Here is a 57,671-nt window from a genome sequence, read left to right as displayed (position 1 = left end):
GGCACCGAGCCTTCTTTTCGTCTCTGTTCAATGAATTCGATAAGCACAATTCCGTTTCGGACGACGATACCGGCCAAGCTCACACCACCCATAAGTGACATGAAGCCGAGTCCTGTTTGAGTGATAAATAAACCAATCATTGCGCCGGCAAACGCTAAATACACAGCACTTAATATGATAAACGGAATGGAAAGCGAATAGAATTGAATTGCCATCACAATTAAGATGAGGAACACAACAACGATAAAAATTTGACCGATTTGGATGAACACATCGGTTCTCTCCGCTGTCTCCCCTCCAATCGTGATAGATGTCTCTTCATCTTCTAACGCTAACAGATCATCTTCGACTTCAGCGATAATATCATCAGCGCCCCGTTCACCAGGGAAAGCCCGTACCGTTACGATACGATTGCCATCTGAGTGCGGAATGCGCGGCGTAATTTCTGCTTCTTCAATCGTGACGATATCTGAAAGAACAACAGACTCTTCTATACCTTCTAAGGTAACTTCATCAAGCAAATCCACTTCATTGCCATCATAAGCGACACGCCAATCGAGTAATTCCCCGTCAACGTCAAACTCGCCTAGAGGAACACCTTCTCCAATTGCAGCAAGGGTGTCACTTATTTCACTACTTGAGAAGTTGTTATCCTCCATTACATCTCGGTCGAGCTGCATTTGATACGATTCAACAGCTGTTCCAATATCATCATCTACATTCAGCACACCTTCGGTGTTTGCGAGAACTTCTTGCGCTTCTCCACTCTTATCAAGTAGTGCATCAATGGTTTCTCCTTGAATTTCAATAGCAATTGGCGCGCCTACTGGAGGACCTGATTCAATGATCGACACTTCATACGACTCAAGACCGCCAAAAGCTTCTGGTAGCTCTTCGCTCCATTGATTCATCGCATCTCGCGCATCAATCATGTCTTTATCAATATAGATGAGGAAGTTTGCGAGATTCTCACTTTCCTCACTTCCACCATCTGATGAAAATAGATCAGGGATGGCTGTACCGGTAAATGTAGATACCGAGCGCACAAACGGCTCCTCATTAACCCAGTCAGCAATTTCCTCTGAATAGGCTTCTGTTTCTTGCAGCGGTGTCCCATCCGGGAGCGTAGCTTCAATGAACACTTCTTCGCGGTCAGAATCAGGGAAGAATTCCAACGGGATAAATGGAATGAGCGCAAATGCCGCGGTTCCTAACCCTAACCCGATAAAGGAGACGACAAACGGGCGTCTGACGATGCGCCGCATAAACTTCTCACTGTATACTTTCCCTGAACGCTCGAACAATGACCCTAAAAGTCCAGGAGGCTTTTCGTTAACGGACGACTTTCTGCGTTTCTCTTTCCAAGTTCGGTAAATTGGAATGAGAAACAAGCTAACGACTGTAGAAGCGATGATCGCACTAATGAGCACGACAGGGAGCGGTCGAATGAACTCTCCTGCGCCGCCTGGCAACAACAAGATCGGGAAAAATGTAAATACGACGACAATCGTCGAAGTAACTACCGACCAGAACACTTCTTTCGTTCCTTTGTACGCAGCTTCTTTCGGGTTCTTACCGTTTCGAAGCTGGCGTTCGATGTTGTCGTTCACTACAATCCCGTCATCGACAAGTATGGCCAGCACGATGATATAAGCAATTAATGAAATTTGGTTCAACCCAACGTCAAAAAATGGGATGGCGATCGACCAATGCTGAGCGATACGGGGATGGCAATCGCAACACTAATTGCTGAACCAATCCGTAAGCCTAATGAACAAACGATCAGAACGGCAACAACCGCAATTGCAAAAGACAAGGCCAAATCTGCAAATAAGTCCGATACGAGATCATCTTGTGTGTATAGCAATTCTGCTTCTGCGGACCCTGGCAATGATTCATTAAGTTCTGCAACAATGTCATCTAACTGTGATTGCGCCGTTGGCACACTGCTCCCAGGGCCGAACGTAAACGTCAGTGCTAATGACTGATCGCCGTCATAAGTCACTGCTTGTTCACGCGCTTGGAAAGTGACGTCCATCGTCGCCACATCTTCTAGTAGGATCGTATCCCCATCGTCATTCACGCCGACGGGCAATTGGTTAAACTCATCTATAGATGAATAGTTGCTCACGTCTACTGGGTAAATATAGTTATCGTCTTCCCACTCGCCAACAGGCGCGAGGTCTTCTTCCCCGTTCAATACGCCAATGATTTGCTCGTAAGTAAGATCATTGTCTTCCATTAAAGCAGCATCAAGGCTAACGAGCACCTCTCGTTCTAGACCACCTTGCACATCGAGTTCTAATAAGTCGGGGGCATTCCCCACTTCTTCTGCATAGTCATCGAGTACTTCTTGGATGGCAGGAAGTGCGTCATCATCGTTATATTTCACATGGTATGTAGCAAGCCCTTGATCACCGGGTGTGGTCGTAAATTCAGGCGTATTGCTATCGTCTGGAAATGAGGAGGCAAGGCCATTTACTTCTTGGTTAATTTCATTCCAAACGACGGCTGAATCGTCAATGGATTCATCCAGTTCAATCGTAATGAGTGATAACCCTGGAGCAGATATCGATTCATATGATTCTATTTCTTCATATTGAGTTAAAGCATCCTCAATAGGGTTGGTCACTTGTTGTTCAATTTCTTCTGCTGAAGACCCCGGATATACTGTCGTCACTTGCGCAATTGGAGGCGAGAACTCCGGAATTTCACGTTGCGGCATTTGTGAAAAACTAATTGCCCCAATGATCGTCAACATAATAAAAAACAATACGGTAATCTTCGGTCTAGTTATGAGCCATTTCATCTTGTTCCTCTTTTCTATGCAATCTTCTTGATGAAATATACCTTAACTAGGCCGTATTAAAACATTTTATCGTTCATTGTCATTTTCCATAAATACTGAATCATTCCTCTTCTAACACCCGATACACAAAGCCTTCCTCTCGGTCTAAATGTTGCTCCGCTTCTGTTTTTGATACATTCAACAGCTCCATGACGATGGCAATTTTCGGCCTTTGTCCGGAAAGATGAAACAATTGCTCTGCCCGCTCTTCGCTACAGTCGGTTGCGTATTGTATCATCCGTTTGGAACGGCTCACGAGTTTCTTATTTAACGGTTTAACATCGACCATTAGATTTCGATACACTTTTCCGAGCTGAATCATCGTCGTCGTCGTAATCATATTCAACACAAGCTTCTGGGCGGTTCCTGCTTTCATGCGTGTCGAGCCCATGACGATTTCTGGACCTACTTCAATGCTGAGCTCGTGTTTGGCAAAAGCATGAAGCGGTGCGTGGTGATTGCACGTAAATGATACCGTAACCGCACCTAGCTCTTCTGCCGCTTTAAGTGCTCCTATGACATAAGGGCTTTGCCACTTGCTGTAATAGCGATCACCACATCTGTTTCTTTAACACCTCGTTCGAGAAGATCGTCTCTGCCGAGTTCTTCATTATCTTCCGTTCCTTCAACAGCTTCAAATATCGCTTGATCTTCACCAGCAATAATGGCTTGGACAAGCTCTGGTTCCGTGCCATACGTTGGGGGAATCTCTGACGCATCCAATACACCAATTCTCCCGCTCGTTCCAGCACCGACGTAAAACAAGCGCCCGCCTTTTTGCAAAGCGCGCACAGCATCTTGTACAATCCCCTCAATCACATCAATGTGTTTGGATATGATCGTTGCCACTTGTTGATCTTCTGCATTAATCGCACGAAGTATATCTCCAGTCGTTTGTCGATCGATGTGAGCGGACCGCTGATTCCTTGACTCTGTCACGCTTTCAAAAGATTCTCCCATGCATATGCCTCCAACTATTAAATTCTGAAACTTTTAATCATTTTAATATTTTAATAAAGTGATGTCAATTTAAAATTATATTTTAAATCGTAGTAACAAAAAAAGGTCGGTATGTGCCGACCTTTTTTAAGAAAATAAAATTAAATTTAGCGCTGATATGAAAACTAAAAACATCGCCAATTTGCGAATCACTTCGTTATTCACCTTTGCAAATAACCTTAAGCCAATAAATGTCCCAATCATGACCGCCAACGTACCCGCAATAAATAAGCCAATGAACGAAGGTTCAAAGTCCCCGTTTACCGCATGCAATACGATCGAAAACAGACAAACGATGAGGGTGACAAACTGAACGTTTACTAAGTATTTGTATTTATCTGTCGCAAATACCATGAGAAAATAGAAGACGAAAAACGGACCGCCAACACCGAAGAGCCCACCAATAAATCCGCCCAATAATCCAAGCATAAGCGCAATCCACAACGTCGGCTCTTTCTTTTCTGGCTTCATGACAGATTGAAACAAAAGATAGCCGACCATGAGAATGAGGAAAATTCCCAGCCACGTCTTCAAAATATTTAAATCACCGTATCTCGACAGAATGAAGAACGCAGCAATCCGGCCTAAAAGTGCAAAAATTAAAATCGATCGTACTTTTTTCCACTCAATATGCTTCGCGTTTTTAATAACAACCGTCGCCGCAGCAACGACTAATAAAGATATGACGAGCAACGTGCTTTCCTTAATTGTTAAAAATAAGGGTAAAACGCCCATTGCGACAAGCCCTAATCCAAAACCACTAACCCCTTGAACAATCGCCCCTAATAGGATAATGGCGAAAACCACAACAAATTCCCACATAACATCCACTCAAATCTACTCTGAATAAATTCATCTTATCATAGATTTCCAGTGTGCGTTTCTAGCGGAAAGTGCGAAGGGAAGGACAATCATGTCCAGGTCTTCACGGGTGTGATTCATGGCACGTTAATTAAAAAACCTCCCAATAACATTTTGGAAGGTTTTTATGAAATATAGATACACAACTTTATAAACGGTAGCCTAGTGCAGATTGGGCTATGAATATTCATAAAACCCTTTACCTGATTTCCGGCCGAGCCGGCCAGCTTTAACGTATTGGGCTAAGATCGGGCACGGTCGGTACTTTTCTCCGAGTGTCGCATACAAATAATTCATGTTGCGAAGACGGCTATCCAGACCGACAAGATCAGCAAGCTCCAATGGCCCATCGGATGATTTAAGCCGAGTTTAATTGCTTTATCGATATCCTCGGCAGAGGCGACGCCTTCCATATACATGTTCATCGCTTCATTTCCGATGAGGCAGTTCATTCGGCTAGTGACAAAACCAGGAAATTCACGTACTTCAACCGTCTCTTTGCCGAGTTGTCGTCCAAGCTTTTGTACCCGTTCGACGGTCTCATCCGATGTATCTAGGCCACGTACAATTTCGATTAGTTTCATACGATGGACTGGATTAAAGAAATGCATCGCTACGACACGATCTGAACGAGTTGTGGCCGCACCAATTTCTGTCGGGCTGAGCGTGGACGTGTTCGTGGCGAGGATGGTTTGCTCATCGGTCAACTCGTCAAGCTGCTTGAATACGTTAACTTTTAGCTCCATCTCTTCCAACACCGCTTCAATAACGATATCAGCCCCTTTTACTGCTCGCTCTAAGTTCGGTTCATAGACGATATTCTGCTCGACGTATGCTTTTTGTTCGTCTGTTATAAATTCACGAGTAGCACTCTTTTCAGCAAGCTCAATATTTGCTGTTTTTGCACGAGTTAGGGCAACTTCATGCACATCATAAATACGCACAGAAAACCCGTGAATCGCTGCAGTATAGCCAATGCTTCTTCCATCGTGCCCGCACCGATGACAGCAATCTGGTTCATTACGCTTCCTCCCTCTCGAGCAAGAGCGCCATGCCTTGACCACCACCTACACAAAGCGTTGCTACCCCGTACTGTTGTTTCTTTCTCATCATTTCAAAGAGCAATGAGATGGTAATCCTTGCACCTGTTGCCCCGAGCGGGTGACCGAGGGCGATTGCCCCGCCGTTTGGATTCACGCGATCCATAGGCAAGTTCAGCTCACGAATGACCGCAAGTGCTTGCGATGCAAAAGCTTCATTTAATTCCCATACACCAATGTCCTCTACGCTCATTTGCGTGCTCGCTAATAGTTTCTGCACAGCAGGAACAGGACCTATGCCCATCACTTCAGGGGAGACGCCAGCGGTTGACCAACGTCTAATTGTCGCAAGTGGCTGCAGACCGAGTTGTGCGGCTTTACTTCGTTTCATGAGCATGACAACCGCTGCCCCGTCATTACGTCCGCAAGCATTGCCAGCGGTGACAGACCCACCTTTTTTAAACGCAGGCGAGAGGGCCGACAGCTTCTCCAACGTTGTGTCTCGAGGATGCTCATCCACAGCAAACATGAATGTTTTCTTACGTTCTTTCACTTCCACCGGCACAATTTCATCCGTAAAATTTCCTGCGTCAATTGCCGCTCGTGCACGTCGTTGACTTTCTAGCGCAAACGCATCTTGATCTTCACGAGAAATTGCATATCGTTCAGCGACGTTTTCTGCTGTCATTCCCATTCCTAAGTTCTCCCGTAGATTTCTTGAGGCTGCTGCCCGGCTTCTAGGTTGGAATCGACGAGTTTCGGGTTCCCTTCACCGTAACGCGAATTCCGCAGGTAGATCGGCGCTTGGCTTAAGTTTTCAGTCCCACCGGCAATGACGACTTGTGCTGTTTCAGATTGGATCTGTTGAACACCTGACGTAATCGCTTGAATGCCTGACGCACAGAGACGATTGATCGTAAATGCAGAGGTTTCTTCAGGTAACCCTGCGCGCAGTGATGCAACACGAGCCACGTTTGAAGATTCTGTTGTGGAGCGAACTTCTCCTAATATGACTTCATCTACACTCGACTGTTCAATACCTGAACGTTTGATGACGCTTTCAATAACTTTTGACGCTAATACACCGCTGTTCATATGTTTAAGACTTCCGCCCACTCGGCCAACGGCTGATCTGACTGCGCTTACAATCACCACATCGTTTTCACTTTTCATGTAACAACACTCCTCTCTCGAGTAATTAAATGCAAACATTGTGCCAATGAAACGCGAGGAACACGCTCGTTTGGAACAATGAACCGATTCACTCTTGCATTATTGATTCGTTTTTGAATTGAATGTTGTATTTCTGCAACTTGCGAACGACTGTCGCTTGGCTCGTGCCGAGCGCTCTGCCAATCGATACGTATTCTGGGTTTCCATCGAAGCTGCTACGAGTAATTCTCGCTCTGCACCGTCTCTCGCTTCTTCTAACGTTGCAGGCAAATGTCGTTTTTTCATCCCTGCAATTAAATCATCTGGCAAATCGTCAATCGTAACGAACGAATCGTGGGTCGTTACGACAAGCCGCTCGACGACGTTGGAAAGTTCACGCACATTTCCCCTCCAGTCATGCTTATAAAAGAAATCCAAAACTTCACTTGAAAGTTGTTTTGCGACGTCATATTTTTCATTAAATCGATCAAGAAAGAGTTGAGCTAGAGCAAAGATTTCGTCTTTTCTTTCGCGGATTGGTGGAATTCGAATGGGAATGACATGGATTCGGTAGTATAGATCCTCTCGAAACCGCCCTTCTCTGACGAGCGCTTGCAAATCTTGATTCGTCGCACAAATGACGCGGACATCAATCGCTTTTGTTTGCTCACTGCCGACCCTTCTTAGTTGTTTGTCTTGCAAAACTTGTAAAAGTTTCACTTGAAGGTCGAGTGGCATTTCTCCTATTTCATCAAGGAACAACGTCCCCCCGTCCGCAAGTTCAAACATACCTGCTTTGCCATTTTTATTCGCCCCTGAGAACGCCCCCGCTTCGTACCCAAACAGTTCCGATTCTAATAGCGTTTCCGGTATGGCGCCACAATTCACTTTAATAAACGATCCTGTATCATTCCTCGGGCTCTCTTGATGAACGAAACTTGCAAATACATCTTTGCCAACCCCTGTTTCACCGAGAATAAGTATGGATGCATCCACACTCGCCAAGCGTGCACCGGTTTCATAAATGCTTTGCATCGCTTCATTCTTACAAACCATACCTTTCTTTTCTCCTTGCCTGACACGTTCCAATTCAGCCCGGTAAAGCGTATTCAATTCTCTTACTTCCCGCATTTCATCACTAATTCTCCGCAAATCACTCATATCTCGAATGATCGTAATAACCTTCTCCACTTCACCGTTTTGGTTCATGACCGGACTACCCGTCATCATAATTTCTCGATTCCCTCTGCCACGTTCATGAACCGTTACTGGACGTTTCTCCTCAACGACACGAAATGTAACCGGCCTCGAAAGGATGCCTCTTTCTTTGAGTTCTGTTACATTTTTCCCGATAAAATAATGTTTCGGAATCTTCGTGATCCGTTCAACAGCACTGTTTACCGACAATGTTAAACCGTTTGTATCGGTAATATAAATGCCATCATATGCGCTTTCTAATACACTGTCCATTTCACGTTGCAAAGCGTGAACATCAGAATGCGTAATCGGGAAAAAGAAATACAGTTGGCCGTTGTGACCGTCGGCTTCCGTTTCGTTTACCTTAACCATTTCCCAGCCTTCAAAAATCGATCGTTCTTCCTTTCGACTGAGCACTTCCTCCAAACGGTCACGATGTGCCATTAGCTCCTCGGCAGCATCATTCCACGAATTAATACGTTTATCTTTTACTCTCACGACTGGAATGACTAGTTTATCAATCGATGCGTCCATCCGAACACCGCTTTCTACTTTGTAGAGTTGTTTCTATTATACATCTCTTAAGCGACGATTGACTGCATGAACTTTTTCGTTTGCCTTTTTCAGGTCATCAAGAAGCGCTTCTTGATCTTGAATTCGTTGCTTTTGCTTCTCTACTTCATTTGTCGCCATCTTTTCATACGCCGCATAACGATCTGGCATATTCCTTCTCTTTACCAACTGCACAAACAACACGACGAGCATGACAATAATCGCAAGTATGATAAACATCATGAGTAATGCCGCAATAGAATAAATGACGGTTCCCCAAATAATTCCTTCTTCCATAATTTCCAACGCTCGTCATCCTTTCTTTTTTTCGTTCGATAGCGTCTTTGTTGCGCGAGCAATGTAAGCTGCTGTTATCTCTTCATAAAATGGTTCGAGCGCGTAATAATTCATCGCTTTGCCACTTTCGGATATTTCCCGTTCACTTGTTACAATTTTCGCTTCCTCAAGACGATTGAGGTGCATGTAGACGAGGGGACGCTCATTCCTAATTCCCTTGCCAATTGGCTTACGTACTTGCGGTCTTCATAGAGCATGGCGACCATTCGTAATCGGTGACGGTTCGCTAATGCCTCAAAGAAAGCGAGCAGTTCATCCCCGGTTCTCTCTTCGCTCATTCTCGCACCTCATGCAGAAGATGATCCAAATCTCCGATCGCTTGCTGTAGTTTCTTTCTCTCTTCGCCAATTTCTGTCTTCAATACAATTTCTCGTTCGCCTAGTTCTTCGATCGTTTGAGCAACTGCACTTTGTTCGTTGCCTTCATTGTTTGTTTGTCTTCTCATTCGTCTAAGCACGATGATGAGGTAAACGAACAAACCAATAATCGGCAATACGAAAAGAACCTGTACGACAATACCGAAAATATTAAAAGATTCCATCGCATGATCCCTCCTGATTATTTATTTTCACATGTAAATAATTTATTACACATGAAAGTTATTGTCAAATTGCCCGTTTCCCGACACGGTTTGGACGTTTCACAACTTCCCGTACGGTTGGCGTCATTTTAACGTCGTTTCAGCACATCACCGTCTGTTTCATGACATGAAACGAACGTCTCCAATCTGAACTACCGTCAATTTGCAAAATCCAGTGTATGGTTAACGTACCAACAAAACAAGGAGTGCATGACCATGATAAACGATTTCTTAGTCTATTTACTTGAAGTGAATCCACTCGTTCAACACCTCGGTATACTTGTTCTTGCTATGATTCCATTTTTAGAGACATTTTTTGGAAGCTTCGTCGGTGCCTTTATTGGCGTACCAATCGTTACCGCCGCCATTAGCAGTATGATTGGCAACTGGTTGTCCGTTATGGCGATCATCCTTCCGTTTAATGCATTGTTCCGTATGCTCAGAGAACGACGTGAAGCGAAAGGAAAAGAAGGCTTTTTCGGAAAACGCGCGAAAAAAGCGCAAGGATACTACGACAAGTACGGTGTGCCTGGATTGGCACTCATCGCACCGCTCATCGCTTCTGGTCACATCGCCGCATTCATTTCACTTGCTGCAGGCGCAAGCCGTGGAAAAGTTATTCTTTGGCACACGGTAAGCATCGTTGTATGGGGCGTGCTAGGTGTTGTTGCGGGTTACTTCGGCTACCTTGCCATTCTTCAATAGGGATAAAAAACGCTCATCATACGTTCACGTATGATGAGCGTTTTCGTTTAAATCCGTAAATTACAGAAGCAATTCACTCGTTGATCAGGGAAATCTCTCTCCTTCATTGTCTGTATTTTTTGTATACTAAAGAGACGAACATATCGTAAGGAGAATACTATGATTACATTTACAAATTTGACAAAAGTTGAAAACGGTCGCTCGATCATTCCTTCCATAAACCTTGAGCTTCCAGAAGGATCGGCGACGGTCATTCATTGTAGTCAAAAGCAAGGGAACCATCTCATTACACTCGTCACAAAACAGGACCAACCTTCGAATGGCTCTATATCCGTAGGTGATTTCCCTATCGGTGTGTTCACACAAAACGATACACTTTATGAACGACTTTCCGTTCGCGACAACCTCATGATATTCGCGCAAATGTACAACTCTTCTATAGATATAAAAGCAGTTGTCGGAGATTGGGGACTTTCTGATTATGTGAATGAACCTTACCGAAAATTGCCACATTCTATAAAACGGAGGGTGCTCATTGCCCGGGCAATAATTCATGAGCCAAAGACGATTATTCTTGAAGATCCTGAATCAGGTGTTGATGACGAAACGAAGCTGATCTTGAGAGCAAACCTCGAAAGCTGGCAGCAAAAAGGGATCACGACGCTCGTGACGAGTACATTTTTAGAGGATGCATTGTCAATGGGGGCAGCTGTGTATCGCCTCACACACCGCGCGCTTACGTTTCTTGAAACCAACGGTGAACATACATCAACAGAACTCCCTGAACGAAGTCATGTTGCGCCGCCTTCATTCAAAAAAATCCCTGCTCGATCTGAGGAGAAGCTCATTTTGTTTGATCCTGAGGAAATTGATTACATCGAGAGTATTGACGGCACATCAATGTTGCACGTCCAAACAGAAACATTTCGCTCGACGTTAACACTGCAAGAATTGGAGTTGCAACTACTCCCCTTTGGCTTTTTTCGAACACATCGGTCGTACCTCGTAAATTTACAACGGGTGCGGGAAGTGATGAAGTGGACGAGAAACAGTTACAGCTTGATTCTTTCTGTGGAAAATACGAGCGTGCCGTTATCACGAGCAAATGTCTCGCCTTTGTATGAGAAGTTGGGCATCCAAATTTGAACCATTCACCTGTCTATTTGCATCACTGGCAAGATCAACGTCACCACTCGTCGCTCAAATGATGCGATCGGCTCTGACATTCCATACACTTGAAACATGGAAGGGGGATCCGCTCTTCGTTCAATGTGGGCGTGTACACTCCCACATTGAACGGAGAGAATTCGAACATGTACTTATCCATTAAAAGAATACGATATTTATTTTTAAAAGATGTGAAGGATCACCTTAAACATCCACTCATCGTCATGTTGTTAATCATGCCTGTTTTTGTTGCGGTGCTGTATACGTTAATGTCTGACCCGAGTCAACCGAGTGAGAGCTTTGAACTCGTATCGATGCCGATATTAATGGCGGTATTGTTTCTTTGCGGTATGATGCCGGCCACGTCGATTGCCGAAGAAAAAGAAAAAGGGACATTTCAAATGCTTCTCGCATCTCCAACGAATGTAAAGGAGGTGCTCATGGCAAAAAGCATCTTGTTTTTTGGTCTCACCGTAATCATTTGTGCCATCTGCTTATTTATTCAAGGGCTCAGCGTTCAGCCCCTTCCTTTTGCTCTGTTCTTCCTGCTGTCTTGTACTTTTTATCTGCTACTTTCAACGTCAATCGGACTGTGGTCAACATCTCAAGTTCAATCAACGAGCATTCATTTGCCGGTTGCACTAGGCCTTTTCTTTTTGGCTACATTCGAACCACTCATCGATCAAAGGTGGGTGTCATCCATCAATGCACTCTTCCCGATCAAATACGCTTACGAAGGACTAGGCTTAAGCATCGCTGGAGGGAATGTATCCGATTATTATCTGCCCTCATCGTATTAAGTGGATGGACCGTCTTCTTTGGTATTGTTCTTTATCTAGTCCACCGTCACAACGAACAGAAAGGATAAAGAGAAATGATGAATATCCATATTCAAGACCTTGTCAAAATATACGACGACCGGCGCGCCCTAAACGACGTGACACTCACAATTCTAGAAAATCAGACCTTTGCGATTTTAGGAAGGAATGGTGCAGGGAAAACGACGCTCATGGAATGCCTCATCGGACTCACATCTTACGACTCCGGGTCTCTGTCCATTAATGGCAAGCAGGTTTCTTCAATACGAAATTCTGTCGGCGTCCAATTGCAAAACCACGCGATGTTCGAACGCACCACGGTTCAAGAATTATACTCATTGTTTGCTAGCTTTTATTCAAAACCGATATCTCCTGATCACTTACTAGATCTTTTACACTTGGATGCTTTGAAGCATAAGCGCATCCACAAGCTTTCCACAGGTCAAAAGCAACGAACAGCGATTGGGTTAGCCCTCATTGGCGACCAAAAAGTGATTTTGCTTGATGAACCGACTGCGGCTTAGACGTCCAAGTGAGAGAATTGATTTGGGAAGTACTCGCCGATATGAAAGCTAAAGGAAAAACGATCGTGTTTACGACCCACTATATGGAAGAAGCCGAACAATTTAGTGATCAAATTGCTGTCTTGCACGAAGGAGCTATTCTCGACATCGATACATCGGAGCAACTCATTCGAAAATACGCAAATAAAAACAAACAAACACTTAATGAAGCGTTCAAGAGTCTCACAGGTTCTACAATGCGGACAGGAGTAGATTGATATGCAAAAACAAACGCTAGTTGAACTGTCCAAAGTTCAATGGTTAGAAATAAAAAGAGTTCCAAGAACATTCTTTTTAATCATGATATTCCCTTTATTATTTTTGCTTATGTTTTGGGGGATTGATATGCTCACTCCAGCCCAGGCCGATGGCCTCTCGTTCATGGAGTATCTATTCCCTGGACTGATCGTGTTCGCCTTGTTATCATCTGGTCTTCTTGGAACAGCCATCCCTCTCATTGAGCAACGAAAGAGTGGTGTTCTTCGACTGTTAGAAATCTCACCCCTAAAAAAAAGCACGTATGTCCTGTCACAAATTTCTGTCCGTTTCCTCATTGGCGTGTTTCAAATGGTATTATTTTTGCTACTTGGACTGTTACTTGGAATCATATCAATCAGCCAGTTTCTACCTGGAATAGCCATCTCGATGCTCACGCTCGCCATGATGGTTACACTCGGATTCATTTTTGGTTCAATTTTACAATCTGCAGAAACGGCTGGTGCATTGCTCGGTGGATTATCTGCACCCGTGCTTATGCTTAGTGGCGTACTTATGCCGTTAAGTATTTATTCCAGTCAAGTAATGGACACGATCGCTTTATTTTTCCCATTCACCTATTTGGGTGATGTAAAACGTGACCTTTTAATCGTAAATTATTCTGCAGAGTACCCGTTATGGCTAAGCCTAACCGTGATTATGATCACCATCGTCATTTTATTTACGATCGCCATTCGTGTATTTTCTTGGTCTAAGACTTCTGCTTAACAATAGCGCCTTCCGACACACAAAGCCCGCCCAGTGCCGATGCACAGGCGGGCAATTGTAATGGATTGGAGCTGCTTAAACGCTCCATCATCTACTTTAATCTGAACGATAAAACGAAAGATGCGAGTCCGATAACAAACGACAAGATCGTGAATGGAAGCAACATTACAGGCAATTGACTGTTAGCGTAGTTCGCAAAATTCGTATTTAAAATGTCTAAAACGTCGGCATGGGGGGAATCGCCAAAATCGCAATAGAAATGACTCTTGTTTCATATAGAAGGGCTGAAATGAAGATGAATACGAGACCAATGCAAAGGTGTACGTGAGATCGATTCATTTTTCCTTCTCCAAATTATAATTTACTCCACTCTAATCGAGCCCGTCCCCTCGTCAAGGTTCGCCAATCATTTGTTTTGTTCAGCATATGCTCTCATCGCTTGTTGCATCCATTCAGCTAATCCGTCACCAAACTGATCGATGTTGTTCTTGAACCGCTCATCTGCAACGTACATCTCTCCTAAGCCCGCGAATGCATCCAGTGAGTACGTACCCAGCTCATTTAAATACACATACCACGTTGCGATTGCTTTCTGAGCTTCTTGTGAAGTTGGTTCAGTATCACGCATTGTAGCAAGATCTCGATAAATGTCGTTCATACGCTCAGCCATCTTCGTCTCCTGCTTGTGCACGTGACCTTTTGCTTCGTCCACAGCTTTATCCCCCATTTGTCTCTCGCTTCCTTCTCATATTGCTCGCCTTCTGAAAAATCAAACCCTGCAAAATGTTTTTTATCTGTCATATCAATCTCTCCTTCTTTAGCGTCTAATGTTCGATCGATCGTTTCAATCATTTGCACAATCGCTCGCTTTTTTTCTTCCAAACTTTTGCGATGAAGCATTAATGCATCTCGATGGTCAAATCCAGGATTAGTTATAATTTCCTTTATTGACTTTAATGAGAGCCCAAGTTCTTTGAAAAACAGAATTTGTTGCAAATCTTTTAGGTTTTCTTCCGAATACAATCGATACCCCGCCTCTGTCGTTGTATCGGGAACGAGTAACCCAATCTCATCATAATGGTGCAACGTCCGCACACTAATCCCTACAATCTGGCTTACTTGTTTAACTTTAAGCAATCCGTCACCTCCCACAATAAATACGTTAAACTGTCACGTAGCGTTAGAGTCAACATGAAATGAAATGAAATAAAATAAACAAAAATGAACAAAACAGAATTAATGCTGTGTACTACCATTAACTAAACCGAAAGGGTGATCACATGTATTTGGAAGAACGAAGAGACACGATCGTGCAAATGTTAAAAGCAAAAGGCCGCGTATCAACAAAATAACTATCAGAAAAATTCGGAATTTCGATCGATTCAGTACGTCGTGATTTGTCGATGATGGAGGAACTAAACCTTCTCAAGCGGACCCACGGCGGGGCTATTCCAATGCCAATGAGCAGGCAAAGCCCAAGGTCAAATCAAGAAAGATATGGCAAAGCTAACACCCAACAACAACAAATCGCAAAGGAAGCGGTAGCACGCATTGAACCTGAGCAAACCGTTTTTATCGGTGGTGCATCCATTCATTACGCTCTTCTTCAGTATTTGCCTGTAGACTTTGCGTATACAGTCGTGACAAACTCTGTTGAGATTGCCTATCACTTGCGTGATTATACGCACGTGACCACCTATTTAATTGGAGGAGAAGTTAAATCCTCAGGGAATATGACCGACAGTTTAGCGCTTGAGAACAGTCGGCGATTCTCTGTCGACCTTTGCTTTGCTTCTGCTGGAGGTATATCAGCAAAAGGGTTAAGCACCGCCACTCCAGAAGTCGCTGTTTTTCATGAACACATCTATGCGGCATCCGCAAAAGTGATTGCTCTTGTGGAGCATCATAAATTCGACACGACGATGTTTTCTTCCATTTGTCCGCTCGCACGTATTCATGAGGTAATCACAGACAGCGATACCCTTGACGACCACTTGGCCCCAATGAAAAACGCTGGAGTATCAATTACCATTGCAGACACAGAAGCCGGCTAAATGAATGCGCTTCTCGGGCGACGGGGCCAAGCTTTGCACTACGCCATACCCTCTTTAGAATTATATAAACGATCTGGATAGAATGAACGTAACATTTTCCTAATTGCACAGTTTGTTGTTGCGTTCCACTGCAGGTGGATGGTTGTACTCCAGAGCACAAGTTCAACATCGGCGGTCAAAAATCTCCGCCGTGTTTTCTATGTAGTCCAGACGATAAGGCGACATCGGTTCGGTGCTGCCTCCTGGCTACGGTGTGTGGAAAGAAGTCCAAATGCCCCATATATTCATTTAAGTGACATTTGAGAAAGAAAAATCATGTTTTTAAACGTGAATGCGCACATAAACAGTGTCAACTGTCACAAATATTGCGATTTGTGACAGTTGCGTGCCGAAAGTGCCCAGTTTGATGGCTGGATTGTCACATACTTGACTAGCCATCACATGCTTGTGCCAGGTGGTGAGCCTCGGTCACGACCTTTTACCCTTCGGTAAACGTTTTTCGTGTTGCCCGCAACCCTTGAAGTGACGAACAACGAAGTTGTCAAAGTGATATGCACTTCAACAGTCAATAGGTAGGCGTTTGCCCGCAAAGACCGATCTCGGTCATACGATTCAGTGAATTTCTTTCGTTCCACTTATAGAGAAGTATTTCTGAACAAACACTACCTCAACATTGGTAGAGAGCAGGTACAAGTTCTCCTCCCTAGAACTCCAACACCATCAGCGGAATTCAGGAATGAGTAGACCTCATCAACCCCTTATATTCCGGTCCAAGAACCCGAACGATAGCGAAAAATGTCTCCACCTCTACCCCGTTGCGTAATTAAAAAAGCGGATGTCTACTATGAGACATCCGCTCCTTTGATGGGGCTCTTTCTTTACGGGTTGGTTGCCCATAACCCTGCTGTTTTCACAAATACTCTTGGGTGCAATTTCAACTGCGCAGTAATTAGCTCCGCTAAGTCCTCTGGCTGCATCGCTTTTTCTGGATTCCCATCGGTAAGATTGTTTTCTATGGCTAAGTCAGTAGCAACTGTACTCGGTGTGAGCGCGGATACACGAACGTTATGCTTTCGCACTTCGAGCATGAGTGATTCGGTGAGTCCCATGACTGCATACTTAGAGGCGCTATACGCACTCGTCGCTGGTGCACCTTTCGTACCTGCTGTTGAGGAAATATTGATGATGTCTCCTGCTTGTTTCTCGATCATATCTGGAAGCACAATGCGCGTCGCATTGTATACACCTTTCAAGTTCACGTCAATGATCTCTTGCCATTCTTCTGGAGTAAGTCTAAAAAGCCACCAAACTTTCCAATTCCAGCATTATTAATAAGAATATCAATCGTCCCGAGATCATTTTTAATGTGCGAAAAGGCTTCTTCCATTGCGTTTAGGTCACTCACATCGGCTGAGGCGGCAGAAACGTTAACGTCGTATTGCTTTAGTTCTTCAGCCGTTTTTTCTAAGTTTTCAAGAGAGCGCCCAATTAACCCTACATGGATGCCTTCTTTTGCAAAAGCAATCGCAGTTGCACGGCCAATGCCTCGTCCTGCCCCTGTAATCACTGCTGTTTTATTCGTTAATGTTTGCATTGTTTCAACCCCTTTGTATTTCTTGCGAACCACAGTGTACCCTAGTTTTGGCGGTTTTGTCTAAAATCATGCTTACCGTGGGTTCGTTGCCCATAGCTCGGATTGTTTCACGAACATGCGAGGATGTAACATGAGCTGAGTAACAATCACATCGGCTACATCTTCGGCTTGCATAAATGCGTCCTCTGTATTTTCCTCAGGCTCACTGCCGCCAAATCCAGTAATGACTTTACTCGGATTGATCGTTTGTACACGAATGTTGTGTGGACGCATCTCTTGCATTAACGCTTCTGACAACCCTCTTAATGCGAATTTAGATGCACTGTATACACTTGATCCTTTCGTTCCCCGTAGACCAGACGTTGACGCAATGTTGACAATGTCCCCACGGTTCTTCTCAATCATGCCTGGCAGTACCGCTTGTGTTACCCGGAATACACCTTTCACATTAACATTTAAAATGTCTTCCCAATCTGACTCGGTCAGTTCAAGAAACGGGGATGATTTTCCTGCGCCTGCATTGTTAATGAGAATATCGACGTCGCCAATGCTTGCTTTAATGCGAGCAACAGCGGCTTCAACGGACGTTGCTTCGCCAACATCCATGACTTCTGTTACAACGTTCACTTCATAAGTTTCGAGCAAAGAAGCGGTTTTAAGCAGCTTGTCCTCTGTTCGTCCAACTAGAACAACGTGAACCCCTTCTTCAGCAAGCCGTTTTGCAACGGCTTGCCCAATCCCTGAACCTGCTCCTGTGATGAGTGCTTTTCTTCCTTGTAAGCTTTGCATGAAACTCTCCTCCTTAAAATGAAAAGGCTTGCGGAGTTCGCAAGCCTTTTATGATTGTACGTGCTTCATGATTCGGTACATGCCGAGAAATAGATTGATTTGCGCCAAACTGAAGAAGATAATCCACAATAGGCTTCCGAAATACATGATGACTGCTGAGACAATCGTCAACATCACGGCTGTTATAAATGGCAGTAGTACCGTTTTATCTTTAAAAATCTCTTTCATTTTGTTCTCCTTATTGCCATAGCTTGTACACAGCTTGTGTACCGCTGTTTTCTTCCCCTTTCAAAGCGAGCTCGTCATAGAGACGCTTCGCAAGTCGAAGTCCCGGTAAGTCATGGTCCATGGACTCTAGCTCTTCAAGTGCTACGTCCATATCTTTAATGAAATGCTTCACATAAAAGCCAGGCTCAAAATCTCCATTCAGCATTCGTGGGGCTAGGTTGTTTAGCGTCCAACTGCCACCAGCCCCCGAAGAGATGGTGGAAAGTACCTTTTGTTCATCCAGACCTGCTTGCTTTGCATAACCAAGCGCTTCAGCCGCACCAATCATACTTGCAGCAACCGCAATTTGGTTGCACATTTTCGCATGTTGGCCGCTCCCTGCCGGTCCGTGTCGTTGAATGTTGCTGCCCATCACTTCAAAGAGAGGAAGAGAAGCGTCATACACGTCTTCATCGCCACCGACCATAATTGTAAGTGCGCCATTTCTCGCACCCACGTCACCACCAGATACAGGTGCATCCAGAGCAGCACACCCTCGCTCCTTTGCCGCTTTTTCAATTTTAACAGCTAATGATGGTTTGGAGGTAGTCATATCAATGAACGTTGTGTGTGCATTAGCTGAATTCAACAACCTTCTGTGCCAAAATAAATATCTTCGACATCTTTAGGGTACCCAATCATCGTAATGACAACATCAACATCTTGGGCCAGTGCTTGGACAGAATCTTTCCAAGTTGCACCACCATTAACGAGCTCGTCTGCTTTTGACGGCGTCCGAGTGTAAACACTTACGTCAAAACCCGCATCCATCAAGTGTTTTGTCATGCTTTTACCCATCACACCGATTCCGATAAATCCAACCTTCTTCATGCTACCCCTCCGATTATTCAGTAGATTACGACGATTGCGTTGTTGAGCGCGCCCGAACCCGGGCGCGCTTCCTTACGTGACAATGATCGGTTCATCTTGTGTAACGATAATCGTATGTTCTTTTTGAGCGACGTATCCTCGTTCTTTTGTAAGCAACGTCCATCCATCGTCTTTTTCATAGATCTCTTCAGCCTTAGTCGATACAAACGGTTCATAAGCGATAACAGAACCATTCGTGAAAACTTCTTTATCCCACGGTATATAGTAGTTAAAAATATGATCAGGTTCATCGCGCAAGGAAGAACCTACACCGTGACCCGTGAGGTTTTTGATCACTGTATACCCAAGTTTTTTTGCTGTACGGTGAACAGCGCGACCTACACCGTTCATTTTCGCTCCAGCTTTAAACTTCTGAAGACCCGCATCAAATACAACATCCGTCGCCTTCAGCAGCTGTTCCAACTCTTCACTCTTCGTCTCCCCAGCAATCAATGACTTTCCAGTATCCACCCAATAGTCGTTATACGCTCCGGACACGTCGATATTTACGAGCTCTCCGTCTTGGATGACTCGATCACCAGGAATGCCATGAGCCACTTCTTCATTTACACAGATGCACGTGTAGCCTGGGAAGTTGTACGTACTGATCGGTGCAGAAATGGCACCGTACTTTTTGAACATTCGCTCGGCTATTTCATCTAACTGTTTTGTCGTGATGCCTGGTTTAGTGTGGGCAATCATTTCATCTCTAATTTCTGAGATGACTTTCCCTGCTTCTTTTAGTCCGTGTATATCTTTCTTAGATGTCGCAATCATCGACCGGTCTCCTTTATTCATCGCTGTGGACTATTGTATCCTATCCGTTCATTTGCAAACAACTGATGCGATTACAAACGATACACATGTCACCAACGATGAATCTTTTGTATTCGATTTAGATTCTCTCGTACACTTCGTCAGGTCCGGTCCTCTTCTCGCATCTTGATTTAGTGCATCGATGCGATGCATGTCTTGTTCTGTTAATTGAAAGTCGTAAATGTTCGTATTTTCATAAATTCGTGTTGGCGTCACTGATTTCGGAATGATGACCGAGTCTTGTTGCAAATGCCAGCGTAATGCCACTTGTGCGGCGGATTTATTGTGATTCTTTGCAATCTCTTGAAGAACGGGATCTTCAAGGACAATTCCCCGTCCGATTGGACTCCACGCTTCAAACACAATATCTTGCTCATCCATGTAATCTTTTAGTGCGTATTGCGTCAAGTATGGGTGGCATTCCACTTGGTTAATCATCGGTTTGACGTTTGCTTTCGTAGCTAACCGTTCCAAGTGATCAACTTGATAGTTGCATACGCCAATGGCTCTTACTGTACCTTCATCATACAATCGCTCTAGTGCTTTCCACGTATCGAACAGATGCTGTCTACTCGGCCAATGCACGAGTAAAAGATCTAAACGATCCAGCTGCATCTCGTTCATCGAACGTTCAAACGACTGGAGCGTGTTGTCATACCCTTGATGATCATTGTGTATTTTCGTTGTCATAAATACGTCGTTAATCGACGGTGATGTTCCTCTAAGTTGCTCAGCAATTAGCCGTTCATTCTCATAGAGTTGAGCCGTATCAAAAGATCGGTAACCAGCATCAATAGCCGTTGTAATCGCGGTCTCTGCCTCTGAAGGTTCATTAATGAGATAAACCCCAAAACCGTGCTGCGGCATCATGACGCCGTTATGAAAACGAACAACATCTTTCATTGATTCATTCGACATTAATCAACCCTCCTCTAATCATCGATATACTCTTCATTATATCTTTCTTCGCCTTTAGATTCCAAGCATGTTCTTCTCAATTTTTGGAAATACTAACATTAAATCATTTAGGAGGCATGGTCATGTTTAAACCGATCTTGTTCACCGCTACTCTATTACTGACCACAATTGTCGCAACACACAACACTGAGGACACTGGCGTTTCCATACATAAGGCACAATCAGAAGAAACCGCACGATTAATCGAAATGATTGACAGTTCTTTTGAACAACCTGTACCTGATTCCCCAACCAAAGCCGCGAAGGTTTTTCTTTCAACTCTCTCACCTGAAGACCAGCATCGTGTTCAGCTTGATTTCAAGGAAGAGACAGTGATGAATTGGGATAATGCGCCTCTTCATGAAGAAACGAGAAATGGCGCTTCTTTTCATGAGCTAAATGCAGAAAATATTCGTGCCGCATTACAGCTCATTCGCTCCACACAAAGTGAAGAGGGGTACAAACAGCTTACAGACGTAATGAAAGCCGATGCGTTTTTGCACACCGACAATACCGATGATACTCTCGGTGCTGGGCTTTATTCGATTTCCATACATGGAACCCCTTCTGATGATGATGTTTGGATGCTGCAATTTAGCGGTCATCACCTTGCAAAGAACATCGTTATTCACGAGAACGTCGCTCATGTTACCCCTCAATTTCTCGGGGTAGAACCCGGTCAGTTTACGTGGTGGGACGGGGTGACTTATGAACCCCTTCACGATGAAAAAAACAGCCTACAGACGTTATTTGATTCTTTAAGTGAGGAGCAAATCGATGCGGCAAAACTCGGAGAGCTACATGAAGATATTGTTCTAGGTCCAGAGAAAGACAACAGCTTCCCAGAAAAAATGGGAATCGCATACAGCGCGCTTTCCGCTCAGCAGCAGGAACTCTTTAAAGACGTAGTGACTACTTGGACAGCCGCTTCTCCTGAAAGTGAAACCGTAAATGCTTACCTCGAAGAAGTTGCGCTTAATGAAACAACTATTGCTTGGTCTGGTCACTCTGACATGAATGAACCTAGTGCTTACGCAAGAATTGATGGTCCAAGAGTATGGCTAGAGTGGTCTGCAAAAGAAGGAGCTTCTAACGCTAGCGATCCTCATTTTCACACGGTTTGGCGGGATAAACAGTTTGATTATGCTGGAGAGTTTGTGGACTAATCGTCCATCCACCTTCAGCTTTGTCTAAACGATACAATGCCGGCATCGGCATGTTCAGCCAATGTCGGTAATTGTATGCCCGATCGAAAGAATAGAGCAACAGGGTGAGAATGTTTCCGTGTGTTGAAATGAGTGTCGAGCCGGTTTGTGCGTGTGCAAAAAAACCATCAACAATACGACTTGTGCCTACTTCATTGGATTCACCGTCAGGAAATGAGAATGATGGTTCTGCCACATCTGCTTGACTACTTCAGTAAAATTTTCAATATAGCCTTTTCTGATAAGACGTTCTCGAAACCGCTCATCGCAAGTAATCGGCAACCCTTTCTTTTCCGCAACAGTTTCAACCGTTTGAACCGCTCTTCGGTAAGGGCTAGACACAATCGCTGTAATTGAAATCCCTTCAAAATAATCAGCGAGGAGCTGGCGCTCTTTCATTCCTCTTTCCGATAGTTCACGCGTTCGTTCATCGGCTTGATAATTAGCATGCGCATGACGAACAAGGTAGATTGTCTGATCCATTTCTATGCCTCCATAGCGATATTCATGATAGAATATACTGTATATTTCGCTTTCATTGATTGCAAGGAGGAACTTCTTTTGATTTTGATACACCCGATCTATTCAACAACCAAGTCTTCATTAAAAAGCATTAACTTTTACATCATTGAGACGGATCGGGATCTTTTACTGCTCGATGCGGGCTATCCTACAGAAACATGTTGGGATGATTTACAAAGTGAATTGCATCGCTTAGGCTACGAAGTTACGGATTTGAGCGCAATTCTACTTACTCACCACCACCCTGATCATGTCGGACTCGTAAATACCATTAGAGGCAAAGTGGAAATCCCTTTATATGTTCATGAAAAGTCTACACCACGATTGCGACGTGAGCCGAACTTTATGGACATGCGCATCGCTTTCTATGAACAACTCTATCGTGAATCTGGTTGTGGTGACGTTGGCAAGGAGCAAATTCAACATCTGCTCGCGTCATTAGATGCGAATGCCAGTCAAGCCATTGACGGGGAATTGACGTATGTGGATGTGGAGCAATCACTTTTTGGATTTGAGGTGTTAGAAGTGCCAGGTCATTCACCCGATCAGATTGCCTTTCAATATCGCGATTTGCTCATCAGTGGTGATTTGCTCATTGGCCATATATCCAGTAATGCGATTGTTGAACCAAACGAGGATGGAGAACGGATCCAAGCACTTAGTCAACACGTGCAGTCATTGCAAAAAATTGCAAACACGAATGTGAATACGGTTCATCCCGGTCATGGTTCAGTAATCACTGACCCTAAAGCGCTCATTCACGAACGGCTTGAAGGGGTCAAAAGAAAAACTGACGCCATTCGCGATTTGCTTTACACATCACAACAAACAGCTAGTGACGTGGCAAAGCAAATGTACGAGAAGCGTTACAAGAGCCAATTCCCCCTCGTCATGTCAGAAATCATTGGTCATTTGGATTATATGGAGCAATTGCACATGGTTGATAAGGAGTATAAGCACGGTGTGTACATGTACTCTGCCCGTTAATCAATTCAAAGCTTGTCAACGTATCGGCTTTAGCTAGGCTGAAAGTTTTTACTTTCGAAATGCAAATGCCTGCCGCCTGTTATTCAGGGGGCAGGGCATTTATTATTTAAGATTCGAGCACTTTTAATGACTCCCGGTTAAATGCGGGTAAATCATCTGGTGTTCGACTCGTGACAAGATTTCCTTGGCAAACGACAACTTCTTCATCTTTAAAGTTTGCGCCTGCGTTTTTTAAGTCCGGTACGATCGGTTTCACACCAGTTACAGTTCTTCCTTTTAATACGTCTGCATTAATGAGCAGTTGTGGACCGTGGCAAATGGCCATAATCGGTTTTCCTGCATCTGCGAATGCTTTCGTAAAATCAACAAAACGGTCATCGCCACGCAAGATGTCTGGTGAAAATCCTCCAGGTAAGAGCAACGCATCAAATTGCTCTGGCGAAACGTCGTCAATGCCTTTGTCGATTGTCACTTTCGTTCCATCTTTCTTGCCAGTCACTTCATTGCCTGCTTTTTTCTCTATCGTTACAATTTCATGTCCTGCTTGTTCAAGGTTTTTGGCTGGATCTGTAAACTCACTGTCTTCAAAAAGATCTGTGATGAGTACTGCTACTTTCTTTGCCATTGTATAATCAACCTTTCTATGCATGATCGGTTAAAGGCTACTGCCTTATTAGTCATGTCCTTCCCTGAACATACAACTCTTAAACAATTGATTTATCAAAAGTAAATTGATAACGTTTCATTATACATGGATAGCAAATCTATCATGAAAGTTAGCAATATTCACTGAAAATGAATTGACTTGGGCGTCTACTTCCATTATTGTAATACTATCAAGACGCCATTTTCTCAATATTCTCATTAAAAACACACTCCATGACGAGAAAGGAGGAAACAATGACTTGCTTCAATTTATAGGAAAGCGCTTTCTTTGGCTACTCGTGACATTATGGGTCATCATTACAATTACTTTTGTTCTGATGCAACTAGCACCCGGCAGCCCACTAGATGTTGATGATGTCGGCATGTCGGAACAAGCTCGTGAGAATATGATGGCACATTATAACTTAGACCAACCCGTGATTATGCAATACTTTACGTACTTAACGAACGCCGTCACGTTTGATTTCGGACCGTCGATGGTCACGCGTTCAAGAGAAGTCAACGATATGCTCATTAGCGGTTTTCCTGCATCGTTGCAGCTCGGGTTTGTGACGTTAATGTTTGCGGTGATTTCAGGCATCATTCTTGGTGTTCTCGCTGCGCTTCGACACAACCGAATGATAGATTATGCAACCATGTTTATTGCAATTATTGGAATATCAATTCCGAACTTTATTCAAGCTATGTTATTCATCCAGTACATAAGCACACAATTTGACTTCTTTCCAACCGCTCAGTGGGGTACGTGGCGGCATATGATTTTACCCGCACTTGCACTTTCTTCTGGACCGATGGCCATTATTGCCCGGATGACTCGTTCCAATATGCTCGAAGTGTTAACCGAAGATTACATTCGTACGGCAAAGGCGAAGGGCTTATCTGCTTGGCAAATCGTCGTAAAGCATGCGTTAAGGAATGCTTTACTTCCCGTCATCACCATTCTTGGTGTACTTGTAGCGAGTATTTTCACAGGAAGTTTTGTCGTTGAAAGAATTTTTGCAATTCCGGGCGTAGGTCAATATTTTGTCGACAGCATTACGAACCGAGATTATCCGATGATTATGGCGACAACGATTATTTACAGTACGATTTTTATCGTCATGATGTTTATCGTTGATGTTGTTTACGGCATTATCGACCCAAGAATACAACTTCATAAGAAGGAGGAATAACATGGAATCAAAGCGTAAGGAAACAAGCCCTTCTCGCGTTCCTGATGACTTGTTTGTTCCTCTTCCGAAAGAACAACAGGTCGATACTAGGCAGCAAAAAGGCGATAGTTATTGGCGAGATGTAATGGGACGGTTATTTTCAAACAAACTGGCGACACTCGGTTTAATTCTCATTATCCTTCTCTCCATTATGGCAATTATTGGTCCGTGGCTAACGGAACATACTTATCGCTCTCAATCCATTTTGGAATCGAATACTTCACCTAATGGCACGTATTGGTTCGGTACTGACGAGCTAGGGCGAGATGTGTTTACGCGGGTTTGGTACGGTGCACGTGTGTCCTTATTTATTGGACTCGCCGCTGCCGTCATCGAATTTATTATCGGTGTTACGTACGGAGGAATTTCAGGCTACCGCGGTGGACGTGTAGACAATGTCATGATGCGTATTGTTGATGTGCTTTACGGGCTACCGTACTTGCTCGTTGTTGTACTTCTCATGGTTGTGATGGGTCCTGGATTGTTTACAATTATTGTCGCCCTTTCTATTACTGGCTGGATCGGGATGGCTCGACTCGTCAGAGGGCAAGTGTTGCAACTCAAATCATCTGAATACGTCCTTGCATCAAGGGTACTCGGCGGTAGCAACTCAAGGATTATTCGCAAGCACCTCTTGCCGAATACGTCCGGCCCGATTATCGTTTCGATGACCCTCACGATTCCATCAGCGATTTTTGCTGAAGCGTTTCTTAGCTTTTTAGGTTTAGGCGTTCAAGCACCTGTAGCAAGTTGGGGGACGATGGCCAATGATGCATTAGGGGTCATTCAAACCGGTTATTGGTGGCGATTGTTTTTCCCGGCCTTCTTTATATCATTAACGATGTTTGCGTTTAACGTATTCGGTGACGGATTACGTGATGCACTCGACCCTAAGATGAGGAAGTGAAACTATGGCTGATCGAACGAATCCGGAATTGCTTCTAGAAGTAGACAACCTACACGTTTCCTTCTCCACAAAGCGCGGGGAGGTCCAAGCGGTTAGAGGCGTTAGTTTTTCCCTATCAAAGGGCGAAACACTTGCTATCGTTGGCGAATCAGGCTGTGGTAAAAGCGTCACCGCGCAGAGCATCATGCGCTTGATCGCACAACCTCCAGGCAAATATAAAGAGGGAAGCATTCGATACAAAGGCAAAGAATTGACAACATTGTCGGAGAAAGAAATGCAAAAACTTCGTGGACTCGAAATGGGCATGATTTTTCAAGATCCGATGACTTCCTTAAACCCGGTCATTACCGTCGGTGAGCAAATCCGTGAAGGGCTTATGAGACACCAAAAGATCTCTAAAGCAGATGCAACGAAAGAAGCCATTGAAATGCTTCAACTCGTCGGCATTGCTGACCCAGAAAAACGAATGAAACAGCACCCTCATCAATTTAGCGGTGGGATGAGGCAGCGCCTCATGATTGCGATGGCGCTTGTTTGTAAGCCAGATATCCTCATTGCTGATGAACCGACAACCGCGTTGGATGTCACCATCCAAGCACAGATCATTGATCTTTTCAAAGAAATACAACGTAAAACTGGCGTTGCGATCATTATTATTACTCATGATCTAGGGGTTGTTGCGCAAATTGCCGATCGCATTTGCGTCATGTACGCTGGCAAGATTGCTGAGACCGGGACGAGTGCTACTGTTTTCCAGCAACACCAACATCCATACACTGAAGGCATCTTAAAATCGGTCCCCCGTCTTGACGGTGACCGAGACCAGCCGCTAATTCCAGTGCCGGGCACCCCACCAAACCTCATGAATCCACCAGAAGGTTGTCCGTTTTATTTTCGTTGTGAGTATGCCATGAAAGTGTGTAAAGAGCACGCTCCACCAGAGTCAGACCTCGGGCATGATCATTATGTCCACTGTTGGTTGCAAGATGCGCGCGCTCACTCTATACAAGCAAGTCGTCAACACACATAACTAAGGGGGAATTTGTATGAAAAGGAAATGGTTTGTTTTACTATTCGCAATGCTTCTCAGCATGGTACTTCTTCTCGCTGCATGTTCAGGTGAGGAAACCGATTCTGACGGAGACGATACGTCAACAGACGATGGCGAATCAGAGGCTGATGATGCCGCTGATGATGTTGGCGACAATGTGCTCGTCATGAACAATGGTCAAGAGCCAACGTCTCTTGATCCACCGATTGGTAACGATGAGTATTCTTATACGATCCTCAACAACACAGGTGAAGGCCTCACCCGCCTGGCACAAGACGAAGCTGTTCCTGAACCTGCGATGGCAGAAGATTGGGATGTATCAGATGATGGATTAACGTATACATTCTATATTCGCGACGGGGTCGAGTGGTCAAACGGTGAACCTGTAACTGCCCACGACTTTGAATATTCGTTTAAGCGTTTAGCTGACCCTGACACAGCGTCTGGGGCTGCCCAACATTCTTACTGGATTGCCGGTGCTGAAGCATTTAACGCTGGAGAAGGTGACGAAGAAGACGTTCAAGTAACAGCGATTGACGAACAAACGTTGGAAGTTGTAATGGAAAACCCTACTGACTTCTTCCCTTCAATCACTGCGATGCCACAACTTTTCCCTGTACATCAAGAGACGGTTGAAGATGATGCAAACTGGCAGGAAGCATCGATACGATCGTAACAAACGGTCCGTTCAACATGGTAGAGTGGGACCACGACGTTCGAATTGTACTTGAAAAAAATGAAAACTATTGGGATGCAGACAGTGTAAACCTTGACGGTGTGCAGTTTGAAATGGTCGATGATTCTTCCACTGCTTACCAACTCTACGAGGATGGCACATTAGATATTGTCGACATTCCAGCAGACATGATGGAGACGCTTGTTGATAGTGAGGATTCATTCGTAGCCCCTCGTGCTGGAATCGAGTTCCAACGATTTGATGTGAATGAAGAACCGTTCCATAACAAAAAAATTCGCCAAGCGTTTAACTATGCGATTGATAGTCAAGTGATTGTTGATCAGATTATCCAAGGGAATGAAAACGTTGCTCACGGGTTTGTGGCGTACGGCTTCTTAACGCCCGATGGCGATGACTACCGTGATCATGTTGAAGATTTCTATGCGTATGACCCAGAACGTGCGGTACAACTTTTGGAAGAAGGTATGGCGGAAGAAGGCTATGACGAGTTGCCAACGGTTACGCTTTCTTACAACACTTCTGACCAACACAGTATCGTATCTCAAGCGATGCAAGAGATGTTGTTAACGAACTTAGACATTGATATTGAGCTAGAGAATAGTGAGTGGTCTGTATTCCTAGAAGCTCAACAAAATGTGGACTTACAATACTCTCGCTCTTCGTTCCTCGGTGGTTATAATGATCCGATTAACTTCTTAGACGTATTCACAACGAACAATCCGATGAACCGGACCGATTTCTCAAACGAAGAATACGACGCACTTATCAATGAAAGCTACACAGAAGAAGACCCAGATGCTCGTTTTGAATTGCTTTATGAAGCGGAAGCGATTCTTATGGAAGAAGCTCCAATTGTACCTCTGTACTTCTATAACCATACGTTCTTGTATAAACCTGAAGTAAACGATGTTGTCCGTCATGCTGTAGGGTTCGTAGAACTAAAATGGGCGAGCTTAGACTAATCCTTCATAGGGTGTCCGCATGCGGGCACCCATGCTTTATCCTTCCGTCGGTTTTGTAGATACAAAGAGACTAGGTTAGCAGGTGAAAACATGACAGCGGAAAAACTACTGGAAGTCAAAAATTTAAAAAAGCATTTTCACGTCGGTAAAAATCAAGTTCTAAAAGCCGTGGATGACATTTCCTTTGACATTTATAAAGGAGAGACATTTGTCTTGTCGGTGAATCTGGTTGTGGTAAGTCAACGACCGGAAGAACAATCATTAACTTGTACAACAGCAGTGAAGGTCATGTGCAATTTAACGGTCAAGAAGTGGCTCATATCCGTGGCCGGAAACGAAAAGATTTCAATCAAAAGGTGCAAATGATCTTTCAAGATCCATACGCTTCCCTAAACCCTAGGATGAATGTTGCGATGTGTATCGGTGAAGGCATGGACATCCATAAGTTGTACCCGGGCAAAAAACGTGAGAAGAGAATTCACGAATTACTAGAAACAGTAGGACTGCAAAAAGAACATGCGAGCCGTTATCCACACGAATTTAGTGGTGGGCAACGACAACGGATCGGAATCGCACGTTCTCTTGCTGTAAATCCTGAATTCATCATCGCTGATGAGCCGATCTCAGCGTTGGATGTTTCAGTCCAAGCCCAAGTCGTTAACCTTATGAAAAACTTGCAAAAAGAGCATAACCTGACATATTTGTTTATTGCGCATGATTTAGCAATGGTTAAACATATTAGTGACCGAATTGGTGTGATGTATCTTGGTAATCTCGTGGAAATGACGACGAGTGAAGATTTATATCGAGAGCCATTGCACCCGTATACGAACATCTTGCTATCAGCCATTCCAGTACCTGACCCTTCTATTGAACAAACACGAGATCGAATTATCGTAAAAGGCGAGGTACCGAGTCCTGTCAATCCACCAAGCGGTTGCGTATTCCGTACCCGCTGCCCAGAAGCTATGGACATCTGTTCACAAATGAAACCGGTGTGGCAAGAAGCAAAACCTGGACATTTTGTCGCTTGTCATCTGTATGAGGAGACATCACATGCTCGCTAACTACTGGCACGAAGAAACAACGATCCATGATATTCATGAAGCTTTTCTCGCGGGCACGCTTACAGCTCAGAAGTTAACGATGTACTATATGGAGAGAATTGCACTGTTTGACCAAGATGGACCGTGCATTAACGCTGTGCTTGATATTGCACCAGACGCCCTCACCATTGCAAAAACGTTGGATCAAAAGTTCAAACAATCCGGTCTTACGGGTCCATTGCATGGCATTCCTATACTCGTTAAAGACAACATCCAAACCGGCGATGCGTTGTCTACAAGTGCAGGGACAACTGCACTCAAAGATTGGAAAGCCGCCAATGATGCGTTTCTCGTTAAAAAGCTTCGCAATGCCGGTGCTATCATCCTCGGCAAAGCGAACATGACTGAGCTCGCACACCGCATCGGTAAAGAAGGTATGCCAAACAGCTTTAGTAGCCGGGCAGGGCTTGTTCTTGCCCCTTACGGACCAGATACTTTTGATGTTGGCGGAAGTTCTTCTGGTTCTGCCGCTGCAATCGCCAGCAATTTCGCCGCTGTGAGCATTGGTACAGAAACGTCTGGTTCACTACTCAATCCAGCAGCTAGAAATGCTCTAGTAACCATTAAACCTACGTATGGTCTCATCAGTCGCTCTGGCATCATCCCGCTGTCTTATTCACAAGATGTAGCGGGCCCACTAACACGGACCGTTGCCGATGCAGCGATCGTTCTCGACACGATCGCCGGTGTGGACGTAGATGATCCGACGACGCACGGCGTTCCAGGTTCACCGACAAAATATAGTGAGCACTTGGACGAAGACGGATTGAAAGATAAGCGAATCGGCATCTACCGAGGAGCCATCCCTGAAGATATGACCCCTCATGTGAACGATGTCCTTTATGAATCCATCGTTCAAACGGTTGAATCACTTGGGGCAGAAATCGTTGAAAACATTGATATTCCCGATATTCATAAGCAGATTCCGTCACTACTTCGTTATGAAATTAAACATTCACTCACTACATTTTTTCAAACAGCAACACCACCAACAAACTTTCAAAACTTCGATGAACTGCTCGCTTATTATTTTGAACATGCTTCTGAGCAACCGTATGGGTTTGACAGCTTACTATCCGGTACCGATCGAAAAGAAGAGCTCGCAAACCGGGAATGGCTCTTACAAAAAATCAAGAACGAAGGGTTACATGATGAAGAGAGCATCGAAAACACGATCGCACACTACAACCTGGATGCGATTTTGTTCCCTAGTGCCACTGGATTTGCAGTTGGCGCTCGTGCTGGTCTCCCGTCCGTAGCGATTCCGGCTGGCTTCATGCCAAATGGTCAACCTTTTGGAGTAACCTTTACAGGACGAGCATTTCATGAGCGCACCTTGATTGAAATTGGATCTAGCCTGGAACAGGCGACCCGACTACGTAAGCCACCTGTATTTTCATAACGCATATATCTCTAGACCTTTCTATTGGTCTAGAGTTTTTCGTTCATTAATTTAAAGAAAATTATAAGAACTTATGGCATAATAGAGATATATGCTTTTATACCTACATGTGAGGAGCAATGTGATGAAAAGAACCGTAACAGCCGCCATGGCAATGAGTGCTCTAGCTCTCGTGCCACAAATGACAATTGCCGCAGAATCCCCGACGTTTTTAGATGTGAATGAAAACCACACTCATTATGGAGCAATTGAGAGAGTTGCAGAGTACGGATTTATTAATGGATACTCCGACGGTACATACCAACCTCAAGCGTCCATAAGCCGAGGTCACGTTGCCGTGATTATTGCAAGAGCATTGCAACTTGATCTACCAGATCAAAACACACTGCCAGACAACCTTTTTGCAGACGTTACGAACGAACACCCGCACGCTGCAGCAATTTATGCCGTTCAAGAAGCGGGCATTATGAATGGTCGTGAAGGAAACACAATATTCGCACCTCATCAAGACATATCTCGGGAACAAATGGCTTCGGTTCTCGTGCGAGCTTTTGAACTAGAGCTCATTGTTGAAGGAGGGAATCAGGAACCAATTACCGATATTGACCGAGCAAGCGAAGCCCATCAAGCAAATATCGGAATCCTCTCCCAACACGAGATTACACGAACGAGTGATGGAAACTTCCGACCTCGAGAAAATGTGAGCCGTGGACAATTTGCTACGTTTATTGACCGTTCACTGAGCGTTCAATACACGGAAGCTCTCGGCATTACAAGAGTTCAGCAAATCGACCGAAACACATTTGATGTCCACTATACCGAAACAATTGAGAACTTATCTCCGGATAACTTCTCCTTCACGAACGATCTCGACATATTGGATGCCACACCGATGGATGACATTGCAGTCATTCGCTTAGTGACGACAGACGATACGTTTGGCATTGAATACACACTCTATTATCAAGAAGGTAGGTTGAGTTTTTCGTTTATTGGTAATGGTGGTAGTGACGTCGAAGGCATGATGCCGGTCGGTACATTGATCAGCGATGTAAAAAAGGTAAAAGGCACCCCACGAGTGAAGATTGGTTTATGGGAGGAGCTTACATCTTCTATGACCAAAATGGCTATTTCTATGACGGACTAGCAAACAACCCTACAGTCAATGGTTATTGGATCGGTAACCCAACGACCGATATTTTCGGAGCACATATTGGCATGACTCCTACTGAATTGAATCAACATTTCGGCACAGTTTCAGAAGGTGTGAGGCTAGATAGTGAAGGCGGGATGTACGCCTATAACTATGAAACAGAAGATTATGCACTTACGTTTTACGCAGATGAGCGTGGCGGGAAAACTACAGACGCCATTATTCAAAGTAAAGAACACCGCTAAAGCTAGGTTGTTTCTCTGACCGATGCTTACTCGAGTAAAAACCTTCCTAAAGCACTGTCTATGGGAAGGTTTTTGTTGGTTTACGAGGTGTGCGAAAAACACATCATCGAAATTGGAAATCTTACTATTGAAGATTTCACCTAAAAAATGGCTCGTTTCTAATTAAATCAGCTTAAATAAGTTCAAACGCCAATGACACACACCAATGTCAAAAACGAGCGTCGACCGTTTGGTCAGCGCTCGTCTTTTGGTTGTTCCTCGGCAGTTTCAATCTCGTGATCTTCTGAACTAGCTGGCTCGACATTCTCATCCTTAGTTGATGTTTGTTTTTCTTCTTGCTCAGCATGGAGAAGATCGCGAATTTCTTTGAGATACAGCTCAGTAGCCGTTGGTTCTTCTGGTGCTGGCTCCTCTTCTTCATTAGCGCGCTTCTTCATAAGTTTAGTAGCCACTTTTACAAAAATAAAGATGGCCATAGCGATAATAAAGAAGTCTACAATCGCTTGAATGAACAGGCCGTACTCCACTTGTGCTTCTCCAACACCGATGACGAGTGTCGAAAAGTCCACACCACCAAGAATGACTCCGACGAGTGGCATAATGATATTGTCCACAAGTGCGCTAACAATTTGTTGAAATGCGGTACCGATAACGACAGCGACCGCCAAGTCAATCACATTTCCTTGAGCGATAAAAGCTTTAAATTCTTTCCACATACACGTCTATTTCCTCCACAGCATTTGATTCAGTGTTTATTCTACTCTTTTTTATCGATCACTGCCATTGTACAACGGGATGTGCAGATGAGTTTATCTTGTTCATCGGTAATTTTGATTTCCCAAATCATCGTTGTTCGACCTTTATGTACAGGAATTGCCGTCGCATACACTTCCCCTTCCTGCTTACTGCGAACATGATTTGCATTAATCTCTAACCCGACGGGTATTTTTTTTGACAAGTCGATGTTGATTGCCGTCCCGACCGAAGCAGCTGTTTCGGCCAAAACGACTGACACCCCGCCGTGAAGAATTCCAGCCGGCTGATGCGTTGCTTTTGTAATTGGCATCTTCAAGACGAGCCGGTCAGGATCGGTTTCAATAAACTCGATATTCAAATGGTCAATAATCGTGCCCGAAATACGCCCGTCGATATTTTCAAAATAGTCTTGTCCCACTTTCATTACCACCTTGTTATAATGTGTACTGCTCCGTAACATAGTTGAGAATTCCTGTGCGCTCTAGTTTCTCAACCGGGTAGAGAAACGTTACCGTGACGACCCCTGGGTGTCGGCCAATTTCAATGGAACCGTTCACTGTCGCTCGGTTCATCACCTCGGGGACTGTAATGCCTAAAAACTCGGCAGCACGAGCTAAACCGTTTTCTGTAGCCACATTCAGATCTTCGCCTGTACCGATAAATGAAATGGGCAGACTCTCTTCGAGCTGTTGAGGAATGTTCCACTCCAACGCTAACGCTTCGGCACGCGCCCGCTCGGCTTCATTGATCGGTTTTGCCAAATAAGGCAAATCTTCTTCCACTGGAAGAAGGATGGGGCCAGATGTGTGTACCCCTTTTATCACTTCCACTTGTAATGTAACGATGCCTGAAACATCGGTCGTATGCCCAGCAATCTCCCCATCCCCTTGCATTGCATGCATGTCACCAAGATACACGCCACCACCAGGAACTTTAACAGGGCAAATAATTGTGGCGCCTGCGCGCAACCGGTTTATGTCGAGATGTCCATCGGTACGTTCTTCGAGTTGTTCCTTCGTCACACTGTATTCGTGGGGAGCGTCTACGAGAAAACTGCCAAAGTCACCCGCATTATGTGAATCTGGTAACACTCTTGACGGAGTGGTCCCTAGCTGCCCAAGAAATGGTCGTAATCTGGCAATCATTCCGACAATATCATGAGGAGCAAAAGTGACGACGGGGTTTTGAACGGAATTTTCAGGTTTAGCCATATAGTGCTCACCTTCTCGTGCAATTCTCTCCGCCACTTCCTTATTAACAGTAATTCCGATATCTTTTGTATCATTAAACGTCATCGTATATCCATTCGTAAAGGTGAACGGGGTGACATCTTCACCGCATTCTACGCAACGAATCGCCCCATTGCCAATGCCATCAATCTTCGTGTCTGGGTGGTCCGTACCACAGCCAGGACATTTCGCTGCGACAAAAGGATCACCTAAAAATCGCCCCTCAACTGTCTGATCATTCCCAGAAGATGTGGCAATTGATGTCGGGTGAATTGAAACAATACGAATCGCAATGGCATCACCTACATCCGCTCCTTCTACGTACACCGGCTCGGTCACTTCGTGCCCACCACGTAAGCTCGGTGTAATCATCGGACCCCAACAGCCAGGCGCTGTGTTCGCAACGATATATCCACCACTTTTTACTGGACCGAGCATCTCATTCGACGGATCCAAAAGACCATTTGTGAATGTGTTGACATAAACGGTTTGATGCGCATTCGTATCCTTCATGAATGAACCTCCTGTTTTATGTTACGTATTCTATCGTATTGGTCACATCTTCGACATGAAGCACTTGCCCTGTTTCATCAATCGTCTCAACCGTTCCTTCAATGTCTTCGGAAAGGGGTGAAGTTGCGGTCTCGTAGTATCCGAATACAGTCGTACCTTGCTTTTCTTTTGTATCGGAATCGGTATACGTGAGTTGAGTAACTGAACTAAGCGCAAGTAATGAAGTAATCATTCCTGTTGTCATTTTATTCATGGTCAACCATCCCCTTCTAAAGGTTATACGTTCACTGTACAAGAACGATCTGAAGTTCGTCTGAAGTTGAGGTGAAAAACCATGAAGATTATGTGAAAATAAGCAACTGGAGTGATTCTTACTAAACTATTCGACAAAACTCGTGATTTCCCTTGCACGATTGTGATTAAAAACGATCCACACAGGGAAATGTTGAAACAGTGAGGGAAAGGGTGAAAAGAAGCATGTCTTGGCCTGCAATTGTTTTTTTAAGCATCTTACTTTTAAATATTATTTTTGGCCTTATTATTATTTTTCGAGAACAAAAAAGTGCTCAGGCAACATGGGCATGGTTAATGGTTTTATTTTTTATCCCTGTCATCGGGTTAATCCTTTACTTTATCTTTGGCCGTGAATTAAGAAATAGTTCTTGGAATGAGAATGCGTTGTTCAAAACAAACAGCTTACTTCTCCATCAAAGAGAGGCATTTCAAGAAGACACATTGTACCGGAAGTCACCGAGCATGGACGGCCTGGAAAGCCTTATCTATATGCATCTTACGCACAGTCATGCACCGCTGACATACGCGCAGTCCGTCGACCTTTTGACTGACGGTGACCAAAAGTTCGCTTCCCTTTTCCAAGATATTAAAGACGCGACGAACTACATTCATTTGCAATATTTCTCCATTAATACAGATGAGCTTGGCGATACGCTCATTTCACTGCTCACTGACAAAGCAAAACAAGGCGTACAAGTCATGTTGTTGTACGATGGACTCGGTTCATACAAGATTACGAAGCGCTATTTGCGTGACTATTTAGAAGCAGGCGGTAGGGCACGCGCGTTTTTCCCGCCGCGCTCGATGTTCACGTACGGCAGTTTAAATCACCGAAATCACCGAAAGCTCGGAATTATCGACGGAAAAGTGGGGTACCTTGGCGGATTTAATATCGGGGATAAGTACAACACGGAAGATAGCGCGCTCGGCTATTGGCGAGATTCTCATTTGCGCATGACCGGAAGCGCCGTTCACCATCTGCACGATCAATTTATTTCGGATTGGAATAAAGGAAAGAAGTACAGGTCAAAAGCTTTTGAAGATTATGCCGTTCCGGTCTCCTCATCATTAAAAGGCGGTGTACCGATGCAAATTGTTGCAAGCGGGCCTGGCTTTGAGACCGATCAAGTGAAAAATGGCTTCATCCAAATGATCCAGAATGCGAAGAAATACATTTACATTCAGACGCCCTATTTCATTCCCGATATTGGTTTACTTGATAATTTACGGGTCGCGATTTTAAGTGGGATTGACGTTCGCATCATGATTCCTAACAAGCCCGATCATCCGTTCATTTATTGGGCAACGTACTTTCATATCGGTGAATTACTTCGTCTCGGTGCAACGATTTATATTTATGATCGCGGCTTCCTGCATGCAAAAACGATGGTCGTCGATGACCGAATTAGTACAATTGGAACGACGAACATGGACGTACGCAGTGTGAGTCTTAATTTCGAGGTGAATACGTTTATGTATGACGAAGACATGGCCATAAAAATGAAGTCAACGTTTCAAGATGACATCATCGACTGCCATGAATTAACATTGGAAGAATATGAACAACGCTCCAATTGGGTTCGAATTAAAGAGAACATTGCCAGGCTGCTGTCTCCGTTATTATAAACGAGCAGCAGCCTGATGTTTATCTGCGCACACCACCGAGTGAAATGCCGGCGATCAAATGTTTTTGTAAGAAGATAAACATGATGAGCATCGGAATGGTAGAGAGGAAAGCCGCTGCCATCAGAAGTGGAAAGTCTGTACTATACTGGCCTTGGAAAGAAGCAATTCCGACCGACAACACCCGCATGCTTTCCGAGTTGGTCATGACGAGCGGCCAAAGGAAGTCATTCCAAGAGTTTAAGATCGTAAAAATGGCGAGCGCCACAAGCGCCGGTTTGGCATTTGGTAAGATGATTCGCCAATAGATTCCCCAATGGGAACAGCCATCTATAAGAGCAGCCTCATCCAACTCTTTTGGAATGCCCATAAAGAATTGCCGAAGCAAGAACACCCCAAATGCGCTAAACATGCCTGGTACAATCAATGCGTAAAACGTATCTACCCAACCAAATTCTGTGAGAAGTGCATAGTTAGGAATTAAAATGACTTGCATCGGTACCATTAAGACAGACAAAATGAGAATGAAAATCGTATTCTTAAATGGAAACACAAGACGGGCAAACGCATAAGCCGCCATTGAACAGAGAAGCAGTTGTGCGAGTGTGCGCCCAGCTGTCATTAAAAACGTATTTATATAATAGAGAAAGAAGTCCGCACTTTCGAAAACGGCTAGATAATTTGAAAACTGCGGATCACTCGGCAATATTGTTGGAGGTATTTGAACCGATTCCACATACGTTTTTAAAGATGTAGAGATCATCCAAAAGAAAGGAACAACCATGATAACCGCGCCAACAATCAAAATTAAATGAATCCAGATTTTACTTTTCATGGTTCGTACCCCCTTGTTTACGCATCATAATGCACCCATTTTTTCTGTCCCCAGAACTGAATAATTGTGAAGAGGAGAATCATAAGGAATAAAATGAAGGCTTGAGCGGATGCATACCCCATTTGACTTAACATAAATCCAGATTCATACACGCCGTACACAATCGTCCGAATCGGATTGACGATCGCAGGTGTGTCACCGATCATGACGAAAATTAGGTCAAACACTTGTAAAGACGTAATCATTGAAGTAACCGTCACAAAAAAGAGTGTAGGTGTAATTAACGGAAGGGTAATCTTAAAGAACTGATTCATTTTTGACGCCCCGTCAATTTTGCTCGCCTCGTAATAGGTTGTGGATACCCCTTGTAAACCGGCGAGAATCAAAATGACACTGTTACCGACCGTCATCCATACGTAGACGGCAATAACCGAAAGAAGGGCGATGTTTGGATTAAAGAGCCACTCTGGTTCAGGTAAACCGATGATTCCAAGTACATAGTTAATCAGACCAAACTCGGTGTTATAAAGCCACAACCAGACCATTCCTACCGCTACAGGCATCGTCACGACGGGCAAGAAATACAATGTTCGATAAATGATCATGCCTTTAATTCGTTGATTGAGCAAAACCGCAATCATCGTAGCCAACGTTACGGTGACAGGGACAGCCACCCCTGTAAAAATGATGGTGTTTACGAGCGAACGCATGAAGATATCACTATTAAAAAGAGCGATGATGTTATCTAACCCTGCAAAAGATGGGTCAGTGAGCCCGTCCCAAAACGTAAAGGCGAGTCCAAATGAAGCAAGGGCAGGCATCATGTAGAAAGTGAACAGCCCGAGAAACACTGGACCGACGAACAACACTGCCCATAACCTATGGTCGTGCAACTTCTTTTTCTTCGTGTGCCGAGTACTTGTACGGTGCTCCGTTGCCACGTTCGCCATCTACTCATCCCCCTCTTCCTCGACATCAATACCTTCTTGAAGTATTTGATCCATTTCGTTGGCAACCGTTTCTAACGCTTCTTCAATCGTCTTCTGACCTAAGAAAGCGCCTTGAATCTCGGTTTGTTCGACACGTTGCCACTCGGCTGTATTGTTTGACACCGGGTAAGGAGCACCGGTTTCTTGTGCCTCAAGAAATACTTCTAAATTGACCGATGGGGTGGACTCCAACCATCGTTCTCCTTGTGAAATCATCGCCGGTGTGGAAAAACCGCTGTCGGCAATTTCTGCATTTCCAGTTTCGCTTGTCAACTCACGTAACAAGTCCCAGACAACATCAGGGTCAACGACATCTTCGTTCATCGCCCATCCAATGCCATGAATGATAGAGGCATCTTCTTTATGACCGGGCAAAGGAGCCACTTCTACTTTATCGCCAAGCGCCTCAACGACCTCACCGAGCATTGGTGACAACTCTGGGTACATCGCGACCATCTCAGATTGAAAAAGCTGTGTCATTGCTGATTCAATTTGCATGCGTACGCCAGGCGAGATTCCTTCTTCAATGAGGTGCTCTGAAAATTGCAACGCTTCTAAGGCAGCCTCTGTACCAAAGCCTGAATACAGTCCATCATCACTCACAATTTGGCCACCTGCCTGATGAATGAGGTTGTAATACCCTCTTTGATTACTCGTAATGGTTGCCCCGTAGCCGTAAACTCCTGCTTCTTCGTCTGTTAATGCTGCCCCGGCTTCTTCTAAGTCATCCCACGTCCATGTTTCATCTGGATAGTCGACACCTGCTTCATCAAACATTTCCTTGTTGTAAACGAGCGCAATCGCATCGACAAAATAAGGTGCGGCATACAAAGAATCTTCATAGCTATATAATTCAACAGCATTCTCATAGTAGTCTTCTTTATCGTACTCAGCGTCCGCTTCAACGAATGGATCGAGATCTTTAATTAACCCAGAATCTGCATAGCGATGAAAGTTGACGGCATTCATCCAAAAGAGGTCTGGACCACTGCCTGCACCCATGCTTGTACTTAGATTCGTCCAATATTGTGCGAATGGGGTATATGTAACTTGCACATCAATGTCTGGGTGAATCTCATTAAAGGAAGCGATGGCCGCTGTTACCGCATCATCGGCATCCTCATCCCACAGGCAATTTGCAACGTATCTTGCGTGCGTTCTTCACCTGAACAAGAAACGAGCAACACGCTAGCTGCACACGCCAACCCGATTTTCTTACGCATATCCACCCTCCTTATAATTGACTAGATGTGTATCATTTTGCCGGTCTGAAAGGATTGATTCGCTGCAAGTGTGACGGCAAGTGTGTCTACACCTTCTTGATACGAAGCTTTGACGAGTGTCTGATCTCCTTGCCGCACGGCTTCGATGAACGCTTGATCCTGGGCTTTATAGAAATCTTCATACGATGAAATGACGCATATTTACTGAACTCACATCTGGAATATCCAATCCTTCAATGTGTTTGGAAACCGTTAGCGCCATGTCAGCGCTGACAGTTTGAACGTCTCCTGCGAGGTATCGAACAAGGTCAACAATGTGCGTGGACTGTTCGACTAATTGCCCCCCGGACTTTTCTTGATGCCGATACCACGGTGTGTTAACAAACGAACTCAAGTATTGACCTCTGACCATCGCGACCGTTTGATTACCGAGTAGCTCTTTCGCCTTCGCAATGAGATCCCAATATCTTAGGCAATATCCCGAGGCATTAATAATCCCTGAAGATTCAATCATTTTGGCTTTTTCTTTTGCCCGAGACAATTCGAGTTCTACCGGCTTTTCTACCATCAGATGGATGTTACGAGCGACAACTTTTTCTTCCAATTCACTGTGCGCAAACGGTGGTACACAAAGAAAAATTGCGTCCAAGTTCTCGTTATCCATCATCTGCTCAGCATCTGCATATGCTCTAGCATTGTATTCAGAAGCTGCTCTTTTTGCAGCTTCTGTTTGAATATCGGTAACCGCAACAATCTTGGCATGTTCAATTTGACCAATGTTTTTCATATGCACCCGTGCAACACCACCTGCACCGATAAAACCAATTCCAAGTCTGTTCATACAATCCTCCTTAACTCACTGACCAAAAATGACATCCATATGATGGGCCGTGTCTATCGCCAACGCTTTGGCTGATGTGTCATACGGGCTAAGTTCTGCCACGATCGTGCTGTCATAACCAATTTCTCTAAGAGCATTCGCCACCTTTTTCCAATCCACATCTCCAGATAACAGATTAGTAAACCCTGTAATGTTCCCCGTACTCGTCTTAAAATCTTTAACGTGTACTTTCAAAATGCGCTCATTCAAAATTTCAATCCACTGCTCTGGATAACCAAACTGCAATACATTACCGACGTCAAAATATGCACCGACAAATGGGGATTCACAACCGTCAATAAACGCTGCCATCTCCAATGGAGACAGTAAGAAGCGATTCCATACATTTTCTACACCGATGGAAGTATTCGCTCGTTCAGCGTAAGGTGCCAACTCTCGTAAGGCCGTTTGGGAACGCTCATAACAGTCACGATAGGATACATCTTTTGTAACAACGCCTGGGACGACGAGGATCGTCTCCATCTCCATCACGTCAGCCAAGGCCAACATCTTTCTCACGACCTCTTTGCCTTCTTCACGAAGGTTTCCATCATTTGCTGATAATGGAGTTTTCCATAAAAGTGCGGTCGATAAGCTCCGCAATTGAATAGCATAACGATCCGCCAACCGTTTGATGGCCGTCGCTTCTTCGGCTGTCGTTTCCATTGTTAGGCCGACTCCGCCTGGCTCTCCAACATTCAGCTCCACAACACCCATGCCGGCTTCTTTCGTCCATAAAAACACATCTTCAAGCGGTGTACCTTCTGGAAAACACCATTGATTGAGTCCCGTTTGCATGTCAGATGCCTCCTTTACGTAATGGCTATAGGTCGTTTTTGTTTGCTTGATTCATAAGCCGCCAATGCGACTTCTACCGTGCGTAGCCCATCCTCCCCTGTGATGGAAGGTGCAAGGTCTTCACGAACTGCACCGACAAAATCCTTAACAAGTGCTGCATCCATATCATCGCCCCAAAACGTCCATTGGAGTCCATTGCTGTGATACACATCGAATTTCTGAGCAAAAGCATCGACAAATAACGTTCCATCCGTTCCTATAAATTCAATTGTGACATCACCCCACGTCGGAAAATTACTCGGACGTGACCAACTGCAATCCAGCGTCGCAAAAGATCCGTCCTCCAACGTCATCGTTAAGATGCCACTGTCGTCGATCGCGCTCTTCGCAGATTGTTCAATTTCGGCATACACGTGTGTAAATTCTTTCTCTGTAATCCAGCGGATAATATCTGCGACGTGTACGGTATGGTCCATTACAGCTCCGCCGCCGGAAGACGATTTGTCAACAAACCAACCGCCTGGGTTTTTGCCGCGATTCGTCCCCTTAATGGCGACAATCTCTCCTATTTTACCTTCTTGAATGACATTTCTAGCACGCTTAATCGCTTCATTAAAACGAACAGGGAACGCGGTTTGCAATAAGACCCCTGCCTGTTTACAAGCATTAATCATCGCTTTCGCATCTTCGGCTGTAGGCGCAAGTGGCTTCTCGCAAAGCACGGCCACACCTGCCAAAGCTGCCGCTTCTACATGCTCACGATGACGGCTGTTTTCTGAAGTGATGATCACCGCATTCACGCTCGCCTTTAACAATGCATCGTAAGAAGAAAAGTAGTCTGTTTTAAAACGATCAGCCGCAGCTTGGCCACGCTCACGGTCATCATCTGCAATTCCGACAAGTTCAACATCTGGCATATTTACGAGCGCATCGGCATATGCATTCGCATGCCCATGAGCAAAACTTATAATTCCTACTCTCATGACGACTTCACTCCTTCTGCGGTAATTTCAACAACTTCACCATCAGCAATAGATGCAAGTGCAGCATGCGAAATGACGACGGCTTCATACGCATCTTCAGCGGTGACGACCGGTTCGGAACCGGTTTCTATGCAGGATATAAAATGTCTAAGTTCTCGATCATACGGGGAGAGTTGTAACGGGCTTTCTGGGACAGCAACTCCAGCACCACTCCCTTCAGTCTGGTGAATTTCTGTTATGACGGCTTTTTGTTTTTGACTATCGTAATCAATGACCCCATCGGTACCGGAGAACTCAAAAGCCGTGGAAAACTGGCGATGCGCCCACGTTCCTTCCACATGAGCGATGACGCCACTTGCAAACCGCAATGTCACCGATGCATAGTCTCGTTTTTTCTCATTTACGCCTTTGGCTCCAGCAATGCTCTTTGCATACACCCGCGTAACATTTCCAAAACACCAGCGTAAAAAGTCAAAGTCGTGAATAATTGTATCAAGAACAAGTCCACCGCTCCTTGAGTAGTCACTATACCAATCACTTGGTACTTGGGGGAATGCACCACCACGCCTTGTCCGAACAACGTTGATCTTGCCAATCGCTCCTGAATCAATCACTTGCTTCGCTTCAACATACTCTTGGAAAAAGCGGACAACATGTCCAACAAATAATTGAACTTTCTTTTCTTTGCAATAATCAATTAACTCTCTCGCTAATTCTGGTGTTCTTGCGATCGGCTTCTCACAAATCACATGAATACCCGCATCAGCGGCTTGCTTGACGTATTCTGGGTGCTCATCGGTCGGTAGACAAATGGAGACCACATCAATACGTTCGTTTAATTTTGTGAGCGCTTCTTGAAATGTTTCATATTCATTAGTTTCATAACGTTCTGAAAACTGTTGGCGCTTTTCTAGATTACGGTCCACGACTCCAACAAGTTCTGCGTCAGGCATCTCATAGAACGCTTTCGTATGAACCGAACCCATCGTTCCTAATCCAATAACAAGTGTACGTTGCATACGTTTCCCTCCTAATAATTGATTTGCTATTGAGCTAATGGAATTTGATCAGAACAGGCGACAGATAGTGCCCCAAAGAGTTCAACTTCCTCACTCAAAGACGTAAGTTTAATATTCGTTTTGCTAGCTAGCGCCGGCAACTTCCTCTCTTCTACAATTTGTTGAACTCTCGTGACCAACTGATCATTCCCTTGTACGACTTTGCCGCTTAATACAATCATATCCGGGCTTAACAAGTGAAGAACATTAATAAACGCGGTTGCCACATATTCCGCGACTTCATTGTTAATGACAATGGAAAGAGGATCGTCGTTTTGCACGGCTCGAATAAACATTTCCGGTGTAATCTTCTCATATTGATTGCCCACCCATTCATGTAGGCACGTCTCTGATCTTCTTGCCATTAATAAGGAAATGATTCGTCCTCGTATAGCCGGCCAACTCACATAGCTTTCTAAACAACCACGGTTGTTGCATGAGCACAACACCCCATTTTGAACGACGGTCATATGTCCAATTTCTCCTGCCGCACCGTGTTGACCTCTATGAATGGAGCCGTTGACGAGTAAGCCTCCACCCACACCATCGCCAATCGTAACGTAGAGCACATTCTCTTCATGCAATGCGCCCATGTAACGCTCCGCTGTAACAAATGAATTCGTATCGTTCTCGATATAAATAGGGACCGCGTAAAGCTGTTGAAGCGATTGCTTTAATGGGTACTCATAAATTTTAAGTTGTGCGTTGTACAGCACTACACCACGATCGGCTTCAATGACACCTGGCAAAATGACTGAAATCGCCATACAATCGTCCAAATGAGCGATAAATTGATCGATTTCTTTTAAGAATTTCTGAATGTACGCTTCCCCGGTTAACGACTGCACACTGCTCGTAAATCGATCAAGAACAACGCCTCCAAGCGACACTTTAGCAAACGTCATCGTATGATCTTTTAAAGAAGCACAGATCACATATCGAATATCATCATTCACTTTATAAAGCAGCGGCTTTCTTCCACCTGTCGAGTGACCAATGCCGTCTTCTTGAATGAAATTGTTTTCTAATAGGTTTTGAACGACCGTATTTACTGTCGTTGCACTCACATCATTTTGTACACTGATGAGGTTTTTTGATGCTTTTCTCTGTAAACGAATAGTATGAAACACTTGCGATGCAATTCGATTCAACATGCGAACACGTATCCACTCCTTTCCCAATCTTTTAACACTAACTTTAAAAAGCATAGTACAGGAAGTCAGTTCAACTGTCTAGTATTTTTCTGAATAGCATAAAATTTCGGTGATAATGACGACCTAAGACCCAACTTCCAACAGACACAATAAAAAGTACATAATAAAAACGTCACAAGGGGGGTCCCTTGCGACGCTAATGATCTTATCTAGTCATACACAGTTCAAATCGTTCACAAACGATTAACATCGTTGGGTCAAACGTTCGACCATACGTTTCTAGTAGCTCAGAAAAGTATCGAACATGTCCATCATGCCAATACGAGTAACTTAAATCGCCTTCTCCTTCAGCGCGGGCAAATTCTTCGTCAACTTCGTTAAATGGGATGATTTCAACAGATGTCTGACGGGTAATGGCCTGCGGCTCCCCCGCTCCATTGAGAATGATATTGTACCCTCCCACTTCTGGGATTGCCTCATCGTCAATTTCATATAAAACATGAAGTGAGCAAGTTGCTGTCTTTTTGCCTGCAAGTACAAGTCCTAACAATTCATCAGCCATATCCGCCCCACTGCCAAAGCTCCATGCTTCTGGCGCGTGTTCAGGGCATTCGGGTTTTGCTTCCGATACTCGTTCCAAAATTGTTCAATCATCAACAATTCACTTCTCTCTATAGTTCTGCTGCGATTTCTTCTTTTGTTAGTAGCGTCTCAACAATCGGATTGCTAAACACATGTTGTTCGGTATGATATTTCTTTAATACGTCTGTATCTTTCAACATATTTCCTGTTAGAATACATAACGCCTGCTCTTCTTTATCGATGGTTTGGTTATCAACGAGCTTTTTGAGACCGGCAACTGTCGCCGCAGATGCGGGTTCGCACCCTATACCACTTTGGTCAATGACAGCTTTTGCATTCAGGATCTCTTCGTCGGTTACTGCAACGGTTACTCCGTCAGTTTCCTTTAACACCCGTGCTGCCTTTTTCCAGCTCGGCGGGTTGCCAATATTTAACGCACTGGCAACGGTATTTGGCTCACGTTCAGGCTCATATGGTGAACCTGTCGCCATCATCCGGTGAAAAGGGCTTGCCCCCTCCGCTTGCACGATTGCCACTCGTGGCAGTTTGTCGATAAATCCTAGCTCGTATAAGTCTTGCAAGCCTTTGCCTAGAGCTGTACTATTGCTAAGTGCTCCGCCTGGAACAACGATCCAGTCAGGCAGTTTCCAATTTAAATATTGGGCGATCTCAAAGACAATGCTTTTTTGGCCTTCGATGCGAAACGGATTAATGGAGTTGCATACATAAAGACCAAGTTCCTCACTGTATTGCTGCAAAAACTCAATACCTTCATCGTACTTACCCTCTGTACTAAATACTTTCGCCCCGTAAGCGATTGTTTGCATCACTTTGTTCATCGAGATGTTCTTATTTGGGACGAACACATATGATTTACATCCTGCCATTGAACTGTACATCGCAAGCGATGATGAAGTATTGCCTGTAGACGTACACGTAAATTTATTATATCCAAGGCTTCTTCCGTGAGAAACTGCAACCGCCATGCCATTATCTTTAAAGGAACCACTTGGATTTTCACTTTGAGCTTTAAGTAAGACGTTTTCTTTCATCCCTGTATACGTACGCACCTGTGCAGACTGATATAGCCCGGTATTCCCTTCGTACTTCGTCACCATGTGTTCCTCTTGTACTTCAGGGAAAATCAGTTCTTTGTAGCGCCACACTCCGCTTGCTAATGGCGTCATTCGCTCAGCTAACCGTTCTTGGAACGTATGTTTTAATTTTTCTGTATCCACACCTTTAAAGTTATGGACGATGTCAAAAAGCCCACCACATTCACATTGGTATTGAAAATCATCCATTGAGTATGTATTTTTGCAATCGACACATTGTAATTTCATGTTGAGCAGACGCCACCTTTGCTTTTGCTAGTTCCTTCTAGCATAAGAAAGGTTGTTTCATAAAGCAATGGATATTTTCAGAATTGGATTATTGTTTTAATTCGATAACTTCGGATGGTTGCTTGTTATTCACATTGTTTTGATTTGCTTCGACACTGCAACTGGCCGCCATTGCAATTAGCAAAGAAAATGCAATGAACCATTTATTCTTTCTCATCCGTCAGAGCTCCTTTGTTCTTCCTAGTGGGTCTGTCGCTCTCTGCGGGTAAGGGTTACACTTTTTTCCAATAAATAATGAAAACAACGTGTCAAATAAAAAAAGCGTGCAAGGAGTTAAGATCATCCTTACACGCTTTTTATTAATCAACCAGATACCGACTGAACGTACTAGCTGGCACGTTATTTCTTATCTTCGGATTCATCCTCGTCGGTTTCTTCATTTTCTTCTTTTGCTTCTTCGTCTGCTTCATTTAATTCTTCTTCTGTATCGTCGACCATCTCTTCGGGCATTCCTTGCTCAAACTCTTCACGTTTTTCTTTGAGCTCTTCTTTTGACTCCTCAAGGAATGTCGGTTCATATTCTTTATGCTTACTCTCAAGCCTTAGAATGTCGTACTCGCCACTCAATGCTTTGAGTAAGGACACCGCCATCAGCAAGACGACAAAGGTGAACGGGAAGGCGGCAATTAACATCGCCATCTCTAATGCTTGCAATCCACCTGACAGAAGCAATGCAGCCGCTGTAGCAGAAAGGATCACACCCCAGATTACTTTAACTTTAACTTGAGGATTTAGTCGACCACCGGTCGTTAACATCCCTAAAACAAAAGTCGCTGCATCTGCCGATGTAATAAAGAATGAGGAAACAAGCAAAATCGCGACACCCATAATGACAGGGCTCCACGGATATTGCTCTAAGAAAGCAAAGAGGGCAACTTCATTCCCTTGATCGCTAATGATGTCGTACAATCCACACCGAGTGCATTGTCCATCTCAATAGCTGCAACGCCAAAGATGGAGAACCATACGGCACTAAACAACACAGGCACGGCGGTTACACCGATAACAAACTCGCGAATCGTCCGCCCTCTAGAAACGCGGGCGATAAATGTACCTACAAACGGAGACCAACCGATCCACCAAGCCAATAGAACAAGGTCCAGTCATTTAAAAACTCACGATCCCCTTCAAAAGCATTCATTCCAAGCGTCATGCTAGGTATATTCTGAATGTAACTTCCTAGCGTCGTTGTGAAGGATTCCATCATCTGAATAGATGAGCCTAAGATGAATACTAATAGCATTAAGGCAATCGCAACTACGATGTTCATCCAACTTAAGTAACGAATACCTTTATCAACACCGGTCGTTGCTGAAACGATAAAGATGACAGTCACAACGAGAATAACGATCATCGTCGTTGTCGTCGTATTATTAATACCGTCAAATGTATAACTTAGACCAGCGGTAATTTGCGATGCACCTAGACCTAATGAAGTCGCAATACCAAAGATCGTCGCAAACACTGCAAGTATATCAATACTATGTCCAAGCCCACCTTGAGCGCGCTGACCAATAAGTGGTGTAAATGCCGAACTAATGAGTGCAGGTGCTTGATGACGGAACTTGAAATACGCAAGAGTCAAGGCAACAATGGCGTATGTAGCCATGGGTGGAAACCCCAATGAAAAAGTGTGTACCTTGTTGATTCTTCCACAGCAGCCATCGAAGCCGGATCGACTGAAGGCGGATTGTGGAAGTGGGTAAGTGGTTCTGAAATTCCGAAGAATACAAGTCCTACACCCATCCCTGCTGTAAAGAGAAATGCAAACCACGTAAAATAACTGTATTCCGGCTTTTCATCGGGCTTTCCTAATCGAATGCGCCCGTAAGGACCGAATACGAGAAACAACGCAAGGAGCACAAATAATGTCGTCCCAATAATGTATACCCAACCAAAATTACTTGCTAAAAATCCATCAATAAATCCTAATACTGCCTCTACATTGTCAGGAAGGAAAACTCCCCAAAGAATAAAAACGCCAGCAATCGCTAGAGAGACCCAAAAGACAATACTTAATTTGCTATTTTTCACAATAAACCTCCTCTAGATCGTCTTTGGAATATTATTAACCAATTTGGATTGAAAAAAGACGGTAAATTATGTACAACCCAAACGAGTATGTCGTTCATATCCTCTCCTTTTTACGTGAAAGTATGAAACAACAGTTATAGGTGTTTCCCTTTTTTCAACCGACTTTAAACCTATATTCGACAAATCTTTCCATATGTCAATGAGCACAAGCGACATTTTCTCACATGTTTGTGAAGTTGTAAACATGCGAATCTTGCTGTAAACACTTACATCCTTGCCCTGTATATTCATTTATTTTTTCATAGACCCCGAAGTCATTACTTCATCTATTGAATACGCTTTTCCGTTGTTCGTTACTTTTTACGTTTAGGTTCGACATGCACATTTGTATGATCAATTTCATGTTCATTTTTTAAGTTGTTTTCAATCTGAGTAGCGATTTCATGACTATCTTCTACACTCAGGTGGGGTTCGACCTCAATAACGACGTCAGCGTGGATCGAGCTACCTAGCTTTCGTGCCCGAATCATCTTCAATCCATGTACATGTTCTAATTCTTCAATCGTCGCACGGTACGGCGTTAAATCTTCTTCGTGAAACCCATCTGACAGTGAGTGGGCCGCATCACGAAAAATGTGCCAAGCTGTATAACAAATCACAAGACCGATGATGAGTGCAGCTAATGAATCGACCCATCCTAAATGAAAATACGCCGCAATAATCCCAATAAATGCCCCAACGCTAACAAATGCATCCACGCGATTGTCTTTTGATACAGCAAGTAGCCCTTGGCTATTAATCTTCTTGGCGAGACGTTTGTTATACCACGATACGGCAAACATTATCGCTGCCGCTCCGATCGCTACCCAGGCCGCAATGAGGTTCGGTGATTCAGTCCTCGTCTCTCCAAACAATGATGTTCCTGCCCCCCATAATACTTGGAAGCCAACAACCATAATGATAAACGCTGCAAGTAGTGCTGCAATGCTCTCAGCGCGAAAATGCCCGTAAGGATGGTCCCGGTCTGGAGGCTTTTGCGAAATCCGTAGCCCAATGAGGACAGCAATTGAAACGACGATATCTGCCGCATTATTATAGCCATCTGCGATTAACGCCTGAGAGAAAAACATGTAGCCAATTGTGAGTTTCACTCCAGCTAGACCGAGGTACGTAGCAATGCTTAACCAAGCGCCTTTCTCCCCTTCTCGCAATCGTTCATATCGTCCCATCAGTCATCCTCCTCCAACAGACTATGTATATGCATCGTAGCAACCGCTATATGAGTGGGTCTACAGCAACGTTCTTCGCTACCCACAGACAAGTTGATGCACATATATATTGTTGCAAGTGGGCAAAAAACTATGCACCGTTTTTGTACTCTTACATCATCATAGCTTCCATTCTGTGTTTTTATTTGCAATAATCTAAATTATATATTCTTACGGTGCATAAGGAGGGGTTACAATGTATCATCTCATTATGATCATAAACGTCATCATTACTTGCATCGTTTCACTATTATTTAGTTCTTGGTTCGCTGCAGGATTTATTTCTGAGAGCAACAGTCCGGAAACCTTTGTCGCACCGGAATTTTTCTTCATCATGGCTGTATGGGCAATTGGTTTGGGCTTGTACGTTGTTAGAGCTATCGTAAAGAGTAATTCTCCGGCGTTAAAGCTTAGCTTAACCATCACGTCTTTACTGCTTATGTGGGGCGCACTGCCGATTGGAGCGGAGTTGGTCACAACGATTCTTTTACCTTTACGCTGAATTCGATGCATCATTTTTTACGCAATATACGGTAGGTGTCGAGCGTAGTTTGTCGCATTTGTTGTAAGCCAACAGAATTTTGACATCAACATACGATAAACTAGAGATATTCATCACGAGCCTAATGGTAAACGAGCGGTTAACGCTAAAAGCTCAACGTCACCGACGATTGATGTTCATCGTTCACCGTAGATGTAGCAAAGAATGGCTTCTATGACTGGTCGTAGTGTCCAAATTTTATAAATTCCGTTCAGTTTCACCATTGAGGACCTCTAGTCCGAAAACGTCGCCTATTCAGTACCGTTGATTGGAATGAACGGCGGTGACGCTTGCGAAAGAAGCTCCAAGGCTAGACCCCGCAGCTCGTAAGAAGTTCACTGAAAAAAGGAAATGGAAAAATGTATAACAGTGTTTTGTTTGCTAAAAATAGAAAATCCCACGTAGACCCTGTCTATGATGGAATTTACTTCAATGAGGAACAATTTTTATCAGAAATCCCCACATAGAAAGGCGATATTCCCACATAGACGGTTCTATGATGGGATAATTTGCGATTGCAACGCTCCATGAATATAGAATGAACTAAACAATTTCCTAAATGTACAATTGTTGCTTTCTACTGCAGGTGAATGCACTCCAAAGCATAAGGGGACATCGGCGCTGTGTCTACTTTGGATGGAGGCTCGATATTGGTAATTTCTAGGAGATCGGTGATCTAGACCACGCCCAAAATGGTCTAGATCACGGTTAAAAGGTCGATTTCCACAAATACTTGACGATCTTTATAGAATGAACTTAAGATTTTCTTCACTTGCACTGTTGGGTTGGAGGGTTGGAGGGGTAGCGCGGTGCCATTCTGCGCGCTAGTTTCCCCCATCTACGCGCAAGTTTGCGCTTTTCACCGATTTTAGCGCCGATATCATCAAACTTGCGCGCAGTTTGTTCTAACTTGCGCGCAGATTCCAAGCTAAGTGCCAACGACACGTCGGCCCCGCCGGGGGCCGAAACGCAACCGCACTAGGTTCGGCGCGAACCGCGCCGACGTCTTGTGGGTACTTCGGTTCGGGGATGTGCACATGACTTTGTGAACTGTTCCCTAGTTTATGAGAATACACCGCTTTTCCTGCGAATTTCTTCAACTTGAGAACAGCTCGGTCCCAACTTGAGCACAGTTTCCACTTTACCAAGCTACCCATTGATTCTAAAAGAAATTCTTTAGTTCAACCTATCTAGTTGAAATCCCCACACGAGCCGGACCCGCTGGTTCGCGTTAACGAGTAACGTAGGGAGTGAAACGCTTTTGTTCAGTGACCTTGCCGTAAGACCGAGGAGTTTAGGCTGGTCTTCCTGTAGTTGAAATCAAAAACTCAATAGCCCACATCAGGAAATTCTCTAGAGTCCATCCTAGATCGTATCTGTAATTAAATTTGTCTAACGCCTACGAAACATATCATCCCTTGCAAACTCCAGATTAGAATAAACACTAAAAAAGGCCGCCCACGTATCGGACCGCCTCACCTATTTCCATTTTTCATATTGACGTTCCATTGATTCGGCGAAGATTCTCATCTTCTGCAGTGACGGAACGGGTACCATTCGGTTGTACTTTTTAATCTTTTCGTTTACTTCACCGAGCCGTTGCTCCTTTTGCGACTCTGTGAGCACTTTCTGCTCGTCAATGACTGCTTTAATATCGTCGCGAATCTCATGCTGAAACTCGAGCCAAGGCGGGACATAGTTGGCATTTTTCAAGATCCCGTTTAACGTATCGCCCTTTAAATACTCGTCTGACAATGGTTTTCCGTGCCCTTTTAGCTTGTGGAAATCTTCTTGCTCTTTTGCTTGGCGAATTGAAGATTCGACTTTTCGATCCCACTTATCCGACATCTGTACACCCCACTTTTAAACTAGTGCTTCATAAAGTAAACGTGCAGCCATGACTAGAACCGTAGCAAATAAAATCCACTTAATCCATTTCGTTTGTGAACTCATAATAATCTGGCTTCCAATCCACGCGCCCGTTGCATTTCCTAATGCCAGTACGAGGCCTAGCCACCAGTTCACTTCTCCATTTAAGCCAAAAACGAGCAGTGACACGAATATGTACGCACCCGTTACTAACACTTTAACACTGTTCGCATGAATAAACGACAATTGAAAAATAAACATCGCTGTAAGTACGATATAAAACCCTGCACCAACTTGAATGAATCCACCATAAAACCCAATCGCTAAAAATAACAAGGCGCCTAACGCTTTACGGTTTAGCGAGAGGTTCATTTCTTTTCCCGATCGTTTTGTCGGATCCCAAACGATAAAAAATATCGTGACGACCATCGTGATCGCTAAGATGATTTGAAACAATCCATCGCTAATGTTTACCGCTGCCATCGATCCAAGAATGGATCCAACGATTGCAGGCAACACCACGAGGAACTCACTTTCGTTTCAAGCTTCCCGCGCTTTTTAAAGGCTAACACCGATGTGATGCTTTGCACGACGATGGCTACACGATTTGTTCCGTTCGCTTCCGATGACGGCAATCCTAAAAAAATCAACATTGGCAACGTTAGGAGTGACCCACCAGCAGAAACCGTATTAATCACCCCGCTACAATGCCGACAATAAATATAATGAGATACGACCACAATTGTAAATCCACATACATCCCTCATATCTTCGCTGTTCGTTTACTATATCACACAAATCTCAAGCTCAGAATTGGGATTTTGTCCGCACAACGTATATAATACACGAAAGAACTGTTTAGACTGGAGGCAATACTGTGAAACCAATCAATGCTGAAGATGTTCAGCGTCTCATTGAGGAATACGCTGAAAAAGATCTTTACTTGCACTTGGAAACGACGAACGGCGCGTATGCTTCGCACTTTGATCAATCATTTTTCTCGGCAAGTGCATACATTCGCAATGCCAACGTTCAGTACAAGCAAGGAAAAATTCGCGGCGATGGTCCTTACCGCGTCGGTTTAGAACTGCCGATTGGCTGGATCTACGGCGAGGGGCTCACCCACTACGAAGTTAATGAAAACGGACAATTCATTCTTGCCGGCCTCAATCAAGACGGAAAGATTGCGGTTACACTTGAATTGTCTGAGCAACCGTTTCAATATGACTAAGGAGGAATTGAACATGCACGATGAAACACATGTCCTTGTCATTTTTCCACATCCGGACGACGAAGCCTTCGGGGTGTCCGGGACGATGGCAGGACAAGTCGCTACAGGAACACCGCTCACTTACGCTTGCCTTACTCTCGGTGAGATGGGGAGGAACGTTGGGAATCCGCCAATCGCAAACCGTGAATCACTTCGAGAGATTCGCGAGCGGGAGTTACTTGAAGCGGGAAAAGCGATGGGACTCACCGACCTACGAATGATGGGTTTTCGCGATAAAACATTGGAGTTTCTTGAAGATGGCGTATTGGAAAGTGTTGTAACGGACCTTGTACAAGAATTAAACCCTTCCGTCGTCATCTCATTTTATCCCGAACACGGTGTGCACCCTGACCATGATGCAACAGCGGAAGCTGTTAAAAATGCTCTAGCTGCAATGCCAAAAGAAACACGCCCACGGTTTTGGGGCGTGGCGATCACAAAGGACAACCCAGATGTGGTTTACTCGATCAAACCGTATATCGAACAAAAAATTCAAACGTTAAAAGCTCATTACTCGCAGTTCGGCGCGACATTTCCTGAGCATGAGCGGTTATATCGCGAAGGAAATAAAGAGGCCGTGGAACGTCTTGAGAATGAACGATTTCACACGTATACGTTTGATGATGAATAAATTCTAAAAGCGAGAAGCTGTCATTATTTTGACGGTTTCTCGCTTTTTTGTCGAATTCTACTTTCTATGAAAACCTTCTCCCCGATAGACATTTCGCGTTTTGCACCGTGCAATGCTAGAAACCGTCGATTTGTGTAAAAACTTATTTAGAGGGGATGTTCAGTTCTTGGAGAAATGTGTAATAACAAGAGAGGGAAGGTGAGAGGATTGCTGAAATGGGTACCGTTAAAAGAACAAAATTCGTACGAACGTAAACTTCTGAAGACGATGAAACGACTAAAAATTAAAGATTTCCAATTTAACTGGGACCGAATTGGCTGTTCGATTGATTTCCGGTATCAGCAAAATTCCTATCGAATGGAACATCTGTGCAGAAAGCACGACGCAAAGGCATCATTTTAAGCAATGGCCTTGACTGTCTAGCTGAACTCACCCAATCGCTGACGATGCTAGCAGAAATTATTGAACGAGGAAACTATGATCTCGAGACTTGGATTAGGGGAATGCAAGTCGTTACTGAAGAGGAATCTTCTGATTACGATGAAGAGTTCCATGTTCGGTATCGACCGTTAGACCAAGATACTCTTGCTCCATTTAATGCTAGTACGAATCTAACCAACTTTGAACGAAACCAAGCGGTTCGTGATGCCGCTCGCCACTAACAACACAATCATTTATGGCTGTTCAACAAAGCGTTGAACAGCCAAACGTTTACACCTCACGTTTGAACTCCTCCACAAATGGAAAAACCATTTCTAGGAGGTTTTTTAATGAGAGCGATTACTGTGACTGGCGCCATTCTTATGATTACTGGATGGTTTGCCTCGTTGAATTTGATACATTTTCGGAAGAACAACGCAAAGAAATTCTTCAAAAAATTAAAACAAGCCCGTCCCTCATTTTACTCATCGGTCTAATGCCTCTCGGTATACTCATCAACATTGGAGGAGCATTTCTCGGTTCAATATTTTTGACGGTCAGTGGCGCTACGCTAATTTTCATCCAAGGGATGATCGTCTCCACTCTCATCCTTAGACGGAAACGTTGGAAAGGAATTCTACTTCTTTCTGTCATTTCATTGCTTGGGATCTTTATTTATATTCCATTATTCATCCATTGATTTGTCCCTTTTCTGTGCGTATACTTGTTGCGTACATCAAGAGGTGGGATTAAATGGAGTTTAATGTGAAGTTTCTATCATTTTATGTGATTGAAGTTGAGGGTAGTGGCGATGACGCGAGCCGTTACTATAAACATTACCAAACCTTAGACCAAGACCAGTTTGACGAAAGTGAACTGAAGGACTTTCTCGACGGTGAGTTAAAGAAAATTGTCAAACGAAAAGCAGAGCACCATCCGAAGTCTGATCAAGTACCAACGAAAATTGGGCGGTTTCTAACAGAGGCCGACTATCCTCTTGATTCGAACCCGAATTACGCGTTGTTTCAAAAGACGATCCGTGCAGAAACGAGCGACGTTTTCACCGAACATAGCAACGCCTTCGCAAAACTATACACGGAGACTGCTGCGGTTCGTGGCGGTGTATTTCTCGTCGCTTCCGCTGTGCCTAAAAAGTATTTTTCCGACGAGTTCGTTTTCATCTTAAAATGTGATTTCGAACCAAAAGTGGCGTCCATTAGCGATGAATCGAGCTTTTGCGAAAGATCGAGTACGCCATCACTACGAAAAATATGAAGTCGATTCAATATCCGTTCATGATTGAAGAAGGAATGGTTCAACCTGCGGAGCTGAAGATTCACCAAGCCTCTCATGCTCGTTACTTCCAAGACTTCCTCGCATTTGTTGAGTACGGAGACAGCGTCCCCGTCATGATGAGAGAACAGGTGAAGGAAATGATGACCGAGCACATTTCAGAGAGCTTTACAGAAGAAAGCGAAGAGAAAGTGAACTGGGAGCGCTCCCTCGATGAGTGGGAAACGAGCGATAAGCGTGAAATCAATGAGCACCTTGAAACCCATCAAGTCGTCGAAGCATCCGCGCAAATCGTTGAACAAACCCCTGAAGCCCGGATTCAGGTAAAGCTCGGTGAAACTGAAGTTAAAGGCTTGCTTGCCGACTTTGGCGAAAGCTTACACATCGCAAAACTAAACGGACGATATGTACTCATCGCCGAAGCCGATGAGCTTACATTCGAAAAAGGCGCTACACCCGTCGAGTTTTACAAACCTGAAGACATCTATTCCTTAATTAAAAAGATGAATGACCGCTCTGCCGACTAAGTCTATAAAGAATAAACGTAACATTTTCCTAATTACTCAGTTTGTTGTTGCTTTCCACTGCAGGCGGATGGTTGCAGTCCGGAGTACAAGGGCAACATCGGAGGTCAAAAGGCGACCACCGTGTTTTCTAGGCAGTCCAGACTATAAGCGCAACATCGGTGGCTAAAAGACAGCCACCGTGTTTTCTTTACACTCCAGAGCACAAGTGCAACGG

At 44.2% G+C, this 57,671-nt stretch carries 58 protein-coding genes and 11 pseudogenes (1 of these 69 running past the window's edge); 26 read left to right on the top strand and 43 right to left on the bottom strand.

What is annotated here, in order from left to right; all coding sequences use genetic code 11:
- The 12 genes and pseudogenes from JCM19037_RS04310 to JCM19037_RS04265 form a co-directional block, all read right to left on the bottom strand.
- Window positions 1-1,643 (bottom strand): annotated as a pseudogene (locus JCM19037_RS04310) (efflux RND transporter permease subunit); it reaches 228 nt to the left of the window's first position.
- A gap of 29 nt (window positions 1,644-1,672) precedes the next feature.
- Window positions 1,673-2,809 (bottom strand): efflux RND transporter permease subunit, encoded by a 1,137-nt coding sequence (locus JCM19037_RS04305; protein WP_042398234.1) that lies wholly within the window; start codon window positions 2,807-2,809, stop codon window positions 1,673-1,675.
- 100 nt (window positions 2,810-2,909) lie between these two features.
- Window positions 2,910-3,808 (bottom strand): annotated as a pseudogene (murQ, locus tag JCM19037_RS04300) (N-acetylmuramic acid 6-phosphate etherase).
- Between the two features lie 126 nt (window positions 3,809-3,934).
- The gene (locus JCM19037_RS04295; RefSeq protein ID WP_042398380.1) at window positions 3,935-4,669 is read right to left on the bottom strand and encodes a sulfite exporter TauE/SafE family protein; all 735 of its coding nucleotides are present in this window, start codon (window positions 4,667-4,669) and stop codon (window positions 3,935-3,937) included.
- 216 nt (window positions 4,670-4,885) lie between these two features.
- Window positions 4,886-5,729, bottom strand: a pseudogene (locus JCM19037_RS04290) (3-hydroxyacyl-CoA dehydrogenase family protein).
- Window positions 5,729-6,442 carry a thiolase family protein gene (locus JCM19037_RS29130; protein WP_307189723.1) on the bottom strand — a complete coding sequence of 238 codons (714 nt, stop codon included), beginning with the start codon at window positions 6,440-6,442 and terminating at the stop codon, window positions 5,729-5,731. Before JCM19037_RS29130 ends, JCM19037_RS04290 begins: the two are co-directional and overlap by 1 nt.
- A 2-nt stretch (window positions 6,443-6,444) precedes the next feature.
- Window positions 6,445-6,921, bottom strand: coding sequence for a beta-ketoacyl synthase N-terminal-like domain-containing protein (locus JCM19037_RS29125; RefSeq protein WP_307189722.1), 477 nt, complete (start codon window positions 6,919-6,921; stop codon window positions 6,445-6,447).
- Window positions 6,922-7,009: 88 nt separating this feature from the next.
- The gene (locus tag JCM19037_RS29880; RefSeq protein WP_373900377.1) at window positions 7,010-7,105 is read right to left on the bottom strand and encodes a hypothetical protein; all 96 of its coding nucleotides are present in this window, start codon (window positions 7,103-7,105) and stop codon (window positions 7,010-7,012) included.
- Window positions 7,106-7,449: 344 nt separating this feature from the next.
- Window positions 7,450-8,370, bottom strand: a pseudogene (locus JCM19037_RS29875) (sigma-54 interaction domain-containing protein); the annotation flags it as partial.
- Between the two features lie 297 nt (window positions 8,371-8,667).
- Complete coding sequence (locus JCM19037_RS04275; RefSeq protein WP_042398231.1) at window positions 8,668-8,955, bottom strand: hypothetical protein; 288 nt, start codon at window positions 8,953-8,955, stop codon at window positions 8,668-8,670.
- Between the two features lie 140 nt (window positions 8,956-9,095).
- Window positions 9,096-9,284, bottom strand: coding sequence for a hypothetical protein (locus JCM19037_RS26685; RefSeq protein ID WP_238544539.1), 189 nt, complete (start codon window positions 9,282-9,284; stop codon window positions 9,096-9,098).
- On the bottom strand, window positions 9,281-9,547 hold the full coding sequence (locus JCM19037_RS04265; RefSeq protein WP_042398228.1) for a hypothetical protein: 267 nt from the start codon (window positions 9,545-9,547) through the stop codon (window positions 9,281-9,283). The genes JCM19037_RS26685 and JCM19037_RS04265 overlap by 4 nt, the downstream gene beginning before the upstream one ends.
- 255 nt (window positions 9,548-9,802) lie before the next feature.
- Here JCM19037_RS04265 and JCM19037_RS04260 point away from each other — a divergent pair, with 255 nt between their 5' ends.
- From JCM19037_RS04260 to JCM19037_RS04240, 6 genes are all read left to right on the top strand, one after another.
- The gene (locus JCM19037_RS04260; protein WP_052363528.1) at window positions 9,803-10,291 is read left to right on the top strand and encodes a small multi-drug export protein; all 489 of its coding nucleotides are present in this window, start codon (window positions 9,803-9,805) and stop codon (window positions 10,289-10,291) included.
- A 159-nt stretch (window positions 10,292-10,450) separates the two neighbouring features.
- The gene (locus JCM19037_RS04255; protein ID WP_042398225.1) at window positions 10,451-11,437 is read left to right on the top strand and encodes a LytTR family transcriptional regulator DNA-binding domain-containing protein; all 987 of its coding nucleotides are present in this window, start codon (window positions 10,451-10,453) and stop codon (window positions 11,435-11,437) included.
- 167 nt (window positions 11,438-11,604) lie between these two features.
- Window positions 11,605-12,258 (top strand): ABC transporter permease, encoded by a 654-nt coding sequence (locus JCM19037_RS04250; protein WP_042398222.1) that lies wholly within the window; start codon window positions 11,605-11,607, stop codon window positions 12,256-12,258.
- A 74-nt stretch (window positions 12,259-12,332) separates the two neighbouring features.
- Window positions 12,333-12,800 (top strand): ATP-binding cassette domain-containing protein, encoded by a 468-nt coding sequence (locus JCM19037_RS04245; RefSeq protein ID WP_052363527.1) that lies wholly within the window; start codon window positions 12,333-12,335, stop codon window positions 12,798-12,800.
- Window positions 12,801-12,808: 8 nt separating this feature from the next.
- Window positions 12,809-13,057, top strand: coding sequence for a hypothetical protein (locus tag JCM19037_RS22040; RefSeq protein ID WP_152548936.1), 249 nt, complete (start codon window positions 12,809-12,811; stop codon window positions 13,055-13,057).
- A 1-nt stretch (window position 13,058) separates the two neighbouring features.
- Window positions 13,059-13,823 (top strand): ABC transporter permease, encoded by a 765-nt coding sequence (locus tag JCM19037_RS04240; RefSeq protein ID WP_042398220.1) that lies wholly within the window; start codon window positions 13,059-13,061, stop codon window positions 13,821-13,823.
- A gap of 406 nt (window positions 13,824-14,229) precedes the next feature.
- On the opposite strand, the pseudogene JCM19037_RS04235 reads toward JCM19037_RS04240, so the two are convergent.
- Window positions 14,230-14,960: pseudogene (locus JCM19037_RS04235) on the bottom strand (MerR family transcriptional regulator).
- A gap of 227 nt (window positions 14,961-15,187) precedes the next feature.
- Between JCM19037_RS04235 and JCM19037_RS28975 the strand changes: the two are divergent.
- A pseudogene (locus tag JCM19037_RS28975) lies at window positions 15,188-15,262 on the top strand (DeoR family transcriptional regulator); the annotation flags it as partial.
- Between the two features lie 15 nt (window positions 15,263-15,277).
- On the top strand, window positions 15,278-15,877 hold the full coding sequence (locus tag JCM19037_RS04230; protein ID WP_307189727.1) for a DeoR/GlpR family DNA-binding transcription regulator: 600 nt from the start codon (window positions 15,278-15,280) through the stop codon (window positions 15,875-15,877).
- An 878-nt stretch (window positions 15,878-16,755) separates the two neighbouring features.
- On the opposite strand, the pseudogene JCM19037_RS04225 reads toward JCM19037_RS04230, so the two are convergent.
- From JCM19037_RS04225 to JCM19037_RS04200, 6 genes and pseudogenes are all read right to left on the bottom strand, one after another.
- Window positions 16,756-17,471, bottom strand: a pseudogene (locus JCM19037_RS04225) (3-ketoacyl-ACP reductase).
- A 72-nt stretch (window positions 17,472-17,543) separates the two neighbouring features.
- Window positions 17,544-18,260 (bottom strand): 3-ketoacyl-ACP reductase, encoded by a 717-nt coding sequence (locus JCM19037_RS04220; protein ID WP_042398218.1) that lies wholly within the window; start codon window positions 18,258-18,260, stop codon window positions 17,544-17,546.
- 48 nt (window positions 18,261-18,308) lie between these two features.
- Window positions 18,309-18,488, bottom strand: coding sequence for a hypothetical protein (locus tag JCM19037_RS04215; protein WP_042398215.1), 180 nt, complete (start codon window positions 18,486-18,488; stop codon window positions 18,309-18,311).
- 10 nt (window positions 18,489-18,498) lie between these two features.
- Window positions 18,499-19,358 (bottom strand): annotated as a pseudogene (locus JCM19037_RS04210) (NAD(P)-dependent oxidoreductase).
- 72 nt (window positions 19,359-19,430) lie between these two features.
- Window positions 19,431-20,174, bottom strand: coding sequence for a type I methionyl aminopeptidase (gene map / locus JCM19037_RS04205; RefSeq protein WP_042398212.1), 744 nt, complete (start codon window positions 20,172-20,174; stop codon window positions 19,431-19,433).
- Window positions 20,175-20,222: 48 nt separating this feature from the next.
- Window positions 20,223-21,131, bottom strand: a complete 909-nt coding sequence (locus JCM19037_RS04200; RefSeq protein ID WP_081829047.1) for an aldo/keto reductase — start codon at window positions 21,129-21,131, stop codon at window positions 20,223-20,225.
- 122 nt (window positions 21,132-21,253) lie between these two features.
- Between JCM19037_RS04200 and JCM19037_RS04195 the strand changes: the two genes are divergently transcribed.
- Window positions 21,254-22,336, top strand: a complete 1,083-nt coding sequence (locus JCM19037_RS04195) for a DUF3500 domain-containing protein (RefSeq protein WP_052363525.1) — start codon at window positions 21,254-21,256, stop codon at window positions 22,334-22,336.
- Window positions 22,337-22,522: 186 nt separating this feature from the next.
- On the opposite strand, the gene JCM19037_RS04190 is transcribed toward JCM19037_RS04195, so the two are convergent.
- Window positions 22,523-22,858, bottom strand: a complete 336-nt coding sequence (locus JCM19037_RS04190; protein ID WP_052363524.1) for a histidine phosphatase family protein — start codon at window positions 22,856-22,858, stop codon at window positions 22,523-22,525.
- Window positions 22,859-22,936: 78 nt separating this feature from the next.
- On the opposite strand from JCM19037_RS04190, the gene JCM19037_RS04185 reads away from it, so the two are divergent.
- Complete coding sequence (locus JCM19037_RS04185) at window positions 22,937-23,884, top strand: MBL fold metallo-hydrolase (protein WP_042398209.1); 948 nt, start codon at window positions 22,937-22,939, stop codon at window positions 23,882-23,884.
- A gap of 106 nt (window positions 23,885-23,990) precedes the next feature.
- On the opposite strand, the gene JCM19037_RS04180 is transcribed toward JCM19037_RS04185, so the two are convergent.
- A complete protein-coding gene (locus JCM19037_RS04180) occupies window positions 23,991-24,509 on the bottom strand; it encodes a type 1 glutamine amidotransferase domain-containing protein (protein ID WP_042398207.1) in 519 nt (172 codons plus the stop codon).
- A 280-nt stretch (window positions 24,510-24,789) separates the two neighbouring features.
- Between JCM19037_RS04180 and JCM19037_RS04175 the strand changes: the two genes are divergently transcribed.
- The 9 genes and pseudogenes from JCM19037_RS04175 to JCM19037_RS04140 all read left to right on the top strand — a co-directional run bounded on the left by JCM19037_RS04175 (window position 24,790) and on the right by JCM19037_RS04140 (window position 33,284).
- Complete coding sequence (locus tag JCM19037_RS04175; protein ID WP_042398204.1) at window positions 24,790-25,722, top strand: ABC transporter permease; 933 nt, start codon at window positions 24,790-24,792, stop codon at window positions 25,720-25,722.
- Window position 25,723: 1 nt separating this feature from the next.
- Window positions 25,724-26,668: an ABC transporter permease gene (locus JCM19037_RS04170; protein ID WP_042398201.1), complete on the top strand. Its 945-nt coding sequence runs from the start codon at window positions 25,724-25,726 to the stop codon at window positions 26,666-26,668.
- Window positions 26,669-26,672: 4 nt separating this feature from the next.
- Complete coding sequence (locus JCM19037_RS04165) at window positions 26,673-27,698, top strand: ABC transporter ATP-binding protein (RefSeq protein ID WP_042398198.1); 1,026 nt, start codon at window positions 26,673-26,675, stop codon at window positions 27,696-27,698.
- 16 nt (window positions 27,699-27,714) lie between these two features.
- Window positions 27,715-28,395: an ABC transporter substrate-binding protein gene (locus JCM19037_RS28185; RefSeq protein WP_255357842.1), complete on the top strand. Its 681-nt coding sequence runs from the start codon at window positions 27,715-27,717 to the stop codon at window positions 28,393-28,395.
- A gap of 17 nt (window positions 28,396-28,412) precedes the next feature.
- A complete protein-coding gene (locus JCM19037_RS04160) occupies window positions 28,413-29,378 on the top strand; it encodes a peptide ABC transporter substrate-binding protein (protein ID WP_255357841.1) in 966 nt (321 codons plus the stop codon).
- Window positions 29,379-29,468: 90 nt separating this feature from the next.
- A pseudogene (locus JCM19037_RS04155) lies at window positions 29,469-30,445 on the top strand (ABC transporter ATP-binding protein).
- Window positions 30,435-31,886: an amidase family protein gene (locus tag JCM19037_RS04150; protein ID WP_042398196.1), complete on the top strand. Its 1,452-nt coding sequence runs from the start codon at window positions 30,435-30,437 to the stop codon at window positions 31,884-31,886. Before JCM19037_RS04155 ends, JCM19037_RS04150 begins: the two are co-directional and overlap by 11 nt.
- 124 nt (window positions 31,887-32,010) lie before the next feature.
- Window positions 32,011-33,033 carry an S-layer homology domain-containing protein gene (locus JCM19037_RS04145; protein ID WP_042398193.1) on the top strand — a complete coding sequence of 341 codons (1,023 nt, stop codon included), beginning with the start codon at window positions 32,011-32,013 and terminating at the stop codon, window positions 33,031-33,033.
- On the top strand, window positions 32,979-33,284 hold the full coding sequence (locus tag JCM19037_RS04140) for a hypothetical protein (protein ID WP_042398189.1): 306 nt from the start codon (window positions 32,979-32,981) through the stop codon (window positions 33,282-33,284). The genes JCM19037_RS04145 and JCM19037_RS04140 overlap by 55 nt, the downstream gene beginning before the upstream one ends.
- A 233-nt stretch (window positions 33,285-33,517) precedes the next feature.
- On the opposite strand, the gene mscL is transcribed toward JCM19037_RS04140, so the two are convergent.
- The 4 genes from mscL to JCM19037_RS04120 are packed head-to-tail and all read right to left on the bottom strand — an operon-like array spanning window position 33,518 to window position 36,035.
- A complete protein-coding gene (gene mscL, locus JCM19037_RS04135; protein WP_081829042.1) occupies window positions 33,518-34,000 on the bottom strand; it encodes a large-conductance mechanosensitive channel protein MscL in 483 nt (160 codons plus the stop codon).
- 41 nt (window positions 34,001-34,041) lie between these two features.
- Window positions 34,042-34,458 carry a PaaI family thioesterase gene (locus JCM19037_RS04130; RefSeq protein ID WP_304412686.1) on the bottom strand — a complete coding sequence of 139 codons (417 nt, stop codon included), beginning with the start codon at window positions 34,456-34,458 and terminating at the stop codon, window positions 34,042-34,044.
- Between the two features lie 16 nt (window positions 34,459-34,474).
- Window positions 34,475-35,782: an acetamidase/formamidase family protein gene (locus JCM19037_RS04125; RefSeq protein ID WP_042398184.1), complete on the bottom strand. Its 1,308-nt coding sequence runs from the start codon at window positions 35,780-35,782 to the stop codon at window positions 34,475-34,477.
- A gap of 16 nt (window positions 35,783-35,798) precedes the next feature.
- Window positions 35,799-36,035 carry a hypothetical protein gene (locus tag JCM19037_RS04120; protein WP_042398182.1) on the bottom strand — a complete coding sequence of 79 codons (237 nt, stop codon included), beginning with the start codon at window positions 36,033-36,035 and terminating at the stop codon, window positions 35,799-35,801.
- A gap of 224 nt (window positions 36,036-36,259) precedes the next feature.
- Here JCM19037_RS04120 and cls point away from each other — a divergent pair, with 224 nt between their 5' ends.
- Window positions 36,260-37,702, top strand: coding sequence for a cardiolipin synthase (gene cls, locus JCM19037_RS04115; protein WP_042398179.1), 1,443 nt, complete (start codon window positions 36,260-36,262; stop codon window positions 37,700-37,702).
- 19 nt (window positions 37,703-37,721) lie between these two features.
- Here the strand turns inward: cls and JCM19037_RS04110 are convergent, their stop codons facing one another.
- From JCM19037_RS04110 to JCM19037_RS04055, 15 genes and pseudogenes are all read right to left on the bottom strand, one after another.
- Window positions 37,722-38,534 carry a carbohydrate ABC transporter permease gene (locus JCM19037_RS04110; RefSeq protein ID WP_042398176.1) on the bottom strand — a complete coding sequence of 271 codons (813 nt, stop codon included), beginning with the start codon at window positions 38,532-38,534 and terminating at the stop codon, window positions 37,722-37,724.
- Window positions 38,535-38,551: 17 nt separating this feature from the next.
- Window positions 38,552-39,484, bottom strand: coding sequence for a carbohydrate ABC transporter permease (locus JCM19037_RS04105; protein WP_042398173.1), 933 nt, complete (start codon window positions 39,482-39,484; stop codon window positions 38,552-38,554).
- Window positions 39,485-40,579, bottom strand: coding sequence for a sugar ABC transporter substrate-binding protein (locus tag JCM19037_RS04100; RefSeq protein WP_238544537.1), 1,095 nt, complete (start codon window positions 40,577-40,579; stop codon window positions 39,485-39,487). It lies immediately after the preceding gene.
- A gap of 44 nt (window positions 40,580-40,623) precedes the next feature.
- Window positions 40,624-40,746, bottom strand: coding sequence for a hypothetical protein (locus JCM19037_RS28180; protein ID WP_255357840.1), 123 nt, complete (start codon window positions 40,744-40,746; stop codon window positions 40,624-40,626).
- A gap of 178 nt (window positions 40,747-40,924) precedes the next feature.
- Window positions 40,925-41,587: a Gfo/Idh/MocA family protein gene (locus tag JCM19037_RS04095; RefSeq protein WP_238544536.1), complete on the bottom strand. Its 663-nt coding sequence runs from the start codon at window positions 41,585-41,587 to the stop codon at window positions 40,925-40,927.
- 15 nt (window positions 41,588-41,602) lie between these two features.
- Window positions 41,603-42,424 (bottom strand): sugar phosphate isomerase/epimerase, encoded by an 822-nt coding sequence (locus tag JCM19037_RS04090; RefSeq protein ID WP_042398170.1) that lies wholly within the window; start codon window positions 42,422-42,424, stop codon window positions 41,603-41,605.
- A gap of 14 nt (window positions 42,425-42,438) precedes the next feature.
- On the bottom strand, window positions 42,439-43,407 hold the full coding sequence (locus JCM19037_RS04085; RefSeq protein WP_042398167.1) for a Gfo/Idh/MocA family protein: 969 nt from the start codon (window positions 43,405-43,407) through the stop codon (window positions 42,439-42,441).
- On the bottom strand, window positions 43,404-44,426 hold the full coding sequence (locus tag JCM19037_RS04080; protein WP_042398164.1) for a Gfo/Idh/MocA family protein: 1,023 nt from the start codon (window positions 44,424-44,426) through the stop codon (window positions 43,404-43,406). Before JCM19037_RS04080 ends, JCM19037_RS04085 begins: the two co-directional genes overlap by 4 nt.
- A gap of 26 nt (window positions 44,427-44,452) precedes the next feature.
- Window positions 44,453-45,619 (bottom strand): ROK family protein, encoded by a 1,167-nt coding sequence (locus tag JCM19037_RS04075; RefSeq protein WP_042398161.1) that lies wholly within the window; start codon window positions 45,617-45,619, stop codon window positions 44,453-44,455.
- 205 nt (window positions 45,620-45,824) lie between these two features.
- Complete coding sequence (locus JCM19037_RS04070; protein ID WP_238544535.1) at window positions 45,825-46,259, bottom strand: ASCH domain-containing protein; 435 nt, start codon at window positions 46,257-46,259, stop codon at window positions 45,825-45,827.
- A 31-nt stretch (window positions 46,260-46,290) separates the two neighbouring features.
- On the bottom strand, window positions 46,291-47,544 hold the full coding sequence (gene thrC, locus JCM19037_RS04065) for a threonine synthase (RefSeq protein WP_042398158.1): 1,254 nt from the start codon (window positions 47,542-47,544) through the stop codon (window positions 46,291-46,293).
- Between the two features lie 88 nt (window positions 47,545-47,632).
- Window positions 47,633-47,761 carry a hypothetical protein gene (locus JCM19037_RS28175; RefSeq protein ID WP_255357839.1) on the bottom strand — a complete coding sequence of 43 codons (129 nt, stop codon included), beginning with the start codon at window positions 47,759-47,761 and terminating at the stop codon, window positions 47,633-47,635.
- 182 nt (window positions 47,762-47,943) lie between these two features.
- The gene (locus JCM19037_RS28170) at window positions 47,944-48,513 is read right to left on the bottom strand and encodes a BCCT family transporter (protein ID WP_255357838.1); all 570 of its coding nucleotides are present in this window, start codon (window positions 48,511-48,513) and stop codon (window positions 47,944-47,946) included.
- A pseudogene (locus tag JCM19037_RS04060) lies at window positions 48,459-49,638 on the bottom strand (BCCT family transporter). The gene JCM19037_RS28170 and the pseudogene JCM19037_RS04060 overlap by 55 nt, the downstream one beginning before the upstream one ends.
- Window positions 49,639-49,991: 353 nt before the next feature.
- Complete coding sequence (locus JCM19037_RS04055) at window positions 49,992-50,867, bottom strand: cation diffusion facilitator family transporter (protein ID WP_042398156.1); 876 nt, start codon at window positions 50,865-50,867, stop codon at window positions 49,992-49,994.
- 235 nt (window positions 50,868-51,102) lie between these two features.
- Between JCM19037_RS04055 and JCM19037_RS04050 the strand changes: the two genes are divergently transcribed.
- Entirely contained in the window at window positions 51,103-51,408 is a 306-nt protein-coding gene (locus JCM19037_RS04050) for a hypothetical protein (protein ID WP_042398154.1), read from the top strand.
- Window positions 51,409-52,926: 1,518 nt separating this feature from the next.
- Here the strand turns inward: JCM19037_RS04050 and JCM19037_RS04045 are convergent.
- The 3 genes from JCM19037_RS04045 to JCM19037_RS29870 are packed head-to-tail and all read right to left on the bottom strand — an operon-like array spanning window position 52,927 to window position 54,083.
- Entirely contained in the window at window positions 52,927-53,295 is a 369-nt protein-coding gene (locus JCM19037_RS04045) for a DUF1992 domain-containing protein (protein ID WP_042398153.1), read from the bottom strand.
- Window positions 53,296-53,310: 15 nt separating this feature from the next.
- The gene (locus JCM19037_RS04040; protein ID WP_052363523.1) at window positions 53,311-53,838 is read right to left on the bottom strand and encodes a sulfite exporter TauE/SafE family protein; all 528 of its coding nucleotides are present in this window, start codon (window positions 53,836-53,838) and stop codon (window positions 53,311-53,313) included.
- A complete protein-coding gene (locus tag JCM19037_RS29870; RefSeq protein ID WP_081829039.1) occupies window positions 53,787-54,083 on the bottom strand; it encodes a sulfite exporter TauE/SafE family protein in 297 nt (98 codons plus the stop codon). The genes JCM19037_RS04040 and JCM19037_RS29870 overlap by 52 nt, the downstream gene beginning before the upstream one ends.
- A 110-nt stretch (window positions 54,084-54,193) precedes the next feature.
- Between JCM19037_RS29870 and JCM19037_RS04035 the strand changes: the two genes are divergently transcribed.
- From JCM19037_RS04035 to JCM19037_RS04015, 5 genes and pseudogenes are all read left to right on the top strand, one after another.
- Window positions 54,194-54,547, top strand: a complete 354-nt coding sequence (locus tag JCM19037_RS04035; protein ID WP_042398151.1) for a YojF family protein — start codon at window positions 54,194-54,196, stop codon at window positions 54,545-54,547.
- 13 nt (window positions 54,548-54,560) lie between these two features.
- Window positions 54,561-55,217, top strand: a complete 657-nt coding sequence (bshB2, locus tag JCM19037_RS04030; protein ID WP_042398150.1) for a bacillithiol biosynthesis deacetylase BshB2 — start codon at window positions 54,561-54,563, stop codon at window positions 55,215-55,217.
- A 368-nt stretch (window positions 55,218-55,585) separates the two neighbouring features.
- Window positions 55,586-55,879 carry a hypothetical protein gene (locus JCM19037_RS24895; protein WP_052363522.1) on the top strand — a complete coding sequence of 98 codons (294 nt, stop codon included), beginning with the start codon at window positions 55,586-55,588 and terminating at the stop codon, window positions 55,877-55,879.
- Between the two features lie 14 nt (window positions 55,880-55,893).
- Window positions 55,894-56,337, top strand: a complete 444-nt coding sequence (locus JCM19037_RS04020) for a hypothetical protein (protein ID WP_152548934.1) — start codon at window positions 55,894-55,896, stop codon at window positions 56,335-56,337.
- 53 nt (window positions 56,338-56,390) lie between these two features.
- Window positions 56,391-57,457, top strand: a pseudogene (locus JCM19037_RS04015) (DUF3900 domain-containing protein).
- The last annotated feature ends 214 nt before the right edge of the window (window positions 57,458-57,671 follow it).

The organism is Geomicrobium sp. JCM 19037 (assembly GCF_000698105.1).
GTDB lineage: Bacteria > Bacillota > Bacilli > Bacillales > Marinococcaceae > Geomicrobium_A.
This window is presented reverse-complemented; position numbering and strand designations above follow the sequence as displayed.

Coding starts and splice junctions, on each gene's coding strand:
- JCM19037_RS04305 (WP_042398234.1), bottom strand. CDS start 2,809: ATGAAATGGCTCATAACTAGACCGAAGATTACCGTATTGTTTTTTATT.
- JCM19037_RS04295 (WP_042398380.1), bottom strand. CDS start 4,669: ATGTGGGAATTTGTTGTGGTTTTCGCCATTATCCTATTAGGGGCGATT.
- JCM19037_RS29130 (WP_307189723.1), bottom strand. CDS start 6,442: ATGGGAATGACAGCAGAAAACGTCGCTGAACGATATGCAATTTCTCGT.
- JCM19037_RS29125 (WP_307189722.1), bottom strand. CDS start 6,921: ATGAAAAGTGAAAACGATGTGGTGATTGTAAGCGCAGTCAGATCAGCC.
- JCM19037_RS26685 (WP_238544539.1), bottom strand. CDS start 9,284: ATGAGCGAAGAGAGAACCGGGGATGAACTGCTCGCTTTCTTTGAGGCA.
- JCM19037_RS04265 (WP_042398228.1), bottom strand. CDS start 9,547: ATGGAATCTTTTAATATTTTCGGTATTGTCGTACAGGTTCTTTTCGTA.
- JCM19037_RS04260 (WP_052363528.1), top strand. CDS start 9,803: ATGATAAACGATTTCTTAGTCTATTTACTTGAAGTGAATCCACTCGTT.
- JCM19037_RS04255 (WP_042398225.1), top strand. CDS start 10,451: ATGATTACATTTACAAATTTGACAAAAGTTGAAAACGGTCGCTCGATC.
- JCM19037_RS04250 (WP_042398222.1), top strand. CDS start 11,605: ATGTACTTATCCATTAAAAGAATACGATATTTATTTTTAAAAGATGTG.
- JCM19037_RS04245 (WP_052363527.1), top strand. CDS start 12,333: ATGATGAATATCCATATTCAAGACCTTGTCAAAATATACGACGACCGG.
- JCM19037_RS04240 (WP_042398220.1), top strand. CDS start 13,059: ATGCAAAAACAAACGCTAGTTGAACTGTCCAAAGTTCAATGGTTAGAA.
- JCM19037_RS04230 (WP_307189727.1), top strand. CDS start 15,278: ATGCCAATGAGCAGGCAAAGCCCAAGGTCAAATCAAGAAAGATATGGC.
- JCM19037_RS04220 (WP_042398218.1), bottom strand. CDS start 18,260: ATGCAAAGCTTACAAGGAAGAAAAGCACTCATCACAGGAGCAGGTTCA.
- JCM19037_RS04215 (WP_042398215.1), bottom strand. CDS start 18,488: ATGAAAGAGATTTTTAAAGATAAAACGGTACTACTGCCATTTATAACA.
- map (WP_042398212.1), bottom strand. CDS start 20,174: ATGATTGCGACATCTAAGAAAGATATACACGGACTAAAAGAAGCAGGG.
- JCM19037_RS04200 (WP_081829047.1), bottom strand. CDS start 21,131: ATGTCGAATGAATCAATGAAAGATGTTGTTCGTTTTCATAACGGCGTC.
- JCM19037_RS04195 (WP_052363525.1), top strand. CDS start 21,254: ATGTTTAAACCGATCTTGTTCACCGCTACTCTATTACTGACCACAATT.
- JCM19037_RS04190 (WP_052363524.1), bottom strand. CDS start 22,858: ATGGATCAGACAATCTACCTTGTTCGTCATGCGCATGCTAATTATCAA.
- JCM19037_RS04180 (WP_042398207.1), bottom strand. CDS start 24,509: ATGGCAAAGAAAGTAGCAGTACTCATCACAGATCTTTTTGAAGACAGT.
- JCM19037_RS04170 (WP_042398201.1), top strand. CDS start 25,724: ATGGAATCAAAGCGTAAGGAAACAAGCCCTTCTCGCGTTCCTGATGAC.
- JCM19037_RS04165 (WP_042398198.1), top strand. CDS start 26,673: ATGGCTGATCGAACGAATCCGGAATTGCTTCTAGAAGTAGACAACCTA.
- JCM19037_RS28185 (WP_255357842.1), top strand. CDS start 27,715: ATGAAAAGGAAATGGTTTGTTTTACTATTCGCAATGCTTCTCAGCATG.
- JCM19037_RS04160 (WP_255357841.1), top strand. CDS start 28,413: ATGGTAGAGTGGGACCACGACGTTCGAATTGTACTTGAAAAAAATGAA.
- JCM19037_RS04150 (WP_042398196.1), top strand. CDS start 30,435: ATGCTCGCTAACTACTGGCACGAAGAAACAACGATCCATGATATTCAT.
- JCM19037_RS04145 (WP_042398193.1), top strand. CDS start 32,011: ATGAAAAGAACCGTAACAGCCGCCATGGCAATGAGTGCTCTAGCTCTC.
- JCM19037_RS04140 (WP_042398189.1), top strand. CDS start 32,979: ATGGGAGGAGCTTACATCTTCTATGACCAAAATGGCTATTTCTATGAC.
- mscL (WP_081829042.1), bottom strand. CDS start 34,000: ATGTGGAAAGAATTTAAAGCTTTTATCGCTCAAGGAAATGTGATTGAC.
- JCM19037_RS04125 (WP_042398184.1), bottom strand. CDS start 35,782: ATGAAGGATACGAATGCGCATCAAACCGTTTATGTCAACACATTCACA.
- JCM19037_RS04120 (WP_042398182.1), bottom strand. CDS start 36,035: ATGAATAAAATGACAACAGGAATGATTACTTCATTACTTGCGCTTAGT.
- cls (WP_042398179.1), top strand. CDS start 36,260: ATGTCTTGGCCTGCAATTGTTTTTTTAAGCATCTTACTTTTAAATATT.
- JCM19037_RS04110 (WP_042398176.1), bottom strand. CDS start 38,534: ATGAAAAGTAAAATCTGGATTCATTTAATTTTGATTGTTGGCGCGGTT.
- JCM19037_RS04105 (WP_042398173.1), bottom strand. CDS start 39,484: ATGGCGAACGTGGCAACGGAGCACCGTACAAGTACTCGGCACACGAAG.
- JCM19037_RS28180 (WP_255357840.1), bottom strand. CDS start 40,746: ATGCGTAAGAAAATCGGGTTGGCGTGTGCAGCTAGCGTGTTGCTCGTT.
- JCM19037_RS04095 (WP_238544536.1), bottom strand. CDS start 41,587: ATGAACAGACTTGGAATTGGTTTTATCGGTGCAGGTGGTGTTGCACGG.
- JCM19037_RS04090 (WP_042398170.1), bottom strand. CDS start 42,424: ATGCAAACGGGACTCAATCAATGGTGTTTTCCAGAAGGTACACCGCTT.
- JCM19037_RS04085 (WP_042398167.1), bottom strand. CDS start 43,407: ATGAGAGTAGGAATTATAAGTTTTGCTCATGGGCATGCGAATGCATAT.
- JCM19037_RS04080 (WP_042398164.1), bottom strand. CDS start 44,426: ATGCAACGTACACTTGTTATTGGATTAGGAACGATGGGTTCGGTTCAT.
- JCM19037_RS04075 (WP_042398161.1), bottom strand. CDS start 45,619: ATGTTGAATCGAATTGCATCGCAAGTGTTTCATACTATTCGTTTACAG.
- thrC (WP_042398158.1), bottom strand. CDS start 47,544: ATGAAATTACAATGTGTCGATTGCAAAAATACATACTCAATGGATGAT.
- JCM19037_RS28175 (WP_255357839.1), bottom strand. CDS start 47,761: ATGAGAAAGAATAAATGGTTCATTGCATTTTCTTTGCTAATTGCAATG.
- JCM19037_RS04055 (WP_042398156.1), bottom strand. CDS start 50,867: ATGGGACGATATGAACGATTGCGAGAAGGGGAGAAAGGCGCTTGGTTA.
- JCM19037_RS04050 (WP_042398154.1), top strand. CDS start 51,103: ATGTATCATCTCATTATGATCATAAACGTCATCATTACTTGCATCGTT.
- JCM19037_RS04045 (WP_042398153.1), bottom strand. CDS start 53,295: ATGTCGGATAAGTGGGATCGAAAAGTCGAATCTTCAATTCGCCAAGCA.
- JCM19037_RS29870 (WP_081829039.1), bottom strand. CDS start 54,083: ATGAGGGATGTATGTGGATTTACAATTGTGGTCGTATCTCATTATATT.
- bshB2 (WP_042398150.1), top strand. CDS start 54,561: ATGCACGATGAAACACATGTCCTTGTCATTTTTCCACATCCGGACGAC.
- JCM19037_RS04020 (WP_152548934.1), top strand. CDS start 55,894: ATGGCTGTTCAACAAAGCGTTGAACAGCCAAACGTTTACACCTCACGT.